The organism is Rhodoferax sp. U11-2br (genome assembly GCF_018619435.1).
Lineage (GTDB): Bacteria > Pseudomonadota > Gammaproteobacteria > Burkholderiales > Burkholderiaceae_C > Rhodoferax.
This window is the reverse complement of sequence record NZ_JAHFZF010000001.1, coordinates 1-57671: the sequence shown is the minus strand read 5'-3', so window position 1 is coordinate 57671 and position 57671 is coordinate 1. Positions and strand designations below refer to the sequence as shown.

48 protein-coding genes and 1 pseudogene (1 of these 49 running past the window's edge) are annotated in these 57671 nt (G+C 60.7%); 24 read left to right on the top strand and 25 right to left on the bottom strand.

The window, feature by feature from the left end:
• On the top strand, positions 1 to 707 hold the 3' portion of the coding sequence (locus tag KKO72_RS00240) for an acetyl-CoA C-acetyltransferase (RefSeq protein WP_214934157.1). 472 nt of this gene lie to the left of the window's left edge; 707 of the gene's 1179 nt are visible here — the last part of the coding sequence; the start codon falls outside the window, past its left edge; it ends in the stop codon at positions 705 to 707.
• Between the two features lie 48 nt (positions 708 to 755).
• Positions 756 to 1493 (top strand): acetoacetyl-CoA reductase, encoded by a 738-nt coding sequence (gene phbB / locus KKO72_RS00235; RefSeq protein WP_214934155.1) that lies wholly within the window; start codon positions 756 to 758, stop codon positions 1491 to 1493.
• Positions 1494 to 1597: 104 nt separating this feature from the next.
• Here phbB and rfbC read toward each other — a convergent pair whose 3' ends face one another.
• From rfbC to KKO72_RS00175, 13 genes and pseudogenes are all read right to left on the bottom strand, one after another.
• Positions 1598 to 2149, bottom strand: coding sequence for a dTDP-4-dehydrorhamnose 3,5-epimerase (rfbC, locus tag KKO72_RS00230; protein ID WP_214934153.1), 552 nt, complete (start codon positions 2147 to 2149; stop codon positions 1598 to 1600).
• Between the two features lie 66 nt (positions 2150 to 2215).
• Positions 2216 to 3121 carry a glucose-1-phosphate thymidylyltransferase RfbA gene (rfbA, locus tag KKO72_RS00225; protein WP_214934151.1) on the bottom strand — a complete coding sequence of 302 codons (906 nt, stop codon included), beginning with the start codon at positions 3119 to 3121 and terminating at the stop codon, positions 2216 to 2218.
• Positions 3122 to 3140: 19 nt separating this feature from the next.
• Complete coding sequence (gene rfbD / locus KKO72_RS00220) at positions 3141 to 4064, bottom strand: dTDP-4-dehydrorhamnose reductase (RefSeq protein WP_214934149.1); 924 nt, start codon at positions 4062 to 4064, stop codon at positions 3141 to 3143.
• A gap of 15 nt (positions 4065 to 4079) precedes the next feature.
• The gene (gene rfbB, locus KKO72_RS00215) at positions 4080 to 5135 is read right to left on the bottom strand and encodes a dTDP-glucose 4,6-dehydratase (protein ID WP_214934146.1); all 1056 of its coding nucleotides are present in this window, start codon (positions 5133 to 5135) and stop codon (positions 4080 to 4082) included.
• Positions 5136 to 5165: 30 nt separating this feature from the next.
• A complete protein-coding gene (locus tag KKO72_RS00210) occupies positions 5166 to 7127 on the bottom strand; it encodes an ABC-F family ATP-binding cassette domain-containing protein (RefSeq protein WP_214934141.1) in 1962 nt (653 codons plus the stop codon).
• A complete protein-coding gene (locus KKO72_RS20825; RefSeq protein ID WP_251140378.1) occupies positions 7124 to 7675 on the bottom strand; it encodes an N-acetyltransferase in 552 nt (183 codons plus the stop codon). The genes KKO72_RS00210 and KKO72_RS20825 overlap by 4 nt, the downstream gene beginning before the upstream one ends.
• Positions 7655 to 8560: pseudogene (gene prmB / locus KKO72_RS20820) on the bottom strand (50S ribosomal protein L3 N(5)-glutamine methyltransferase); the annotation flags it as partial. The pseudogene prmB and the gene KKO72_RS20825, both read right to left, overlap by 21 nt.
• A 6-nt stretch (positions 8561 to 8566) precedes the next feature.
• Positions 8567 to 9730 (bottom strand): succinyl-diaminopimelate desuccinylase, encoded by a 1164-nt coding sequence (dapE, locus tag KKO72_RS00200; protein ID WP_214934136.1) that lies wholly within the window; start codon positions 9728 to 9730, stop codon positions 8567 to 8569.
• Between the two features lie 13 nt (positions 9731 to 9743).
• Positions 9744 to 10919 (bottom strand): PilT/PilU family type 4a pilus ATPase, encoded by a 1176-nt coding sequence (locus tag KKO72_RS00195; protein ID WP_251140355.1) that lies wholly within the window; start codon positions 10917 to 10919, stop codon positions 9744 to 9746.
• 52 nt (positions 10920 to 10971) lie between these two features.
• The gene (dapD, locus tag KKO72_RS00190) at positions 10972 to 11796 is read right to left on the bottom strand and encodes a 2,3,4,5-tetrahydropyridine-2,6-dicarboxylate N-succinyltransferase (protein ID WP_214934133.1); all 825 of its coding nucleotides are present in this window, start codon (positions 11794 to 11796) and stop codon (positions 10972 to 10974) included.
• 35 nt (positions 11797 to 11831) lie between these two features.
• Entirely contained in the window at positions 11832 to 13055 is a 1224-nt protein-coding gene (dapC, locus tag KKO72_RS00185; RefSeq protein ID WP_214934130.1) for a succinyldiaminopimelate transaminase, read from the bottom strand.
• Positions 13056 to 13131: 76 nt separating this feature from the next.
• Complete coding sequence (murI, locus tag KKO72_RS00180) at positions 13132 to 13968, bottom strand: glutamate racemase (protein WP_251140354.1); 837 nt, start codon at positions 13966 to 13968, stop codon at positions 13132 to 13134.
• A 12-nt stretch (positions 13969 to 13980) separates the two neighbouring features.
• Positions 13981 to 15534, bottom strand: coding sequence for a fumarate hydratase (locus tag KKO72_RS00175; protein WP_214934127.1), 1554 nt, complete (start codon positions 15532 to 15534; stop codon positions 13981 to 13983).
• Between the two features lie 100 nt (positions 15535 to 15634).
• Here KKO72_RS00175 and nhaA point away from each other — a divergent pair, with 100 nt between their 5' ends.
• On the top strand, positions 15635 to 16825 hold the full coding sequence (gene nhaA / locus KKO72_RS00170; protein ID WP_214934123.1) for a Na+/H+ antiporter NhaA: 1191 nt from the start codon (positions 15635 to 15637) through the stop codon (positions 16823 to 16825).
• A 20-nt stretch (positions 16826 to 16845) separates the two neighbouring features.
• Here the strand turns inward: nhaA and KKO72_RS00165 are convergent, their stop codons facing one another.
• Positions 16846 to 17448, bottom strand: a complete 603-nt coding sequence (locus KKO72_RS00165; protein WP_214934120.1) for a TIGR00645 family protein — start codon at positions 17446 to 17448, stop codon at positions 16846 to 16848.
• A 131-nt stretch (positions 17449 to 17579) separates the two neighbouring features.
• On the opposite strand from KKO72_RS00165, the gene acs reads away from it, so the two are divergent.
• Complete coding sequence (acs, locus tag KKO72_RS00160; RefSeq protein WP_214934117.1) at positions 17580 to 19574, top strand: acetate--CoA ligase; 1995 nt, start codon at positions 17580 to 17582, stop codon at positions 19572 to 19574.
• 514 nt (positions 19575 to 20088) lie between these two features.
• On the opposite strand, the gene KKO72_RS00155 is transcribed toward acs, so the two are convergent.
• The 5 genes from KKO72_RS00155 to KKO72_RS00135 form a co-directional block, all read right to left on the bottom strand.
• Entirely contained in the window at positions 20089 to 20505 is a 417-nt protein-coding gene (locus tag KKO72_RS00155; protein WP_214934114.1) for an RNA-binding S4 domain-containing protein, read from the bottom strand.
• A gap of 23 nt (positions 20506 to 20528) precedes the next feature.
• Positions 20529 to 21083: a glutathione peroxidase gene (locus KKO72_RS00150; RefSeq protein ID WP_214934672.1), complete on the bottom strand. Its 555-nt coding sequence runs from the start codon at positions 21081 to 21083 to the stop codon at positions 20529 to 20531.
• Positions 21084 to 21186: 103 nt separating this feature from the next.
• Positions 21187 to 22641 (bottom strand): sensor histidine kinase, encoded by a 1455-nt coding sequence (locus KKO72_RS00145; protein ID WP_251140353.1) that lies wholly within the window; start codon positions 22639 to 22641, stop codon positions 21187 to 21189.
• Positions 22638 to 23318, bottom strand: coding sequence for a response regulator transcription factor (locus KKO72_RS00140; RefSeq protein ID WP_214934111.1), 681 nt, complete (start codon positions 23316 to 23318; stop codon positions 22638 to 22640). The genes KKO72_RS00145 and KKO72_RS00140 overlap by 4 nt, the downstream gene beginning before the upstream one ends.
• Before the next feature lie 15 nt (positions 23319 to 23333).
• Positions 23334 to 24575, bottom strand: coding sequence for a class I SAM-dependent methyltransferase (locus KKO72_RS00135; protein WP_214934108.1), 1242 nt, complete (start codon positions 24573 to 24575; stop codon positions 23334 to 23336).
• Positions 24576 to 24733: 158 nt separating this feature from the next.
• Here KKO72_RS00135 and KKO72_RS00130 point away from each other — a divergent pair, with 158 nt between their 5' ends.
• The 3 genes from KKO72_RS00130 to KKO72_RS00120 are packed head-to-tail and all read left to right on the top strand — an operon-like array spanning position 24734 to position 27724.
• Complete coding sequence (locus KKO72_RS00130; protein ID WP_214934105.1) at positions 24734 to 25693, top strand: tripartite tricarboxylate transporter substrate binding protein; 960 nt, start codon at positions 24734 to 24736, stop codon at positions 25691 to 25693.
• Positions 25694 to 25709: 16 nt separating this feature from the next.
• Positions 25710 to 26228 carry a tripartite tricarboxylate transporter TctB family protein gene (locus KKO72_RS00125; protein WP_214934102.1) on the top strand — a complete coding sequence of 173 codons (519 nt, stop codon included), beginning with the start codon at positions 25710 to 25712 and terminating at the stop codon, positions 26226 to 26228.
• Positions 26228 to 27724 (top strand): tripartite tricarboxylate transporter permease, encoded by a 1497-nt coding sequence (locus KKO72_RS00120; protein ID WP_214934099.1) that lies wholly within the window; start codon positions 26228 to 26230, stop codon positions 27722 to 27724. Before KKO72_RS00125 ends, KKO72_RS00120 begins: the two co-directional genes overlap by 1 nt.
• Positions 27725 to 27819: 95 nt before the next feature.
• Here the strand turns inward: KKO72_RS00120 and KKO72_RS00115 are convergent, their stop codons facing one another.
• Entirely contained in the window at positions 27820 to 29133 is a 1314-nt protein-coding gene (locus KKO72_RS00115; RefSeq protein WP_214934096.1) for an MFS transporter, read from the bottom strand.
• Between the two features lie 282 nt (positions 29134 to 29415).
• Complete coding sequence (locus KKO72_RS00110) at positions 29416 to 30981, bottom strand: methyl-accepting chemotaxis protein (protein ID WP_371736786.1); 1566 nt, start codon at positions 30979 to 30981, stop codon at positions 29416 to 29418.
• Between the two features lie 367 nt (positions 30982 to 31348).
• Here KKO72_RS00110 and pap point away from each other — a divergent pair, with 367 nt between their 5' ends.
• The 17 genes from pap to KKO72_RS00025 all read left to right on the top strand — a co-directional run bounded on the left by pap (position 31349) and on the right by KKO72_RS00025 (position 51653).
• A complete protein-coding gene (gene pap / locus KKO72_RS00105; RefSeq protein ID WP_214934093.1) occupies positions 31349 to 32938 on the top strand; it encodes a polyphosphate:AMP phosphotransferase in 1590 nt (529 codons plus the stop codon).
• Positions 32939 to 32956: 18 nt separating this feature from the next.
• The gene (locus KKO72_RS00100; protein WP_214934090.1) at positions 32957 to 34042 is read left to right on the top strand and encodes a response regulator; all 1086 of its coding nucleotides are present in this window, start codon (positions 32957 to 32959) and stop codon (positions 34040 to 34042) included.
• A complete protein-coding gene (locus KKO72_RS00095) occupies positions 34039 to 34686 on the top strand; it encodes a response regulator transcription factor (RefSeq protein WP_214934088.1) in 648 nt (215 codons plus the stop codon). Before KKO72_RS00100 ends, KKO72_RS00095 begins: the two co-directional genes overlap by 4 nt.
• A gap of 259 nt (positions 34687 to 34945) precedes the next feature.
• Positions 34946 to 37039, top strand: a complete 2094-nt coding sequence (locus tag KKO72_RS00090; RefSeq protein ID WP_371736785.1) for a putative bifunctional diguanylate cyclase/phosphodiesterase — start codon at positions 34946 to 34948, stop codon at positions 37037 to 37039.
• Between the two features lie 53 nt (positions 37040 to 37092).
• A complete protein-coding gene (locus tag KKO72_RS00085) occupies positions 37093 to 39759 on the top strand; it encodes a PAS domain S-box protein (RefSeq protein ID WP_214934082.1) in 2667 nt (888 codons plus the stop codon).
• A 131-nt stretch (positions 39760 to 39890) separates the two neighbouring features.
• The gene (locus KKO72_RS00080; RefSeq protein WP_214934079.1) at positions 39891 to 40277 is read left to right on the top strand and encodes a response regulator transcription factor; all 387 of its coding nucleotides are present in this window, start codon (positions 39891 to 39893) and stop codon (positions 40275 to 40277) included.
• Entirely contained in the window at positions 40274 to 41422 is a 1149-nt protein-coding gene (locus KKO72_RS21225; RefSeq protein WP_214934077.1) for a methyl-accepting chemotaxis protein, read from the top strand. The genes KKO72_RS00080 and KKO72_RS21225 overlap by 4 nt, the downstream gene beginning before the upstream one ends.
• Before the next feature lie 10 nt (positions 41423 to 41432).
• Positions 41433 to 41801, top strand: a complete 369-nt coding sequence (locus tag KKO72_RS00070; protein ID WP_078363460.1) for a response regulator — start codon at positions 41433 to 41435, stop codon at positions 41799 to 41801.
• Positions 41798 to 42109, top strand: a complete 312-nt coding sequence (locus tag KKO72_RS00065) for a lipid asymmetry maintenance protein MlaB (protein WP_214934074.1) — start codon at positions 41798 to 41800, stop codon at positions 42107 to 42109. The genes KKO72_RS00070 and KKO72_RS00065 overlap by 4 nt, the downstream gene beginning before the upstream one ends.
• 1 nt (position 42110) lies before the next feature.
• Positions 42111 to 44282 carry a chemotaxis protein CheA gene (locus tag KKO72_RS00060; RefSeq protein WP_214934071.1) on the top strand — a complete coding sequence of 724 codons (2172 nt, stop codon included), beginning with the start codon at positions 42111 to 42113 and terminating at the stop codon, positions 44280 to 44282.
• 41 nt (positions 44283 to 44323) lie between these two features.
• A complete protein-coding gene (locus KKO72_RS00055) occupies positions 44324 to 46246 on the top strand; it encodes a methyl-accepting chemotaxis protein (protein WP_214934068.1) in 1923 nt (640 codons plus the stop codon).
• A gap of 12 nt (positions 46247 to 46258) precedes the next feature.
• The gene (locus KKO72_RS00050) at positions 46259 to 46795 is read left to right on the top strand and encodes a chemotaxis protein CheW (RefSeq protein ID WP_214934065.1); all 537 of its coding nucleotides are present in this window, start codon (positions 46259 to 46261) and stop codon (positions 46793 to 46795) included.
• A 119-nt stretch (positions 46796 to 46914) separates the two neighbouring features.
• On the top strand, positions 46915 to 48564 hold the full coding sequence (locus tag KKO72_RS00045; RefSeq protein WP_214934062.1) for a methyl-accepting chemotaxis protein: 1650 nt from the start codon (positions 46915 to 46917) through the stop codon (positions 48562 to 48564).
• Positions 48565 to 48576: 12 nt separating this feature from the next.
• Positions 48577 to 49110: a chemotaxis protein CheW gene (locus KKO72_RS00040; RefSeq protein ID WP_214934058.1), complete on the top strand. Its 534-nt coding sequence runs from the start codon at positions 48577 to 48579 to the stop codon at positions 49108 to 49110.
• A gap of 134 nt (positions 49111 to 49244) precedes the next feature.
• Positions 49245 to 50054: a protein-glutamate O-methyltransferase CheR gene (locus tag KKO72_RS00035; protein ID WP_214934055.1), complete on the top strand. Its 810-nt coding sequence runs from the start codon at positions 49245 to 49247 to the stop codon at positions 50052 to 50054.
• Between the two features lies 1 nt (position 50055).
• Positions 50056 to 50589 (top strand): chemotaxis protein CheD, encoded by a 534-nt coding sequence (locus KKO72_RS00030; protein ID WP_371736784.1) that lies wholly within the window; start codon positions 50056 to 50058, stop codon positions 50587 to 50589.
• On the top strand, positions 50586 to 51653 hold the full coding sequence (locus KKO72_RS00025) for a chemotaxis response regulator protein-glutamate methylesterase (protein WP_214934052.1): 1068 nt from the start codon (positions 50586 to 50588) through the stop codon (positions 51651 to 51653). The genes KKO72_RS00030 and KKO72_RS00025 overlap by 4 nt, the downstream gene beginning before the upstream one ends.
• 36 nt (positions 51654 to 51689) lie before the next feature.
• Here KKO72_RS00025 and hemH read toward each other — a convergent pair whose 3' ends face one another.
• The 4 genes from hemH to hpnD all read right to left on the bottom strand — a co-directional run bounded on the left by hemH (position 51690) and on the right by hpnD (position 57536).
• A complete protein-coding gene (gene hemH / locus KKO72_RS00020; RefSeq protein WP_214934049.1) occupies positions 51690 to 52796 on the bottom strand; it encodes a ferrochelatase in 1107 nt (368 codons plus the stop codon).
• Positions 52797 to 52876: 80 nt separating this feature from the next.
• Positions 52877 to 55285 (bottom strand): penicillin acylase family protein, encoded by a 2409-nt coding sequence (locus KKO72_RS00015; protein ID WP_214934046.1) that lies wholly within the window; start codon positions 55283 to 55285, stop codon positions 52877 to 52879.
• Between the two features lie 59 nt (positions 55286 to 55344).
• Positions 55345 to 56685, bottom strand: a complete 1341-nt coding sequence (gene hpnE, locus KKO72_RS00010; RefSeq protein WP_371736782.1) for a hydroxysqualene dehydroxylase HpnE — start codon at positions 56683 to 56685, stop codon at positions 55345 to 55347.
• A gap of 11 nt (positions 56686 to 56696) precedes the next feature.
• Complete coding sequence (gene hpnD, locus KKO72_RS00005) at positions 56697 to 57536, bottom strand: presqualene diphosphate synthase HpnD (protein ID WP_214934043.1); 840 nt, start codon at positions 57534 to 57536, stop codon at positions 56697 to 56699.
• Between the last annotated feature and the right edge of the window lie 135 nt (positions 57537 to 57671).

Here is a 57671-nt window from a genome sequence, read left to right as displayed (position 1 = left end):
GCATCACCGCCGAAAACGTGGCCAAGGCCTGCGGTATCACCCGTGACATGCAAGACGTGCTGGCCCTTGGCAGCCAGCTCAAGGCCGCCGCCGCGCAGGATGCGGGTCGGTTCAAGGATGAAATCGTTAGCGTGAGCATTCCTCAGCGAAAGGGGGATCCGCTGGTGTTCAACACCGATGAGTTCCTGAACCGCAAGACCAACGCTGAGGCGCTGGCGGGCCTGCGCCCGGCGTTTGACAAGACCGGGACGGTGACCGCTGGCAATGCATCTGGCATCAATGATGGTGCCGCTGCTGTGCTGGTCATGACGGCCAAAAAGGCGGCGGCTCTGGGCCTGACACCCCTGGCACGGATTGCCGCGTTTGGCACCAGCGGGCTGGATCCGGCGCAGATGGGCCTGGGCCCGGTGCCTGCGTCGCGCAAGGCACTGGCGCGCGCTGGCTGGAAGGTGCAGGATGTGGATCTGTTTGAGCTCAATGAAGCCTTTGCCGCCCAGGCCTGTGCGGTGAACCAGCAGCTCGAAGTGGACCCGGCCAAGGTCAACGTGAACGGGGGTGCGATTGCCATCGGCCACCCGATTGGTGCGTCTGGTTGTCGTATCTTGGTAACACTGTTACACGAAATGCAGCGCCGAAATGCCAAAAAAGGCCTGGCTGCCCTGTGTATTGGTGGTGGCATGGGGGTTTCCCTCGCCTTGGAGCGTTGATTCCCCGTCTATCATTGCGACTCAATGATGGACAAAGAGGAGCAATCGATGAGTCAAAAAGTAGCGTACGTCACGGGTGGCATGGGTGGTATCGGTACCGCCATCTGCCAGCGGCTGAGCAGAGAGGGGTTCAAGGTCATTGCTGGCTGCGGCCCGACACGCGACTACGCCAAGTGGCTGGCCGAACAGGCGGCGGCCGGTTTCACTTTTTACGCCTCGGCTGGCAATGTGGGTGACTGGGACTCCACCGTGGCCGCGTTCAGCAAGGCCAAGGCCGAGCACGGCAGCATTGATGTGCTGATCAACAACGCGGGCATCACGCGTGACCGCATGTTCCTGAAGATGACCCGCGAAGACTGGGACGCGGTGATCGAAACCAACCTCAACTCGATGTTCAACGTCACCAAACAGGTGGTCGGTGACATGGTGGAAAAAGGCTGGGGCCGTATCATCAATATCAGCAGTGTGAACGGTGTCAAGGGGCAGGCCGGGCAGACCAACTACTCGGCAGCCAAGGCCGGCATGCACGGCTTTTCGATGGCGCTGGCGCAGGAACTGGCCAACAAAGGTGTCACGGTCAACACGGTGAGCCCAGGCTACATCGGCACCGACATGGTTAAAGCCATCCGACAGGAAGTGCTTGAGAAAATTGTGGCCACGGTGCCGGTCAAACGCCTGGGTGAACCCTCTGAGATCGCCTCCATCATTGCCTGGCTGGCGTCGGATGAGGGTGGTTACGCGACTGGCGCCGAGTTTTCGGTCAATGGTGGGCTGCACATGGGCTGATGGCGACGGGTATGTCACCAGACACAAAAAGGCCCGCTTTGTGCGGGCTTTTTTATTGGATCCAAACTGTGCAGAAAGATCGGTTGATAACAGGTTTGCGGGTTTTATAAAAAGACTTCAGCGGTATCCAGAGTGGCAGCCGCCTTGTCCTTGGCCGCCAGCAAGGGTTCGCTCTGAATCGGCCAGGTGATGCCCACGCTCGGGTCATTCCACAACAGACTGCGCTCAAACTCGGGGTACCAGTAATCGGTGGTCTTGTACAGGAACTCTGCACTCTCACTGGTCACCACAAACCCATGCGCAAAACCCGGTGGTACCCAGAGCTGGCGCTTGTTCTCAGCCGACAACACCACACCAGCCCATTTCCCAAAGGTGGGTGAGCTTTTGCGCAAGTCCACCGCCACATCAAACACCTCACCCTGTGTCACCCGCACCAGCTTGCCCTGCGGGTGCTGGATCTGGTAGTGCAGACCCCGCAGCACCCCTTGGGCTGACTTGCTGTGGTTGTCCTGCACAAAGGCCACATCCAGCCCGGTGCACTGGGCAAAGTCCCGCGCGTTGAAACTCTCAAAGAAAAAACCTCTGGCGTCCCCAAAGACTTTGGGCTCCAGGATCAGCACATCGGGCAATTGGGTGGGGATGACGGTATAAGGCATAAATAAGGCTCCAGCCGTTGTTTGATCAGGGCTTGCAGCTATGAATTTAATTAGTTGCTTAGATGATCAGTTGATGAGGCCCAGCAGATACTGCCCATACCCATTCTTGGCCAGCGGTGTCGCCAGCTTCTGGATCTGCGCTGCATCAATCCACTTCTGCGCAAAGGCAATCTCTTCCGGGCAGGCCACTTGCAGGCCCTGGCGCTTTTGCAGGGTGGCGATGAAGCTGGCCGCTTCCAGCAGGCTGTCATGGGTGCCGGTATCGAGCCAGGCGTAACCGCGGCCCATGATCTCGACGTTGAGCTGGTTCTGTTCCAGATAACGTTTGTTCACATCGGTGATCTCCAGCTCACCTCGGTGCGAGGGCTGGATGCTGGCCGCAATGTCACATACCTGGTTGTCATAGAAGTACAGGCCGGTCACCGCATAGTTGCTCTTGGGGGCCTTGGGCTTTTCTTCGATGCTGATGGCGCGCATCTGCTCGTCAAAGGCCACCACACCATAACGCTCGGGGTCATGCACATGGTAGGCAAAGACGCTGGCCCCCACCGGGTTGGCATTGGCATGGGTCAGCTGTTTGACCAGGTCGTGGCCGTAGAAGATGTTGTCACCCAGCACCAGGGCACTCGGGTTTTTGCCGACAAACTCGCGCCCGATGATGAAGGCCTGGGCCAGACCGTCAGGGCTGGGTTGCACTGCGTAGCTGATGGCCATGCCCCATTGGCTGCCGTCGCCCAGCAACTCGGCAAAACGTGGGGTGTCCTGTGGGGTGGAGATGATCAGCACCTCACGGATGCCCGAGAGCATCAGGGTGCTCAGGGGGTAATAGATCATCGGCTTGTCATACACCGGCATCAGCTGTTTGCTGACCGCCTGGGTCACCGGATAAAGCCGGGTGCCGGAGCCACCGGCCAAGATGATGCCTTTGCGGCTAAGGGCCGGGCTGCTGGTCGGACTGCTTGTATTGCTCATCTGTCTGCTCCCTGGAGGTTTAAAGAATCTCTGCCAGCAAACGGTTGACCCCGGTTTGCCATGGCGGCAGGGTCAGACCAAAGCTGGCTTGCAGCTTGGCCGTATTCAAGCGAGAGTTAAACGGGCGTTTGGCTGGTGTCGGGAAGGCGCTGGTGGGCACCGGATCGACCTGCTGTGCTTTGATCTGGAGAGCGGGTTGCACAAGCTGGGCCTGGGCCAGAACGTGTTTGGCGTAGTCAAACCAGCTGGTTTGCCCGCTGGCGACCAGGTGGTAGATGCCTGCCAGGGTGTCTGCGTTGGCGCTGCTTGGTGCGGTGTAGCTTTTTCCTTGGGTGAGCTGGCGAATGGCATGTGCTGTCACATCGGCCAGCAGATCCGCCCCGGTGGGGGCACCGATCTGGTCGTTGATGACGGTGAGTTTGTCTCGCTCCTGCGCCAGGCGCAGCATGGTTTTGGCAAAGTTGCCACCGCGGGCCGCATAAACCCAGCTGGTTCTGAAGATCAGGTGGCGCGGGTTGGCGGCGGTTATCAGCTGTTCACCTTCGAGCTTGGTGGCGCCGTACACGCTCAAAGGGCTGGGGGTGTCGGTCTCGACCCAGGGGGTCTCACCACTGCCGTCAAAGACGTAGTCGGTGCTGTAGTGGATCAGCCAGGCGCCGAGTTTGGCCGCTTCTGTGGCCAGCACTTGCGGTGCCAGGGCATTGAGGGTGCGAGCCAGTTCCGGTTCACTCTCGGCTTTGTCAACCGCGGTGTGGGCGGCGGCGTTGACGATGATGTCCGGGTGCACACTGCGCACCGTGTCGGCCAGACCAGTCAGGTTGCTGAAGTCACCGCAGTAGTCGCTGCTGTTCTGGTCCAGCGCAATGAGTTCACCCAAGGTGCTTAGGCTGCGTTGTAATTCCCAGCCGACTTGGCCGCTTTTGCCCAGGAGAAGGATTTTCATGAGGGGGAGCTTCTGTCAGGCGTATTGTTTTTGCACCCAGTCGCGGTAAGCACCACTTTGCACGTGTGTCACCCACTCCGGGTTGTCCAGGTACCACAACACGGTTTTGCGGATACCGGTCTCAAACGTTTCAGCCGGTTTCCAGCCCAGTTCAGATTCGAGCTTGCGTGCATCGATGGCGTAACGGCGGTCATGGCCGGGGCGGTCGGTCACATAGGTGATCTGATTTTTGTAGGCTTGGCCGTCGGCGCGCGGGCGTAATTCATCAAGCAGAGCGCAGACGGTGTGCACGATGTCCAGGTTGGCCTTTTCGTTCCAGCCGCCAACGTTGTAGGTTTCACCCAGGCGGCCCGCTTCCAAGACACGGCGGATCGCGCTGCAGTGGTCTTTGACATATAACCAGTCGCGGATCTGCTGGCCGTCACCGTACACCGGTAGCGGTTTGCCTGCCAAAGAGTTGACGATCAGCAGCGGGATGAGTTTCTCGGGGAAGTGGTAGGGGCCGTAGTTGTTGGAACAGTTGGTGGTGAGCACCGGCAGGCCGTAGGTGTGGTGCCAGGCGCGCACCAGGTGGTCGCTGGCAGCCTTGCTGGCGGAATATGGGCTGTTGGGCTCGATGTGGCTGGACTCGGTAAAGGCCGGATCATCTTTGGCCAAGGAGCCATAAACTTCGTCGGTGGACACATGCAGGAAGCGGAAGGCTGCCTTTTGCTCGGCAGGCAAGCCAGACCAGTAGCCGCGCACGGCTTCGAGCAGGTTGAAGGTGCCAACGATGTTGGTCTGGATGAAGTCGCCGGGGCCGTGGATGCTGCGGTCCACATGGCTCTCAGCCGCAAAGTTGATGACCGCGCGCGGCTGGTGCTGGGCCAGCAACTGGGTTACCAGGGCCCGGTCACCGATGTCGCCTTGCACCAGGGTGTGGCGGGCGTCACCTTGCAGGCTGTGCAGGTTTTCCACATTGCCAGCGTAGGTGAGTTTGTCGAGGGTGAGGACGGGCTCGTTGCTGTGGGCCAGCCAATCGAGGACGAAGTTGGCGCCGATAAAACCAGCGCCGCCAGTGACCAAAATCATGTTGTTTTCCCCGTGAAAGCGAGCCCGGACTCAGGATGTGGCTGATTCTATTTGCTGCGATACCTCCAGCCACTGTTCTTCCAGGCCCTGCAGCTCTTCGTTCACAGCTTTCAGGCGTTTACCCAGGTTGGCAAAGTCGGACGGTGGCGGTGACTGGCTCAAGTGGCCTTCCAACGCCGCGCCTTCGGTATTGAGCACCGCCATGCGCGCCTCAATGTCCTGCAACTTGCGCTTCAGTGAGCCGGTGGGTGCGGGTTTGGATTTGGCTTTGGTCGCCGCCGCAGCAGCTTCGGCCTGGGCTTTGCGCTCGGCCTTGGCGGCGGCGCTGCTGGCTTCCTTGATGGCTTCACGCTGGCGTTTGGCTTCATCGAGCAGGTATTTCTGGTAGTCGTCCAGGTCACCGTCAAACGGTTCCACACCGCCGCGTGACACCATCCAGAACTCGTCACAGACTGAGCGCAGCAGCGCCCGGTCATGGCTGACCAGCATCAGCGTGCCCTCAAACTCGTTGAGCGCCATCGCCAGCGCCTCGCGGGTGGCGAGGTCCAGGTGGTTGGTGGGCTCGTCCATCAGCAGCAGGTTGGGCCGCTGCCAGACCATCATGCACAGCACCAGCCGGGCTTTTTCGCCGCCGCTCATGCTGCCCACGGCCTGTTTGACCATGTCGCCGCTGAAGTTGAAGGTGCCCAGGAAACTGCGCAAGTCCTGCTCACGTGTTTGTTGACCGGCGATCTTGCCAGCCGCCGTCATGTCTTTGACCAGGCGGATCATGTGCTCCAGCGGCGTGTCGGTGGGGCGCAACACATCCAACTCCTGCTGGGCAAAGTAGCCGATGTTCAGGCCCTTGCCCTCGGTGATCTCACCACCGATGGCTTGTAAATCACGCGCGATGGTTTTCACCAGGGTCGATTTGCCCTGGCCGTTGGCGCCCAGGATGCCAATGCGCTGGCCTGCCAGCACCGACTTGCTGACGTTATGGACGATCACGGTGGGGGGCGTGCCTTCAGGCGCGTCGTCCGGTGCGGGGTAACCAAAACTCACACCGGTCATCGACAACATCGGGTTGGGCAGGTTCGCCGGTTCCTTGAACTCGAAGGTGAAGTCGGCCTCGGACAACAGCGGCGCAATCTTTTCCATGCGGTCCAGCGCCTTGACCCGGCTTTGCGCCTGTTTGGCCTTGCTGGCCTTGGCCTTGAAGCGGTCAATGAACTTCTTGAGGTGGGCGATTTTGTCCTGCTGTTTGGCAAACGCCGCTTGTTGTAACTCCATCTTTTCGGCGCGCATGTCCTCAAACTTGCTGTAGTTGCCGCCGTAACGCACCAGTTTGCCCGCGTCGATGTGCAGGGTGACGTTTGTGACCGCATCCAGGAATTCGCGGTCATGGCTGATGACAATCATCGTGCCCTGGTAACGCTGCAACCAGGCCTCCAACCAGACCAAGGCATCCAAGTCCAAGTGGTTGGTCGGTTCGTCCAGCAGCAGCAGGTCGCTCGGGCACATCAGCGCACGGGCGAGTTGCAGGCGCATGCGCCAGCCGCCTGAGAAGCTGTTGACCGGGTTGGTGAGTTCGGTAGTTTTGAAACCCAGGCCCAGGATCAGCGCCTGCGCGCGTGCCGGTGCGTCATGGGCGCCAGCATCCTGCAAGGCCATGTAGGCGTGGGCCATGCGGTCGTAGTCTTCGGTGGCTTCAGACGCGGTGACTTCCTGTTGCGCCGCCAGCAGGGCGGTGTCGCCGTCGACCACAAAGTCGGTGGCGGATTGCTCCGTTTCAGGCATGTCCTGGGCCACCTGGCCCATGCGCCACTGGGTCGGGATGTAGTACTCACCCACATCTTCGTGCAGGCTGCCGTTGAACAAGGCAAACAGCGAGGATTTGCCCGCGCCGTTTCGCCCGACCAGGCCCACTTTTTCGCCGGGGTTCAGGGTGACGGAGGCGCCTTCGAGCAGGACTTTGGCGCTGCGGCGCAGGGTGACATTTTTGAGGGTGATCATGTAGGGAGCTTGGGTGTGGCCGGGCTGAGCGGCACGCCCAGAAAAACCAGTTGTGCGTAGGGATGGACTTTGAACGGGGCAATGGGCTCAAAGCCCAGTTGTTGGTACAGCGCCAGGGCCTGGGTGTTCTCAGGCCAGGTGCTGATGGCTGCGGTGTGGTAGCCCAGGTCTTGCGCTTGCGCCATCAATTGTTGCGTGAGGGTGCGGGCTAGGCCCTGGCGGCGAAAAGCCTCGCGCACATAAATGCGTTTGACCTCGGCCACGCCGGTGTGTTGGGTGCTGGTGAGGGCGCCACAACCAGCCAGTGTGTCACCGGCGTAGGCCAGCAAGGCGGCACCGTGGGGCGGGCCATAACGCTCAGGCAAGGCCTCCAGATCTTTCCAGATGCTGCTGTTGGCGGCGTCGGCCAGATCCTTGTCCGCGTACTCCTTCAGCAGTTGGCCAAACAGCGCGTAGTCTTCCGCAGTGGTGACGCTGCGCAAAGTAAAGAGCTGGGAGGTGGTCTGCTTGGCCTGCGCTTGGTAGTCCAACAGGGCTTCGCGTGTCATCAGCAGCACCTGGTCTTCGCCCGCGCTGGTCTCCATCCAGATCACTTCCAGCTCGGGAAAAGCAGCCTCGAAGTGGGGGCGTTCATGGCCAATCTCGAGCACCAAAACGGCTTCGGGTGACATCTGTGCAGGCGCATCCGACAACAGCTGGCGGATGAAGTCCATGCCATCGCTGCCGCCCGCCGTGTTGCCATCCAGCGCCAGCGCCGGTTCGGCCTTGAACTCAGGCGGTAACTCTGCCATGCTTTGGGCGTTCACGTAAGGCGGGTTGCACAGGATCAGGTCGTAGTGGCTGCCGGTTTTGGGAATGCCGTCGCCCTGACGCAGCGCAATCCGATCATGCAGGCCGTGGCGATCGATGTTGATACGAGCCACATCGAGCGCATCCTGGCTGATGTCGGAGGCCTGTACTTTGACATCCGGGTAGACCATGGCGGCGATCACCGCCAGGCTGCCGTTGCCGGTGCACAAATCGAGCACGCGGTGGGTCTCGGCGCTGAGCCAGTAGTCCAGGTTGCCCTCCATCAGCACTTCGGCAATCAGTGAACGTGGCACGATGACGCGCTCATCCACATAAAAAGCCACACCCTGCAACCAGGCCTCTTTGGTCAGGTAGGCGGCGGGTTGGCGGGTGTCGATGCGTGCTTCAATTAATGTAGCTATCAGCCCTTTCTCTTCGGGGGTTAAAGCGAATTTTGATGATTCATCGTCGGGGTCGAGCGAGGTGTCCAGCGGCAGGCCCAGGCGCCACAACACCAGCCAGGCGGCCTCGTCAAAGGCATTGGTCGTGCCATGACCAAAAGCGACACCGGCCTGGATCAGCTGTTGTTCTGCCTGCTGGACGCATTGCAGCAGGGTCAGGGAGGAGGAGGGAGACGAGGGCATGGGCAATCAGGTACTCAGGTTATCCAGCACGCGGCGGTAGATGTTTTTTAAAGGCTCAATGTCGGCCAGGGCAATGTGTTCGTTGAGTTTGTGGATGCTGGCATTGGGTGGGCCCAACTCAATCACCTGCGGGCAGATGCTGGCGATGAAGCGCCCGTCGCTGGTGCCACCGCTGGTGGAAAGTTCGGGTGTCAGGCCGGTCTCGGCCTGGACGGCGGCCACCACCGCGTCGACCAGGGTGCCGGGTGGGGTCAAAAACGGCAGACCACTCAGGGTCCAGACCAGGTCAACGTCCAGCCCATGCCGGGTCAGCACGTCTTGCAGCCGTGTTTGCAAGGATTCTGGTGTTGATTCGGTGCTGAAACGGAAGTTGAAATCCACCACCACCGTGCCCGGAATCACATTGCCCGCGCCGGTGCCGCCATGGATGTTGCTGACCTGCCAGGTGGTGGGTGGAAAGAAGGCATTGCCCGCGTCCCACTCGGTGGCCACCAGCTCGGCCAACGCGGGCGCCAGTTGGTGGATCGGGTTGTTGGCCAGATGCGGGTAGGCGATGTGGCCTTGCACCCCTTTGACGGTGAGCCTGCCACTGAGTGAGCCACGCCGACCGTTCTTGATCATGTCGCCGGTGCGTTGCACCGAGGTCGGTTCACCCACAATGCAGTAGTCCAGCCGCTCGCCGCGTTCACGCAGCAGGTTCACCACGCGCACCGTGCCGTCAAGCGCCGGGCCTTCCTCGTCGCTGGTGAGCAAAAAGCCAATCGCCAGCGGGGTGTCCGGGTGGGCGTGGAGGAACTCTTCGGTGGCCACCACAAAGGCCGCGAGCGAGGTCTTCATGTCGGCCGCGCCACGCCCATAGAGCTTGCCGTCGCGCACGCTGGGCGTGAAGGGTGGGCTGTGCCAACTGGTCAGCGGGCCGCTGGGCACCACATCGGTGTGGCCTGCAAAAACTATCAACTTGCTAGCTGTACCCCCTTGTTTTATAAGGGCTGAGGGCCGTTTCGCCCATAAATTGGTGACGCTCTGGTCTTTGGGGCCGCAATGCAGGGTTTCCAGCACAAAACCCAGGGCGGCCAGGCGCTGGCCGATCAGGGGCAGGCAACCCGCGTCAAGAGGTGTTTCAGAAGGGCAGGCAATCAGTTGCTGGGCCAGGTCGAGTGTGGCGGTCATGGGCGCGGGCTGGCTACTGGCTCATGTCCAGGGTGATTTCGGTGAAGGTGGCCCGGTCGTCCGGGTCGGGCTCATTGGCCTTGGCCAATGAGTTGGCCTGGCTGGTGAAGTCGTTCTGCAGGCGCCACATCAGGTTGGTGGGGGAGTCGGAATTGGCCAGGCCTTCCTTGCGCTCGACGATGCCGGCCATGATGAGGCGGGCAATGTCTTGCTCAAAGGTCTGGCTGCCTTCGGCCAGGGACTTTTCCATGGCCTCGACGATGCCCGAGAAGTTGCCTTTTTCGATCATTTCACTCACCAGTCGGGTGTTGAGCATGATCTCCACCGCCGGTGTGCGGGTGCTGGCCACGGTTTGCAGCAGCCGCTGCGAGACGATGGCCCGCAGCGAGGCGGCCAGATCTCCCAGCATGGTGGGCCGCACTTCCACCGGGAAGAAGCTCAAGATCCGGTTGAGCGCCTGGTAGCTGTTGTTGGCGTGCAAGGTGGCCAGGCACAGGTGGCCGGTCTGGGCGTAGGTGATGGCCGCCGTCATGGTGTCTTGGTCGCGGATTTCGCCGATCATGATCACGTCAGGTGCCTGGCGCAGCGCGTTTTTCAGCGCTATCTGCAAGGACTCGGTGTCGGTGCCGATCTCGCGCTGATTCACCACCGAGCGTTTGTTCTTGAACAAAAACTCAATCGGGTCTTCAATGGTCAGGATGTGCCCCGACAAATTGGCGTTGCGGTGGTCGATCATCGAGGCCAGCGTGGTGCTTTTGCCCGAGCCGGTGGCTCCCACCATCAGGATCAAGCCGCGTTTTTGCAGCATCAGATCGGCCAGCACCGCCGGCAGCGACAGTGTCGACATCGGTGGCACCTCGTTGACGATAAAACGGATCACCACCGCAAACGAGCCACGCTGGCGCAAGGCGCTGACACGAAAGCGCCCGACCCCCGTCATCGACCAGCCCACATTGAGCTCGTTGTTGGCTTTGAGCTCCTGGATCTGCTGCTCAGGAAGAATCTCGCACAGCAGGCTCAGCGGCGCATCGGGCGGCAGCAGCTGGCTGTTGATCGGCACACACACACCGTTGATGCGGATCAGCGCCGGTGAGTGCGCCGACAGGTAGATGTCCGAGGCACGCTTCTCGGACATCAGCCGCAACAAACGGCGCATGGTGCCCTCGTTGGGGCTGTCGGTGCTGGCCATGTGGGTGTGCCTTTGGGTGGGTGGAGGAGGGCGCGCGCTGCAGGGTGGGGGATCAGTCGCGCAGCAGGTCGTTCAGGCTGGTCTTGGCCCGGGTTTGGGCATCAACACGCTTGACGATGATGGCCGCGTACAGGCTGTACTTGCCGCCGTCCTTGGGCAGGTTGCCGGAGATCACGACCGAGCCGGCCGGAATACGGCCATAAGTCACGGTGCCGGTGGCACGGTCATAAATCGGGGTGCTTTGGCCGATGTAGACACCCATGGAGATCACCGAGTTTTCTTCGACGATGACACCTTCGACGATTTCGGAGCGGGCGCCGATGAAGCAGTTGTCTTCGATGATGGTTGGGTTGGCTTGCATGGGTTCCAGCACACCGCCAATACCGACGCCACCGCTCAAATGCACGTTTTTGCCGATCTGGGCGCAAGAGCCCACCGCAGCCCAGGTGTCAACCATGGTGCCTTCGTCCACATAGGCTCCGATGTTCACAAACGAGGGCATCAGGATCACACCCTTGGCCAGGTAGCTGCCACGGCGCGCCACGGCGGGGGGCACCACGCGCACGCCGGTGGCCTTGATGCCGGCTTCGTCCAGGTCCGAGAACTTGGTTTGCACCTTGTCGTAAAAGCTCAGGTCACCGGCTTTCATCAACTCGTTGTCACGCAGACGGAAGCTCAGCAGCACCGCCTTTTTGATCCACTGGTGGGTGGTCCACTGGCCCACACCGTCACGGCTGGCCACACGCAGCTGGCCGTTGTTGAGCTGGTTGATGACGTGTTCGACGGCATCGGTCACTTCTTTGGGGGCACTGGCAGCAGACAGGTTGGCTCGGTCTTCCCAGGCGGCGTCCAAAAGGGTTTGCAATTGTTGTGTCATGGTAGGTGTGGTGAGTCAGAGGAAAAAAGGGTGGGTCAAGCGGCAGACCGCTGTTTGACAAAGTCCCGGATACGGTGAGCGGCTTGCACACATTCGGCGCTGTCGGCGACCAGTGCCATGCGGATACGACCAGCGCCGGGGTTGCTGCCCTGCGCTTCGCGCGCCAGGAACGAACCCGGCAACACGGTCACATTGTAATTTGCGTACAGGTCGCGGGTGAAAGCCAACTCATCGCCAGCCACCTTGGCCCACAGGTAAAAGCCGGCATCGGGCAGAGCGACATCCATCACCTCGGCCAGCAGCGGCGTCACCTCGGCAAACTTGGCTCTGTACAGCGTGCGGTTGGCCACCACATGGGTTTCATCCGCCCAGGCGGCGATGCTGGCCGTTTGCACCACCGGGCTCATGGCGCAGCCGTGGTAGGTGCGGTAGAGCAAAAAGGCGCTGATGATGGCCGCGTCACCTGCGACAAAACCGCTGCGCAGGCCCGGCACATTGCTGCGTTTGGACAGGCTGGTCAGTGAAATCAGGTTCTTGAAATCGCTGCGGCCCAATTGCGCGGCGGCTTGCAGCCCACCCAGCGGTGGCTCGTCGCGGAAGTAAATCTCGCTGTAACACTCGTCGCTGGCAATCACAAAACCAAAACGCTCGCTCAGGTCCAACAGCTTCTGCCACTCAGACAAGGGCATCACCGCACCGGTCGGGTTGCCGGGCGAGCAGACAAACAGCAGCTGGGTGCGCGCCCATACGGCTTCGGGCACGCTGTCCCAATCGGGCGCAAAGTTGCGCGCTGGGTCACTCGCCACGTAGTACGGCTCGGCGCCTGCCAGCAGCGCTGCCCCTTCGTAGATTTGGTAAAACGGATTGGGGCAGACCACGATGGGCTTCACACCACTGACCGCGCTGTCACCCGGGTTGATGATGGTTTGGGTCAGTGAAAACAGCGCCTCGCGCGAGCCGTTGACGGGTAATGTTTGGGTGAACGGGTTGACGCTCAGGCCATAACGTTTTTGGATCCAGTCGGCAAAGGCCTGGCGCAGCGCGGGTTCACCGGCTGTGGCCGGGTAAGCGGCCAGACCGCTGGGGGTGCGGTTGATCGCCTCACACAGCGACTGCTGGATAAAGGGGGGCGTGGCGTGTTTGGGTTCACCAATGCCCAGGCTGATCGGTGTGTAAGCGGGGTTGGGCGTGACACCGGCAAACAGCTGGCGCAGGCGCTCGAAAGGGTAGGGTTGGAGCAGGGGCAACAGTGGGTTCATGGCCGGGGATTATCCCGGAAGGCGCTGGGCCGTGTGACCCCGCTGGCCCCGCTCTCAGCGGGGATTTGCTCAGCCGTTATCCCGGCAAGGCTTGCACCGGTGCTTGCAGCTCCAACCAGCGCTCTGCGGCCTGGGCCAACAGGGCCGGGTCGCCGGTGCTAAGTAGCCTGATCTGGCCGCTGTGTTGGCCACTGGCCGGGTCGGGCAACACGCGGCGGGTCTGGCGCGCCACCGGTGCACCGTTGTCGATCAATTGCACACCCGCAGGCAACACCTCACGCAGTGTGGCACTGGCAAAGGGGTAATGGGTGCAGCCCAGCACCAAGGTGTCTACCTCGCCCTCTTTGAAGCCAAATTGGCCGATAGCCCTTGTGTAGATTGAGCACAGAGCTACTATTTTTGAAGTGTCCGCATGTTCAATCGCATCCGCCAGGCCGTCGCAGGGCTGGCAGACAAACTCGGCTTGCCCCTCCAGCCTGGCCAGCAGGGCCTTGAACTTGGCGCTGGCCAGCGTGCCACGGGTCGCCATCACGCCGATGCGTTTGGTGCGGCTGCTGGCCACTGCGGGCTTCAGGGCGGGCTCAACACCCACGATGGGCAGGCCGGGCAGCTCCTGGCGCAGCAGGTGGATCGCCGCCGCAGTGGCGGTGTTGCAGGCAATCACCAAGGCCTGGATGGGCGCTTGTTCGGTGTGCAGCAGATGGTGGGTGATACGGCGTGCGCGCTCGACCACAAAGGCCTCGTCACGCTCGCCGTAGGGCGCAAAACCGCTGTCGGCCAGGTAGACAAAGTCTTCGTGTGGCAACTCGGTCCGCAAGGCACGTAGCACACTCAAACCACCCACACCGCTGTCAAAGACGCCGATGGGGCGCCTTGGCAGCGTGTGGTCGCAAGAAGGATCTAACTCAGTCAAACCGAAGTCAACTCACGCTGTGGTGACCGTGATGCCCTTGAACTCACCACTGGCGATGCGCTCTTTCCATTCGGCCGGGCCGGTGTTGTGCACGCTGATACCTGCGGCATCCACTGCCACGGTGACCGGCATGTCGACCACATCGAACTCGTAGATGGCTTCCATGCCCAGGTCGGCAAAACCCAGCACCTTGGCGGTTTTGATGGCTTTGCTGACCAGGTAGGCCGCGCCACCCACGGCCATCAAATAGGCCGACTTGTGTTTCTTGATGGCCTCAATCGCCACCGGGCCGCGTTCGGACTTGCCGATCATCGCGATCAGGCCGGTCTGTGCCAGCATCATCTCGGTGAAACCGTCCATCCGGGTGGCGGTGGTCGGGCCAGCCGGGCCGACCGCTTCGTCACCCACCGGGTCGACCGGGCCAACGTAATAAATCACCCGGTTGGTGAAGTCGACCGGCAGTTTTTCACCCTTGGCCAGCATCTGCTGGATGCGTTTGTGGGCGGCGTCGCGGCCGGTCAACATCTTGCCGTTGAGCAGCAAGGTGTCACCCGGTTTCCAGCTGGCGACTTCTTCCTTGGTCAGGGTGTTGAGATCGACTTTTTTGCTCTTGACGTAATCGGGTGTCCAGGCCACATCGGGCCAGGTGTCGAGCGACGGTGGTGTCAGGTAAACCGGGCCGCTGCCATCCATCACAAAATGGGCATGGCGGGTGGCGGCGCAGTTCGGGATCATCGCAATCGGTTTGCTGGCAGCGTGGGTCGGGTACATCTTGATCTTGACGTCCAACACCGTGGTCAGGCCACCCAGGCCTTGGGCGCCGATGCCCAGCGCGTTGACTTTCTCGAAGAGTTCCAGGCGCAGTTTTTCAACGCTGGAGAGTTCGGCACCGCTGGCTGCCTTGGCCTGTAATTCATACATGTCCAGGTCGTCCATTAGGCTTTCCTTGGCCATCAACACGGCTTTTTCGGCCGTGCCACCAATGCCGATGCCCAGCATGCCCGGTGGGCACCAGCCCGCGCCCATGGTGGGCACGGTTTTCAGCACCCAGTCGACCACGCTGTCGCCGGGGTTGAGCATGTACATCTTGCTTTTGTTCTCCGAGCCGCCACCCTTGGCCGCCACGGTCACTTCGACCGTGTTGCCGGGCACGATCTCGCAGCTGATGACGGCGGGTGTGTTGTCCTTGGTGTTTTTGCGCAAAAACTCGGGGTCGGCCACCACGCTGGCGCGCAAGGTGTTGCCCGGGAAGTTGTAGGCGCGGCGTACCCCTTCGTTGATGGCGTCGTCTAGGCTGCCGGTGAAACCCTCCCAACGCACGTCCATGCCCACCTTGAGGAACACGTTCACGATGCCGGTGTCCTGGCAGATCGGGCGGTGGCCGGTGGCGCTCATCTTGCTGTTGGTCAGGATTTGGGCGATGGCGTCTTTGGCGGCTGCGCTTTGTTCCCGCTCGTAAGCGCGCGCCAGATGGGCAATGTAGTCGGCGGGGTGGTAATAACTGATGAACTGGAGGGCGGCGGCAACGGATTCAATCAGGTCGGCTTGGCGTATGGCTGTGCTCATGGTGATTTGCCTCAAGGGTTTAGCGGGTTTGGGTGTCTTCGATAACATCACAGTTTAACCAAGCCCCTTCAGAACACACGGGTTCACCCGTCGCCAGCCCATGATCAAAAACATCGTTCGAAGTGTCAACCAGTTTGTCAACGGGCAGACCATCGGTGGTGTGTTGCTGGCCTTGGCCGCGCTGGTTGCGCTGATCATCAGCAACTCACCGCTGGCGCCGTATTACATTTCTTTTCTGAATACACCCAGTGCCGTGCATCTGGCGGGTGACTGGCTGGTGCTGACCAAACCCACGCTGGTCTGGATCAACGATTTGTGGATGGCGGTGTTCTTTTTTCTGGTCGGTCTGGAAATCAAGCGGGAACTGCTCGAAGGTGAGCTGGCTTCGCGTGCACAGGCTTTGTTACCCGCCGGTGCGGCGCTGGGTGGCATGCTGGTGCCCGCGCTGATTTACGCTGCTTTTAACGCCGGTGACCCGGTGGGCCTGCGTGGCTGGGGCATTCCGATGGCAACCGACATCGCGTTTGCGCTGGGTATCTTGCTGTTGCTGGGCAGCCGGGTGCCTGCGTCACTGAAGATTTTTTTGACGGCGGTGGCGATCATCGATGACCTCGGTGCGATCCTGGTGATTGCCTTCTTTTACACAGCCAACCTGTCCTTGACCATGTTGCTGGCCGCTGCTGCTGGCATTGTGGTCCTGCTGGCACTCAACCGCTGGCGGGTGATGGCGATTGGCCCTTATGTGATGGTGGGGCTGGTGATCTGGGTGTTTGTGCTCAAGTCAGGTGTCCACGCCACCTTGGCCGGGGTGATCACCGCACTGGCCGTGCCTTTGTCGGATGGGCGTGGTGGTTCACCCTTGAAGACTGCTGAACACGCCTTGCACCCCTGGGTGAGCTATCTGGTTCTGCCGGTGTTTGCGTTTGCCAATGCCGGTGTGTCGCTGGTCGGCGTGACGCTGTCCACCTTGACGCAGGCCGTGCCTTTGGGCATCGCGGCTGGCCTGGTGCTGGGTAAAGCCGTGGGGGTGTTTGGTGCCTCCTGGCTGCTGATGCGTTTTGGCGGCGCCAAGTTGCCCGATCAGAGCACGTGGCAACAGTTTTTTGGTGTGTGTGTGTTGTGTGGGGTGGGCTTCACCATGAGCCTGTTCATCGGCTCGCTGGCGTTTGACGGCGCCGATGCTGCGTTTGGTGTGCAGGTCAAGATGGGGGTTTTGCTGGGCTCGCTGCTCAGTGCCACGCTGGCGGTGGCGCTGTTGTTGGCCCAGTCGCGGCGACCCGCCACCCACTGAGCCGAGCTGGTTCAACTGGCTCAGTGGCCTTCCGGGCTGGGGTGCTGCATCAGCCGGTCGGTGTAGGCGATGGCCATGGCAGAGAGCAAGAAGGTGATGTGAATCACCGTCTGGGCAATCAACACCTTGTCGCTGTAGTTGGCGGCATTGATGAAGGTCTTGAGCAGATGGATTGAGCTGATGCCGATGATGGCGGTGGCCAGCTTGACCTTGAGCACCGAGGCGTTGACATGGTCCAGCCACTCGGGTTGGTCGCGGTGGCCTTCGAGGTCCATGCGTGACACAAAGGTCTCGTAGCCCCCCACAATCACCATGATCAGCAGGTTGGAGATCATCACCACATCGATAAGCGCCAGCAGCACCAGCATGATCACGGTCTCATTCAGGTGGGTGACCTGTGCGTCACTGCGGTAGCCAATGCTTTCCACCAAAGCCGCCAGTGCGGTCTGGCTGCCAAACACCGCCTCCAGCAGATGCACCAGCTCCACCCAGAAGTGGTAGACGTACACACATTGCGCCAGAATCAAGCCCAGATACAGCGGCAATTGCAGCCAGCGGCTGGCAAAAATCAGGCGGGGGATCGGGCGAAGAACCGGGCTTTTTTCGGGGGTGGGTGTGGACATAGAGGGTGAACCAGGGTGGAAATGTGCGGAGTTTATCGTGGCCCCTCTTTCCCTCTGGCTAGTCAGTGGCTTGTAAGTGCGCACCTTGACATTACGGTGCGACCGCCATTTAACAAAGAGGAGACAGATCTGTGAGCACACCTTCCGCTATTGAGTCCGTGCTGGTTGAAAACCGCGTGTTCGAACCCAGCGAGGCGACTGTCAAAGCCGCACGCATTTCCGGCATGGATGCCTACAACGCCTTGTGCGCTGAAGCAGCCAATGACTTTGAAGGTTTCTGGGCGCGCCTGGCACGTGAAAACGTGGTCTGGAACAAACCGTTCACCAAAGTCCTCGACGAGTCCAACGCCCCGTTCTACACCTGGTTTGAAGACGGCGAACTCAACGCCTCGTACAACTGCCTCGACAAACACATGGGCACGCCCAATGAGAACAAGGTGGCGGTCATTTTTGAATCCGACGGTGGCGAAGTCACCAAGACCACCTACAAGGAACTGTTGGCCAAGGTCAGCCAGTTTGCCAACGCCCTGACCGCCCGTGGCATCCAGAAGGGTGACCGCGTTCTGATCTATATGCCCATGACGTTGGAGGGTGTGATTGCCATGCAGGCCTGCGCCCGCATCGGCGCCACCCACAGCGTGGTGTTTGGCGGCTTCTCGGCCAAGGCTTTGCAAGAGCGCATCATCGACGCCGGTGCAGTGGCGGTGGTTACCGCTAACTTCCAGATGCGCGGTGGCAAGGAGTTGCCGCTCAAATCCATCGTCGACGAAGGCCTGGGTCTGGGCGGTTGTGAATCGATCAAGACCGTGCTGGTATTTGAGCGCACCCCAACCCAATGCAACATGGTCGCCGGGCGCGACATCACCTTCACCGAAGCGCTGGCCGGCCAAAGCACCACCTGTGCGCCGGTGATGGTGGGCGCCGAGCACCCGCTGTTCATCTTGTTCACCTCCGGCTCCACCGGCAAACCCAAGGGTGTGCAGCATGCCACTGGCGGTTTTGTGCTGTGGTCCAAGCTGACCATGGACTGGACCTTTGACCTGCGAGGGGACGACGTGTTCTGGTGCACGGCTGACATCGGCTGGATCACCGGCCACGCCTATGTCGGTTACGGCCCGCTGGCTGCGGGTGCCACCCAGATCATTTTTGAAGGCGTGCCAACCTACCCGAACGCCGGGCGTTTCTGGCAGATGATTGAGCGCCACAAATGCAGCATTTTCTACACCGCCCCCACCGCGATCCGCTCGCTGATCAAGTCGGCCGAAAGTGACCCCAAGGTGCACCCGGACCGCTCTGACCTGTCGAGCCTGCGCATCCTGGGTTCGGTCGGTGAACCGATCAACCCGGAAGCCTGGATGTGGTACTACAAGAACATCGGCAAAGAAAAATGCCCGATCGTCGACACCTTCTGGCAGACCGAAACCGGTGGCCACATGATCACGCCGCTGCCTGGCGCGACGCCGCTGGTGCCTGGGAGCTGCACCTTGCCGCTGCCCGGCATCATGGCTGCCATTGTCGATGAAGCCGGTCACGACGTGCCCAACGGCTCGGGCGGCATGCTGGTCATCAAACGCCCCTGGCCGTCGATGATCCGCACCATCTGGAACGACCCGGCGCGCTTCAAGTCGAGTTATTTCCCGGCAGAAATGGGTGGCACTTATTACCTGGCCGGTGACGGCGCGGTGCGCAGCGCCGACCGTGGCTACTTCCGCATCACTGGCCGGATTGACGATGTGCTCAACGTCTCCGGCCACCGCATGGGCACGATGGAGATCGAATCCGCCCTGGTCGCCAAGACCGACCTGGTGGCCGAAGCCGCCGTGGTGGGCCGCCCGGACGACCTGACCGGTGAAGCCATCTGCGCCTTTGTGGTGCTCAAGCGTGGTGTGCCCTCGGGTGACGAGGCCAAACAGATTGCCAAGGAACTGCGCGACTGGGTGGCCAAGGAAATCGGCCCGATTGCCAAACCCAAGGACATCCGTTTTGGCGAAAACCTGCCCAAGACCCGTTCCGGCAAGATCATGCGTCGCCTGCTGCGCTCCCTGGCCAAGGGCGAAACCATCACTCAGGACACCTCGACCCTGGAAAACCCGGCGATCCTGAGCCAGCTGGGGCAGACCTACTGATCAAAACCATAGCTACTGGCCCTTGTTAAATAAGGGATAGAGGCAGTTTTTATCTAAAATACTGGTGCATAGCCAGTCACAAAGAAGAACCCGCATCGGTTGATCTATGCGGGTTTTTGCTTTGTGTGCCTGACGGTCCTGTTGTTGTCTCGAGTAAGCCGGTGAAGAGACTGAAGACCGGGTCAGTTGCTTGGCGCGCTGACAGCAGTGGCGGGCCGTGTGGGCTCAGGCCGGGGGCCGATGTCGCAAAGCGCAGCGCGTCTGAGGCCCTCGGCCCCCGGCCTGAGCCCACACGGCCTGAAACAGTCGTTGAGCTTGTCGACGAGTTCGCAGTTGGCCGTTCCATGCTGGCCAACCAGAACGCTCGCAGCAGAGGCTGGGCTATGGGGGATCGCCGATGTCGCAAAGCGCAGCGCGTCTGAGGTGAGCGCCCATAGCCCAGCCTCTGCCACACAAGGCGCCAGACCGCAACGGTTTTTGCCCGTTGCACATCAGGCGATGCCAAATCGCTGCTTTACCGCTCCAGCGACGCACTCCAGCGGTCACCCCAGGCGTCGCCGCGCAATTTGTCGGCGTCGCGGCGGTCGCGTTTGGTGGGGCGGCCTTGGGTCAGGGTCAGCGCGGGTTCGGGTGCCAGGCGGCGTTGCTCCAAGGCTTGCTGGAGTTGTTGCACAGATTCGGCGGTTTCCTCGAACAGCAGGGCGGCCTGCGGCGCCGGGCCACGTTTGTCACTGACTGCCAGCACCGTCACTGTGCGGGTGATGGTGCCATTGCGCAGTTGCACGCTGTCACCCGCCTTGACCTCGCGCGCGGGTTTGGCTGTGGCGCCGTTGACCTGGACTCGGCCTTTGTCGATCTCGTCGCAGGCCAGGCTGCGGGTTTTGTAGAAGCGGGCGGCCCAGAGCCATTTGTCGATGCGCAATTTGTCCATGTGTCAGCTGCTGTTTTGTCGGCTCAGAGTGCGCGCTCGATGTCGGCAATCAGGCTGCGGCTGGTCGGGCCGGTCAGGCTGCTGTAGCTGTCCACCACCTTGCCGTTGCGGTCAATCAGGTACTTGTAGAAATTCCATTTGGGGGCGGTGCCGGTGGCTTGTGCCAGCTGGGCAAACAAGGGGTTGCGGCCTGCGCCAGACACCACGGATTTGGAAAACATCGGGAACTTGACGCCGTAGGTGTTGAAGCAGAAGTCGGCAATCTGTTTGTTGGAGTCGGGCTCCTGCTGGCCAAAGTCGTTGGACGGGAAGCCCAGCACCACCAATCCTTTGGCCTGGTACTTGGCGTAAAGCGCCTCCAGTCCTTCGTACTGGCCGGTGAAGCCGCAGTAACTTGCGGTGTTGACCACCAGCACCACCTTGCCCGCGTATTGGCACAGGTTCTGCGGCGCTTCGTCCTGCAGCCGGTTGAAGCTGTGGTTCAGGATGGCCGGACAAGCGGCAGGACTGGCCCCGGAAGCGGCGGAGGTGGCCGGGCTGGTTTGTGCCATGGCGCCCGTGCCGGTGAGCAGGCCCATACACAGCGTGGTGCCAGCCAGCAGGCTAGGGATGATCGATGGGCGCCAGAAAAAACCGGGTGTCTTGGTGTTTGGCAACATGGTTGAACTCCTTGGTGGTTTTTCAGTTTACTCGTTGGGTCGCGACTGTGCTTGCTGCCAGCGGCAGCCGGGCGATGGTGTCGAGTCCGTCGCGCTGGCCCTGGATTTCGCGGTTGACCAGCTCGATGTGGCCACCCAGGGTGCGGGTGATTTCCAGGCAGATCGCCAGCCCCAGGCCCGAGCCGCTGCTGGCCTGGCCGGCTGAAAACGGCTGGAACAGGCGCTTGCGCAGTTCGTCCGAAATGCCCGGCCCGCTGTCGGCAATGACCAGGGTGGCCCAGCGACGGTCGCGTGTCAGGCGCAGGTGCAGGCGGCCGCCGCGCGGGCTGTAGCGGATGGCGTTGTGCAACAGGTTGCGCGTGAGTTCACGCAGCATCCAGTCATGGGTCTGTATGCTGGCGTGGGTGGTTTGGATGTCAAAGTCCAGCTCCTGTTCGGCAATCAGCGGGGACAGGTCCAGTGCCACCTCGCGCAGCACCAGTGCCCAGTCCAGGCTTTGGGCGGGGTCCGGGTGTTCCTGCGCCAGCTGGGCCACCTTGGCCAGCGACAACATCTGGTTGGCCAGCAGGGTGGCGCGTTGTACCGTGTGGCTGATCTCCTGCAAAGCCTGCTGGTGCTCCACATCACCGCGCAAGGCCGACTGCACCTGTACCTTGAGCACCGCCAGCGGGGTGCGCAGCTGGTGGGCGGTGTCGCGCACAAAACGTTTCTGGTTGTCCAGCAGGTCCTTGAGGCGGCTCATGGTGGTGTTGGTGGCGTCCATCAGCGGCAGCAGTTCGGTGGGTGCGTCGGCCATCTGCAAGGGGGTCAGGTCGTCCACCCGGCGCTGGCGCAACTGCTCACTGAGCTGGCGCACCGGTTTGGTGGCGCGTTGCACCACCACAAACACCACCAGCGCAATCACCGACACCAGCGCCAGCTGGCGCAGCAAGGTGTTGATCAGGATCTGGCGCGCCAGTGTGCGGCGCAGCTCCAGGGTTTCGGCCACCTGCACCACCGCCATGACGCGGGCGTTTTGCACCGCCACCGGTTGCAGCAGCACCGCCACCCGGACCGGGTCGCCACGGTAGACATCGTTGTAAAAATCGACCAGCGCCGCATAGGGGCCGTGTTGCGGCAGACTGCCGTGCCAGGCGCGCAGGTCGGCAAAACCGTCGATCAGCTCCCCCCGGGTGTTGGAGATGCGGTACATCATGCGGCTGCGGTTGTCGGCTTCGAACACCTCCAGTGCCGCGTAGGGCACCGCCGCGCTGAGCTGGGCCTCCTCGGCCTCGCCGTTGGCGCTGATGCGTTCCCCAATCGACTTGGCCGAGGCCAGCAGGGTGCGGTCGTAGGCGGTGTTGACAGCCTCCAGCGCCTGGCTGTAGAGCACCACGGTGTCGAGCACAATGAACAGCACCACTGGCAACAAAATGCCCAGCATCAGGTAGCTGCGCAGCGACAGCTTGCGGGGTGTCTCCATTGCCTGGGTGCTCATGCTGGCAGTTTCAACAGGTAACCCAAGCCACGCAGGGTGGTCAGTGTGGCGCCAGTGCTTTGCAATTTTTTGCGCAGTCGGTAGGCCACCACCTCGATCGCTTCAAACTGCACCTCGGTCTGGCCCGGAAACACAACCTCAAACAGCCGCTCTTTGGACACCGCCTGGCCGGGGCGCGCCAGCAAGGTTTTTAAAAAACTCAACTCACGTGGTGCCAGCTCCAGCACTTGGCCTGCATGGTAGATTGCACCGCTCTCTTTGTCATAGCTTAGTGCGCTTTTTCCATAAGGGCTAGAGGCCGTTTTTTCATAATTTTCTGAACGCCTGCGGTGCAGGGCACGCAAGCGCGCTTCGAGCTCGTCGAGGTCAAAGGGTTTGGGCAGGTAGTCGTCGGCACCGGCGTTCAGGCCGGCAATGCGGTCGCCCACGGTGCCACGTGCGGTGAGGATCAGCACCGGGGTGGCCAGGCCCTCGTCACGCGCCTGGCCCAGGATGTGCAGGCCGTCGCGCACCGGCAGGCTCAGGTCCAGCATCACCACATCGGGCTGGCTGCTGCGCCAGTGGCCCAGTGCGGCACGCCCATCGTGGCAGACCTCGACCTGCCAGCCCAGGCGCGTCAGGCTGCGTGTGAGTGCGGTGTGCAGGGCCTCGTCGTCTTCGATCAGCAGCAGTTTCACAGTCGGACGGGGCTTTCAGAGTGTGCTGGCGGTTACCACCGCCAGCCGCCAGAGTGAGGTGACCTCCTGGGCACGGGCCTGGTGCAAAGGGTCGCTGGCATCGCTGGCTTTGGGGTGCAGCGGTTTGGCGTCGATGCGGCTGATGACACGCAGGCTGTGCTGTTCAAACAGCGCCAGCAGCGCCTCGCGGGAACGCAGGCCCAGGTGTTCGGCCAGGTTGGACAGAATCAGCCAGCCTTCCCCCTTGGGTTCCAAGTGGGCTGACAAACCGGCCAGAAAACCGCTGAGCATGTGACCGCCTTCGTCGTACACCGCGCGCTCCAGCGGTGAACCTGGCCGGGCCGGCAGCCAGGGTGGGTTGCACACCACCAGCGAGGCGCGACCTGGGGGAAACAGATCGGCCTGGAGCACGCTGACCTGCTCCTGCAGACCAAGCTGTGCCACATTGGCGCGGGCACAGGTCAGGGCCCGCTCGTCCATGTCAGTGCCAACGATGTGCTGCACGCCACGGCGAGCCAGCACCGCTGCCAGCACACCGGTGCCGGTGCCGATGTCAAAGGCCGTCAGGCTGTCCTGGCCTTTGGCAGGTTTGGGCAGGTGGGCTGTGGCCACCAGCTGGATGTACTCACCCCGCACCGGTGAGAACACGCCGTAATGAGGGTGGATGCGGTTGTTGGGCGCAGCACCGAGTGAGCTGATCTCCACCCCCACCCGTTGCCACTCGAAGGCGCTGGTGATGCCCAGCAGCTCACGCAGCGAGGCCACCGAGTGGCCGGACGTGGTGTCGCTGTTGGCCTGTGCCTCGCCCCAGGCTTCGGTGCAGGCGGCTTTGACATCGGGTGCGCGCCGCAATGCAATGCTGTAGTCGGCATTGAACTCGATGAGCACCATGCCCAAGGTGCGGGCCCGCTGCGACTGGGCCAGCCGCTGCTGGTGAAAGGCCTCGGCAGCACCGATAGGGGCTTGCACCTTGGTGCGTTTGCGTTTGGGCACCTGGTCGGCTCGGCGTGCCATGGCCTGTAACAGTTGACGCGCGTTCTGGAAGTCACCCCGCCAGAGCAACGCAGTGCCTGCACAGGCCAGGCGGTAAGCGGTGTCGGCGGTCAAGGTGTCGTCCGCCAGCACCACTTGGCGGGGTGCTGCGGCACCCCGCTCCGAGCGCCAGCGCGCACTGCAGGCCCGGCCAGATTCTTGCCAATGGATGTCAGTGTTGGCGCTGACGGGAAGGGGTCGCTCGGTGATGACGGGGTTGGACATGGGTATGGACTCTGGAAGTGAATGGCAGGGTTGTAACAGATGAGCGCAGCGGACCCGTTGGCCAACTTGGCTCGGTATTTTCCCTAGTGCATCTGGACAGGTGTTTGACAGGCTGTCCACGCATCATCAGGCCCTGTCTCAACCCCTAGGAGAATCTGATGCGTCGCGATACTTTCCTCAAGTCTTTGGCGGTTCTCGCCGCCAGCAGCGGGCTGCCCCTGTCGGCTCTGGCTGCCACCAATATCAAGATGATGCTGCCTGCCAACCCAGGTGGTGGTTGGGACACCACCGGCCGTGCTTTGGGCAAAGCCCTGATGGACGCCAAGGTGGCCGACACCGTGGTGTACGAAAACAAGGGGGGTGCCGCCGGCGCCCTGGGCCTGGCCCAGTTTGTCAATGCCAGCAAGGGTGACCCCAACGCGCTGATGGTGATGGGTGCGGTGATGTTGGGTGGCATCATCACCGGCAAACCGCCGGTGTCAATCACCGCCGCGACCCCGATTGCCCGTCTGACCAGCGAATACAACGTGTTTGTGCTGCCCGCCAACTCGCCTTTCAAGACGATGGCCGAGGTGGTTGAGCAGCTCAAGAAAGACCCGGCCAGCGTCAAGTGGGGTGGTGGTTCGCGTGGTGCCACCGAACACATTGCTGCGGCCATGATTGCGCGCGCGGTGGGGGTTGACCCGGCCAAGATCAATTACGTGGCCTTCCGGGGCGGCGGTGAAGCCACTGCGGCCATCTTGGGCGGCAATGTGACGATTGGTGGCAGCGGTTACAGCGAGTTTGCCCCCTACATCGAGACGGGCAAGATGCGCGCCATCGGGGTGACATCGGGCGCCCGCCTGAAAGGGATCAATGTACCCACCTTGAAAGAGCAAGGTGTGGATGTCGAGATCGGCAACTGGCGTGGGGTGTATGGTGCCCCGGGCATCACCCCGGCACAACGCAAGGCGCTGACCGAGATGGTGGTCAAGGCCACCCAATCCAAGGCCTGGGCCGAAGCGCTCGAGAAAAACGCCTGGACTCCGGCGGTGTTGGCTGGTGAGGCCTTTGAGAAATTTGTCGACGATGACTTTGCGTCCCTGCGGGCGACCATGGTCAAGTCCGGCATGATCTGACAGCACGGGAGACAGCATGCGTCAACACGCCCCGGCGAAACATTCGCCACGTTTGCAATTGCTGGTGGGTCTGGGCGTGCTGCTGTTGGCACTGGGCCTGGGCCTGGGTGCCTACAGCATTCCGGCACAGGCTGGCTATGCCGGTGTTGGTCCCAATTTTTTGCCGTGGGTGGTGACGCTGGCCCTGGTGTTATGTGGTCTGCGGCTGGTTTACAAGGCTGGCCGGGGTGGTTTTCAGCACATGGATGAGCACTCGGGGGACCACCCTGACTGGGTCGGTTTTGTCTGGCTGTCGGCCGGGTTGCTGCTCAATGCGGCGCTGATCACCAGTATCGGTTTTATTTTGAGTTGTGCTCTGTGTTTTGTGCTGGCAGCGCGTGGCATGCGCCTGGCGCAGGGCGAGCCGGTGCCCTGGCGGGTGTCGTTGTCCGTGGACGTGCTGGTTGGCCTGCTGATTGCGGCACCGGTCTATTGGGCGTTTACCAAATTTCTGGGCATCAACCTGCCTGGTCTGACCCAAACAGGGTGGTTGTGATGGATGTCTGGAATCTGTTGTTGCAGGGGTTTGCCACGGCGGGCACGCCGGTGAACCTGTTGTGGGCCTTTGTCGGCTGTGCGCTGGGTACGGCGGTGGGGGTGTTGCCCGGCATCGGGCCGGCCACCGCCGTGGCCATGCTGCTGCCGATCACCACCCAGGTGGAGGCCACCGCCTCCATGATCTTCTTTGCCGGTATTTATTACGGTGCCATGTATGGCGGCTCGACCACCTCGATCCTGCTCAACACACCGGGTGAAACCGCCACCATGGTGACCGCCATGGAAGGCAACAAAATGGCCAAGAGTGGCCGCGCCGGTGCCGCCTTGGCCACGGCCGCGATTGGCTCTTTTGTCGCCGGATCGATTGCCACGGTGCTGGTGACCCTGTTTGCGCCGGTGGTGGCCGAATTTGCGGTCAAGCTCGGGCCGCCCGAGTACTTCATGCTGATGGTGCTGGCTTTCACCACGGTGAGTGCGGTGCTGGGCAAGAGCACGGTGCGTGGCCTCACTGCGCTGTTCATTGGGCTGGCGCTGGGGCTGGTCGGCATGGACCAGATCACCGGCCAGGTGCGTTATGCCGCCGGTGTGCCTGAGCTGCTGGATGGGGTCGAGATTGTGTTGGTGGCCGTTGGGTTGTTTGCGGTGGCTGAGGCCATGCACGCGGTGATGTTTGAGGGCCGGGTGATTGACACCGAAAACCGCCTGACCCGTGTCAGCATGACGCTCAGTGACTGGAAACGCTCGCTGCCAGCCTGGTTGCGTGGCACCGCCATTGGTGCACCGTTTGGTTGTATCCCGGCCGGTGGTACCGAGATTCCGACGTTTTTGAGCTACGCCGCTGAGAAAAAACTGGCCAAGGGTGCCCACAAAGAGGAGTTCGGTACACGCGGTGCGATTGAAGGGGTGGCCGGGCCGGAGGCGGCCAACAATGCCACGGTGACAGCGGCGATGATCCCGCTGCTGACCTTGGGCATCCCCACCTCCAACACCACGGCGATTTTGCTCGGTGCCTTTCAGAACTATGGCATCCAGCCCGGCCCGCAGCTGTTTACCAGTTCGGCCACGCTGGTGTGGGCGCTGATTGCCTCACTCTACATCGGCAATGTGATGCTGCTGGTGCTGAACCTGCCGCTGGTGGGCTTGTGGGTGAAGCTGCTCAAGGTGCCCAAGCCGCAGCTGTATGCAGGCATCATGATCTTTGCCACCGTGGGTGTCTACGGCATGCGCCAGAGTGCCTTTGACCTGTACTTGCTCTACGCTATTGGCATTCTGGGGCTGATCATGCGCCGGTTCGACTTTCCCACCGCGCCGGTGCTGGTGGGCATGATCCTGGGGCCGCTGGCAGAAGCGCAGATGCGCAACGCGATCTCCATCGGCGAGGGCAGTGCGATGATCTTTTTGCAGCGCCCGATGTCGCTGTCGATCCTGCTGGTGGTGTTGCTGATTCTGATCGTGCCACGTGTTCTCAAGTGGCGTACCGAGCGCCTGCGCTGACACCCCAAAGCAGCCAACAAAAAAACGGCCCTCTTGAGGGCCGTTTTTATTGAAGGTCACAGGGAGGTCAGAGTTGGCCCACCAAGGCGACTGGGTTACTTTTTCTGGTAGCCGCGGCTGGACATCGGCACCAGGCCAAGCACAAAACCCAGCGCGGCCAAAGCGGCCACGTAGTGCGCTGGCGCCAGCGTGTCTTTTTGCAGCCACAGCGTGATGATGATCGGTGTGAGACCACCGAAGATCGCGTACGACATGTTGTAGGCAAAAGAGAGCCCGGAGAACCGCACCGCTGCCGGGAAGGCGCGTACACCCACAATCGGCACCAGCGCGATCGAACCCACAAACAGGCCCACCAGACCGTAGCTCCAGATCAGCGAGCTGGGTGTGCCGGGCAAGCCGGTGTAGAACAGGTAGGACGTGAGCACCAGGCCACCAAAACCGATCAACATGACCGGCCGGGTGCCGATACGGTCACTGGCCCAGCCTGCCAGCACACAACCCAGGGTCAGCATCAGCGTTGCGACGGCATTGGCCTCCAGCGCCAGCGTGGGCGCGATGCCATGCACCTTTTGCAGGTAGGTCGGGGTGATCAGCACCACCACCACAATGGCAGCAGACAAGACCCAGGTCAGCAGGGCAACCAGCACACAGGCAGCGCGGTGTTCGCGCAGGATGGTCTTGAGCGGCAGCTCGCGCGCCACCGTGCGGCGTTTGGCGAGCTCCTGGAACACCGGTGTTTCGTGCAGGAAACGGCGCAGGTAGACCGAGATCAGGCCAAACACGCCGCCCAGGATGAAAGGAATGCGCCAGGCGAAATCACCCACCTCGGCCGGGCTGTAATGCCGGTTGATGGCCATTGCCACCAGCGAGCCCAGCAGGATGCCACCGGTGATGCCAGCGGTGAGGGCCCCCACGCCGAAGCCGTAACGCTTGGCTGGCACGTGTTCGGCCACAAACACCCAGGCGCCGGGCATTTCACCGCCGATGGCGGCACCTTGCAGCACCCGCATGGCCAGCAGCAGCAGTGGCGCTGCCACGCCAATGCTGGCGTAGGTGGGCAACAGGCCAATCACCAGCGTGGGCACGGCCATCATGAAAATGCTCAGTGTGAACATGCGCTTGCGGCCCAGGATGTCGCCAAAGTGCGCAATGATGATGCCGCCCAGCGGGCGCGACAGGTAGCCCGCAGCAAAGATGCCGAAGGTCTGCAACTGGCGCAGCCAGTCGGGCATGTCCACCGGGAAAAACAGTTTGCCAAGCACGGTGGCGAAAAACACATAAATGACGAAATCGTAAAACTCCAGTGTGCCGCCCAGGGCCGACAGGCCCAGGGTCTGGACGTCCTTGCGGGACAGGGATGGCGAGGTTTCGGCAGACGCGCCGACGGGAAGCGGAAGTGAGCTGGACATGTGGACTTTTTGGGCAGTAGGAGACCGCTGCGCGAACGCATGCGGGAGGACAGCGACAAAACGCACAGGCGCGTGTGGTGTACCTGTTTCCGGTCTGCGGCGGCCATTCAGCGCGCCCGGGATGTGGGACGGTCAGGCGCCAGCGCAGGTAGGCGCAGGCGCAAGGAACGGGTCAGTGGTGCACAGCCAGAACCAATGATTCTAAGGGTTTACCCGGTGTGGCTTGGCGGGCGCTTGGGGCCCTGTGAAGGCTTTGTAAGTAGCTACCTAATAGATAGCTACCTATCCATGTCCTATAAGGGCTTGGGTCGAATTTTTGTTCAATTTGAAGGCGCCAACAACCTGTTCCAAGTTTTCTGCCTGATCCTGCAGAGACTGGGCTGCTGCTGCGGCTTGCTCAACCAGGGCGGCGTTTTGCTGCGTGACCTGGTTCATCTGGGCAATCGAGCTGCTGACCATTTCCAGGCCTTCTGACTGGCTGGCGCTGGCACCCGCGATCTCGCCCATGATGTTGGTCACGTGGCGGATGCTCTCGACAATCTCGTTCATGGTGCTGCCTGCATGTTGCACCAGGGTGCTGCCAGCGTCCACCTTGTTGACTGAGTCACCGATCAGCGCCTTGATTTCATGCGCTGCATCGGCCGAGCGTTTGGCCAGGCTACGCACTTCGGCCGCCACCACCGCAAAACCACGCCCTTGTTCGCCGGCTCGGGCGGCTTCCACCGCCGCATTGAGCGCCAGGATGTTGGTCTGGAAGGCGATGCCGTCGATGACCGAGATGATGTCGACAATGCGTTTGGACGAGCTGTTGATCGAGGCCATGGTGTCAATTACCCCGGCTACCACGCTGCCACCCTTGACCGCCACTTCGGAGGCGGATTGCGCCAACTCATTGGCGCGGCGGGCGTTCTCGGCGTTCTGGTTGACGGCGGTGGTCAGGTCTCCCATCGAGGTGGTGGTTTTCTCCAGGGAGCTGGCCTGCTGTTCGGTGCGGTTGGACAGGTCCAGGTTGCCGCTGGCGATGTCGCTGGAGGCGCTGTAAATGGTGTCGGTGCCACGGCGCACTTCCTGCACGATCTTCACCAGGCTGTCGTTCATGTCCTTCAAAGCCTGTTCCAGCTGGCCCATTTCGTTGCTGGTCTCGACCTCGATCTTTTGTGTCAGGTCGCCCTGTGCAATGCCGCGCGCCACCTGCACACAGTACTCCAGCGGCTGGGTGACCACCTTGCGGATGAACGGGTAAATCAGCATCAGCACCGGGATGCAGGTGATCAGTGCCGCCAGGATGGACTTCAAGCGCTGGTCGGCCAGGCTGGCGTTGACCTTGTCCAGTGACACCTTCATGCTGACCACACCCAGCACCGTGCCCTCGGGCGCGGCATGGCAGGTGGTGCAGTCTTTGCCCAGGTAATTTTTGGAGGACAGTGCCGGGCGCACCGCACGCAGGTATTCTCCGGAGCTGTCGGATTGCACCTCAATCACCGCTTGACCGGTGGTCAGCGCCTGTTGCTCCAAAGCATCAGGCGTGGCGGATTCGGTGGCGGTGCCAGGGCCGTACAGCTTGGTCACGGCCTCGGCGCGCAAGACCCGCACATCACGGATGGCGCCGAGTTGTTTGATCTGGTCCAGAAATACATCGCGCTGTGCCACGGTGCCGGTGACCATCATGCCGGTCAGGCCGGCCATGGTGGCATCGTGCATGCTGGCTGAAAAGTCGGTGGCCTGATCCAGCGCCGCCTGACGGGTCACATGGCCCTGCCAGATGATGACGCCTGTCCAGACGATCAGCAAGGCTGCACCGATGGTGGTCAGAAGCTGAATCCATATTTTGTATTTGACTGTTTGCACAGTGTCTCCTGGGTACTTTTTATCCTTGGCAATATACCCCTGAATGCCCAAACATGGGGGGGTATTTGCAGGTCATATATTGATGTGAGTCAAGATTTTAGTTACGCGTCAATTGGTGTTGTCCCTGTCTGAAACCACTCTGCAACCACCTGCTGAGGCTGCTTGGCGTCTCCTGGCCCAACCTAGAATGGACCGCAGTGATCAAGCTAGACCGGGCGGCCGTTGGTCGAGTGCGTGCCGGGCAACGACCACTTGGCCGCCAGCTGTGCCCAAGGGCTTGGGTGGACCGGCCTGGTTTCTTTGACAGGTTTGGCCTGATGGCGCCAGCGCGCTGCAACGGGCCACACACCTTTTTTGAAAGTTTCACATGTTTGAATTTGCCGAAATCGGTCACCAGCTGTCAAAGTCTGATTACCGCGCTGCCGTGCCGGGTTTGCGTGCTGCCTTGCTGGACGCGCAGGTCAATCTGTTTGAGAAGCGCAAGACACCTGTCGTTGTGCTCATCAGCGGCCAGGATGGTGCGGGCAAGGGCGAAACCATCAATGTGCTCTACGAGTGGATGGACCCGCGATTCATTTCCACCCTCGCGTTCTCGGAACCCAGTGATGAGGAGCGTGAACGCCCGCCCATGTGGCGTTACTGGCGCAGCCTGCCACCCAAAGGGCGGATTGGCATCTTTGCCGGCTCCTGGTACTCGGATCCGATCCGGGAGCGCATCCAGGGTGAGATTTCTATCAAGGAGCTTGATGCGCGCGCTGAGCAGATCAACCGCTTTGAGGAAATGCTGGTCAACGAGGGCGCGCTGGTGCTCAAGTTCTGGTTCCACCTGACCAAAGAGGGGCAAAAAAAGCGGCTTAAAGCCTTGTCAAGTGATCCTCGTACTGCGTGGCGTGTCACCCAGTGGAACTGGGACCGCCTGAAAACCTATGACCAGCTGCAGGAGGTGGCGGGCCATCTGCTGCGTGTCACCAACACGGCAGCGGCGCCCTGGGTGGTGGTGGAGGGTACAGATGATCGGTATCGCTCCATGACGGTGGGCCAGGTGCTGCTGGCTGCCATCCAGAAAAAGCTGGTTGAGACCGAACCGCCCCGTGCCACGGTGGCGCCGATGGTCCGTATTGACCTGGATGGCCGCACTGTCCTGTCCGAGTTGGACCTCAGCCTGGCTCTGGCTGACAAGCCCTACAAAGACGAGTTGGCGCGCTGGCAGGGCAAGTTGTCGGAACTGCTGCGTGATGCGCGTTTCAAGAACCGTTCTCTGGTGTGTGCCTTTGAAGGGGCTGACGCTGCAGGCAAGGGCGGGGCGATCCGTCGTATTGCGGCGGCGATGGACGCGCGCCAGTACCAGGTGACACCGGTGGCGGCACCTAGCGACGAAGAAAAGGCACAGCCGCACCTGTGGCGCTTCTGGCGCAACCTGCCGCGCCAGGGCCAAGTGGCCATTTTTGACCGCACCTGGTATGGCCGGGTGCTGGTGGAGCGTGTCGAGGGGTTTTGCAGTGAGGCCGACTGGCTGCGTGCCTACGGTGAGATCAACGACTTTGAGCATGAGCTGATCGACGCCGGTGTGATCGTGGTGAAGTTCTGGTTGCAGATCAGCCAGGCGGAGCAGCTCAAGCGCTTCAAGGAGCGTGAAAAGGTCGCCTTCAAACGTTTCAAGATCACCCAGGAAGACTGGCGCAACCGCGAAAAATGGCACGATTACCAGCAAGCCATCTGTGACATGGTCGAGCGCACCAGCACAGGCGAATCGCCCTGGACGCTGGTCGAGGCCAATGACAAAAATTACGCCCGCATCAAAATTCTGCGCACCTTGTGCCAGCGCCTGGAAGCGGCGTTACAGCATCCTGCACATCCACAACGTGCCGCAGAGCAACAGTTTGTTCAAAAGTCAAACAAATCGGCCAAAATAGCCAAGTCTGTGTCCGACAAAAAGCCACCTGCGCGCAAAAACTAAGAATCACACCCCTCATCCATGAACGACCCGTCACCCAAAAAGCCGTCCAAGATCCTGATTGTGGAAGACGAGGCCATTGTGGCGCGTGACATCAGCCTGCAGGTACAGGCCATGGGGTATGCGGTGGTGGGCTCGACCGCGCTCGGTGAAGAGGCGATCACGCTGGCCGATAGGTGGCGCCCCGACCTGGTGTTGATGGACATTCAGCTGGCCGGAGAGATGGATGGCATCACCACAGCGCGCGCACTGCGCGAAGCCTTTGCCATTCCCGTGGTTTTTCTGACCGCCTACGCCGCCGACGATATTCTGGAGCGGGCCAAACTGACCGAGCCGTTTGGCTACATCCTCAAGCCGTTTTCCGAGCGTGAGCTCAGCACGGTGCTGGCCATGGCGCTGTACAAACACCAGGCTGAAACCCGGTTGCTGACCACCACCCGACAGCTGCAAGCCCTGTCACACCGGGTGCTGGAGGCCCAGGAGCAGGAGCGCCGGCGTGTGGCCATGGAGTTGCACGACGAGCTGGGCCAGTCACTCACCGCCATCAAGATCAACCTGCAGCTCGGTGAGCGCTTCAAGGACCAGGCCCCGCCCGATCTGTACCAGGAGAACATCCGTATTGTGGAAGACGCGCTGCAACAGGTGCGCTCGTTGGCGACCGGTCTGCGACCGTCGATGCTCGATGACCTGGGGCTGGCACCCGCTTTGAAATGGATGGCTGAGCAAAGTGCCAGCCGCAGCGGCTTTGAGGTCCAGTTTCACCATGAGCGCGCGTTGGAGCGCTTGGCGCCCGCGATCGAGACCGCCTGTTTTCGTATTGTTCAGGAGGCCTTGACCAACATCACCCGCCATGCGCAGGCCAGCAAGGTGCAGATCAACCTGTGCCACCAGGCAGGTGACATGTTGCTGACCGTGACCGACGACGGACTAGGCTTTGACACCGTGGCCATGCATGAACGGGCCACCAATGGCGCCAGTCTGGGGGTACTGGGTATGCAGGAGCGTGCAACTCTGGTGGGGGGGCAATTGGAGATCCGTTCCTGGCCCGGGCAGGGCAGTACGGTCGAGCTGCGTTGCCCCTGGCGCTGTCAGGAGGAGCGTTTGTGAGCGGCACCCGCGTCCTGTTGGCCGATGACCACGCCCTGGTGCGGGCGGGCCTGGGCAAGTTGCTCGAAACCATACCCGGCATCACCGTGGTGGGCGAGGCCGGAGATGGTCTGGCGCTGTTGGCGCTGGCTGAGGAACTCAAGCCCCATCTGGTGCTGATGGACATTGCCATGCCCGGCCTCAATGGTCTGGAAGCCACGGCGCGCCTGGTCAAGTCCATGCCTGACATCCGGGTGATGATTTTGTCGATGCACCAGAGTGAGGAATATGTGCGCCGCGCCTTGCGCCACGGTGCGGTGGCCTATCTGCTCAAAGACTCTGCGCCGATGGAGCTGGAGTTGGCTGTGACCGCTGTCTTGCGTGGCGAGACCTACCTGAGTCCGGCGGTCTCCAAAGGGGTGCTGGCTGACTATGTCCACCGCCTGCGCGAAGACGACCAGCCCAGTGAGCAGTTGTCGCCACGCCAGCGTGAGGTGCTGCAACTGATCGCCGAGGGCATGAGTACCAAGGAGATTGCGCGTCGGCTGGACCTGTCGATCAAGACGGTTGAGACCCACCGCACCGGCCTGATGCGCCAGCTCGACGTGCACGAGGTCACTGGTCTGGTGCGTTACGCGCTCAAGCTGGGCTTGCTCACCATCTGAAGGAAATAGGACTCTAGCCCTTATGTATAAAGGGCTTGTAGCTATGTTTTTTGGAATGATTGGCGAATCTGTAGCCACCCGGATGTTGGTTTGAGACCACTTGTTGGGGCAGATTCGTACGGGGGTGTCAGGTGTTTCACCGGGCAGACTCAGGTGTTTGCCGGATGCCACGGCTGGGGTCTTGCAGGTATCGTTGGGTATGCTCACATCGTCTGACTTTGCCCGACCGCCTGGCTTGTCCGCACGTCGGACAGGCCCAGTGCGCCTCCTGATTGTTGAAGACGAGGCCATCATCCGGCGTGATATTCGCCAGCAGCTGGAGATCTTGGGTTATCAGGTGGTGGGGGAGGCCTCTACCGGGCTGGAAAGCCTGCAACTGACCCAGCAGTTGCAGCCGGACCTGGTGTTGATGGACATCGGCCTGGGTGCCGGGATGGATGGCATCACCGCTGCCCAAACCATCCGTGCCAAGCATGCCCTGCCAGTGGTGTTTCTGAGTGCATTCGCTGCTGACGACATCCTGGAGAGGGCCATGTTGGCCGAGCCCTACGGCTACATCCTGAAGCCGTTTACCGAGCGCGAATTGCACACCGTGCTGCAAATGGCGCTCTACAAACACCAGATGGATCTGCGCGAAAAAGACATGGCGCTGCGTAACCGGGTCATTCTGGACAATCTGGCCAGCGGGGTGTTGACCGTCAGTTCACAGGGGGTGGTCGCGTCCTGCAACCGGGGGGCTTGCGAGATTTTTGGTTACACGATCGAAGAGATGGTGGGCCAGAACCTGGCCATGCTGATCCCCGAGAGTTGGCGTGACGGCCACAGCCGGTTCATGCAGCAGGATGCTTCGGAGCTGGTCAACCGGGTGATCTGCCATGAGCGCGAGGTTGAGGGCCTGCGCAAGGATGGCCGCACTTTCCCGCTGCAGGTCACGGTGTCGCGCATTTTGGTGGCAGCACAGCTGTCTTACATCGTGATCTTGTCGGATATCAGCATGCGCCGTGAGGCGGAACAGACCATCGAGAACCTGGTTTTTTTTGACGAACTCACAGGCCTGCCCAACCGCAGGTGCCTGCTGGACCGTCTGCAGCAGGCCATTGTCTCGTCCACCCGTTCCGGGCAACGTGGCGCCCTGATCCTGCTCGATCTGGACCATTTCCGGCGCATCAACGACACGCTGGGGCCGGCCTTTGGCGACGAACTGCTGCGCCAGACGGGTGGGCGGCTTTTGGCCTGTGTGCGCGAGGAAGATACCGTGGCGCACCTCGGGGGGGACGAGTTCATGGTCATGCTCGAAGCCTTGGGCGTGAGTGCCCAGCCCGCCGCCATCCATGCCGAGGCAGTGGCGCAAAAGATCCTGCACGCGCTGAACCAGCCCTATGAGTTGGCGGGGCGCCCTTACCTCAGCTCGGCCAGCCTGGGCATTGTGATGTTTGACAAAAATGCAGGTGGTTTTGATGGCCTGGTGAAGATGGCCGATGCCGCCATGTACCAGGCCAAATCGGCCGGACGCAAAACCGTGCGCTTTTTTGACCCGGACATGCAGGCCTTGGCGGTGGCGCGCATGGCGCTGGAAAAAGACATACAGCGTGGTCTGGACCAGCAGGAATTTGTGCTGCACTACCAGCTGCAGGTAGATGCACACGGCAGCCCTCGGGGTGTGGAGGCGCTGGTGCGCTGGCAACATCCGGTCTGTGGGTTGATGATGCCCGGTCAGTTCATTGAGGTGGCGGAGGACACCGGGCTGATCCTGCCGCTGGGCCATTGGGTGCTGGATGCGGCCTGCCAGCAACTCAGCCTGTGGGCCACGCAGCCGCACACTGCCAACTGGACGATGGCGGTGAATGTCAGTGCCCTGCAGTTTGCGCAGGATGATTTTGTTCACACCGTGGCGCAGGCGGTGGCACGCAACGGCATCAATGCCTGCCAGCTCAAGCTGGAACTCACAGAGAGCATGCTGATTGACGACCTGCCAGAGGTGATCGACAAAATGCGCCGCATCCAGAACTTGGGAGTGAGCTTCTCCTTGGACGATTTCGGCACCGGTTACTCCTCACTCACCCACTTGAAACGCCTGCCGATGAACCAGCTCAAGATCGACCAGTCGTTTGTGCGTGATCTGCTGGCCGATCCGGACGACGCGGTGATCTGTCAGACCATCGTGGCGTTGGGCCACAATCTGGGCATGCAGGTGATCGCCGAGGGGGTGGAGACACAGGGGCAGCGTGATTTCCTGGCAGGGATCGGCTGTGACGCGTTCCAGGGATATCTGTTTGGTCGGCCGCTGCCGCCCGAGGCACTGCTGTCTTTTGACAATCCTATGAGAGATGAGCATCCAGCCCTTTTGGAATAAGGGCTGATAGCTATTTTTTAATGAGTGATCTGAGGTATCTCCTGCTGGGCTTGATGTGTGCTTGCTTGGGGTTGGCCCAGGCCCAGACCCAGACGGTGCCCATGCTGGCCCCTGAGTCGATCACTGTGGTCGCCAATGACGACTATCCTCCCTACCTCTTTCGTGATGCCAAGGGCGAGCTTCAGGGCATACTGAAAGACCGCTGGGCGTTGTGGCAGGAGCGCACCGGCGTCTTTGTGAATCTCCAGGCCCAGCACTGGGCGCAGGCCCAGCGCATCATGCAGGCCGACTTGGCCGATGTGATCGACACACCGTTCAAAACAGCTGAGCGGCAGCAGCTGTATGACTTTGGCCAGCCTTATGCACGTGTCAAAGTGGGCTTGTTTTTTCACCACAGCGTCAGTGGTTTGGTGGACGTCAACTCGGCGCGCGGATTCACGGTGGGGGCTATGGATGGTGATGCCTGCATCGACCTGCTGCAGTCCAAGGGGGTGGACTCGGTCAAACGGTTTCCCAGCTATTCGGATGTGATCACTGCGGCCGAGGTCGGCGAGGTGCGGGTCTTTTGTATGGACATGCCCTCTGCGGCGTATCTGTTGAACCATCGGAATCTGGCTGACAGTTTTGTTTTTTCACAACCGATCGCAGAGGGTGCGTTGCACTGGGCTGTTCACCGGGGTGATGCTGCTTTGCTGACCCTGGTCCAGGCCGGGTTCGATCGCATCAGCGAGGCTGAGTTGCAGCAGATTGATCGCAAGTGGCTGGGGGCCAGTGTGGCTGATGTGCTTGTTTCACCGTATGCACGTTACGCCACCGATGCCGCGCTGGTAGCGGGGGCGTTTGCGCTGCTGCTGGTAGCTTGGAATGTGATCTTGCGCCAGACGGTTCGGGCCAAAACCCGCTCCCTATGGCAGTCGGTGAAGGTTCTGGACCAAACCCGGCTGAGCCTGGAGCGCGCATTGGCAGAACAAAATGCCATGCTCGACAACGAGATGGTGGGTATTGCCAAGGTACACAACAGGGTGTTGGTGTGGGTCAATCCGGCCATTGAGCGTATGTTGGGTTATGGGGCGGGTGAGATGGCGGGAACAACCATGCGTAGTTATTACGCCAGCGAGCAGGACTACCAAGCATTTGGCGACAAGGCCTATGGCATGCTGTTGGATGGCAAGATCTATCGCACGCAAACCGAATTTGTCCGAAGCGATGGCTCTCGCATATGGGTTGAGTTGAGTGGTTCCATGCTGGCCAACACACAGGGTACCTCCCTCTGGATCGCTCTGGACATCACTGGTCAGCGTCGGGCAAGTGCAGCCCGCGACGAGGCTTTGCAGCGTCTGCAAAAACTGGCCAACAGTGTGCCGGGTATGGTGTACCAGTTTATTCAGCGACCCGATGGCAGCTCCACCGTGCCTTTTGTCAGCGATGCGATCGCGGACATCTACAGGGTGAGCGCACAAGAAGCTCAGATCGACGCTTCGGTGCTTTTTGACAAACATCATCCTGCGGATCAGCAACAAGTCCTTGACTCCATTGAGCAATCAGCCTTGCACCTGACACCTTGGCAGCAGGAATACCGTGTCAGGTTTGATGACGGCACGGTGCGCTGGTTGTTTGGGAACTCTTTGCCTGAGCGGCTGGCGGATGGCTCGGTGCAGTGGCATGGGTTCATCACCGACATCACCGAACGCAAGGCGGCCGATGAACGGCTGCGTCAGTTGTCGCGTTCGGTGGAGCAGGCGCCGGTGTCGATTGTGATCACCGATCTGAGCGCCAATATCCTTTACGTCAACCCCACCTTCAGCCACCTGACGGGGTACAGCCTGGAGGAAGTGCTTGGTAAAAATCCGCGCATTCTGCAGTCTGGCCAAACCCCTCCCGAGGTGTTTGTCGCCTTGTGGGACACCCTTGTCAGGGGCGGTGTGTGGCAGGGTGAACTTCACAATCGCACAAAAAGCGGCGAGTTGTTTATTGAACATGCGGTGATTGCCCCGGTGCTCGATGCCCAGGGGCAGACCAGCCACTACGTGGCCATCAAGGACAACATCACCCAGCGCAAACAGGCGGATCTGGCATTGCAGACTTCGCTCCGGGACAAGGTGGCCTTGTTGCACGAGGTACATCACCGGGTCAAGAACAACCTGCAAATCATCACCAGCCTGCTGCGCTTGGAGGCTGGTCGCAGTGATGAACCCAACACCCGGGCAGTGCTCAAGGACATGCAGGGCCGCATCTACACCATGGCCTTGTTGCACGAGAGCCTGTACCGTGCCGGCACCTTTGCCTCGGTTGAGCTGGGTGCCTACCTGCGGCAACTGGCAACTCAGGCGTTTCGGAGTCAGGCAGGTGTGGCTGGTGATGTCCGGCTGGTGCTGGCGTTGGCTGAAGTGCATGTGGGCATGGACCAGGCCACCCCTTGTGGTCTGCTGGTCAATGAGTTGCTGTCCAACTGTCTGAAGCACGGTTTTGGGCGTGGTCAGACCGGGCAGGTCACGGTGAGTCTGCAGCCTGCGGATGGTGTTGGCTTGTGGTGTCTGTCGGTGCAGGACACCGGGGTTGGATTGCCGCCGGACTTTGAGGCACGCCGTGCCTTGTCGCTGGGTTTGCAACTGGTGTCGGATCTGGCACGCCAGCTCGGTGGCCAGCTCACCGTCGGTTCCGGGCCAGGTGCCGCTTTTTCTGTGGTGTTTGCCGTTCAGGTGTTTCCCTTGTCAGACTAGGGTGTTGTACTGATACCGGCAGGTAAAGCTTGTCTTTACAGTGCAGCGCATGTCCAGTGGTTTGGTTTTTGTTCACACACCTGAGTGTTTCAGCTTGCTGAGTCATGCCGCATGGCAACACGGAGTGCTTCATGAGCTTGCAGATTTTGGTTGTTGACGATAACCTGACCTTTCTGGCATCGGTCAAAAAGTCACTCAAGCTTGTGCCCAACACCAACTTGCTGGCCGAGGCCCATAATGGTGTTGAAGCTTTGGCATTGGCCCATGCTCTGAAGCCGGACCTGGTGTTGCTCGATATCGTGATGCCAGGCCTGAGTGGGTTGGACGTGGCGAAGGTCATGCAAACTTGGCCGTGCGCCCCGCGTGTGTTGTTTTTGTCGATGCATGACAGCGAGTCTTATCGCCTCGCGGCCCAGGCCCTGGGCAGCCTGGGGCTGGTGAGTAAGTCCAATTTTGTGAACGAGTTGCTGCCCATTCTTGCTGGTCTGGCAGCCTCGCCAAAGGGAGTTTCTTCATGACACGTTTGCCGACTCAGGGTGCATACAAGTATCTTCCGCTGGCGTGGGGAGGTTTGGCCGTTGGAGCGCTGCTGTGGGTGGGTCAAGCCAGCTTGTTGTCCCTGGCACTCTCTGGCTTGTTGTTGGTCGGTAGTGGACTCATCACCTGGCGGCTGGCCAAAAAGGAGGCGACCCTGCATCAGGTGGTGGCCGACTATCTAGTTGGACAAGCCGCCTACGGTGCCGACTTGGTGCCGGTCTGGAATGGTCACATTGAATCCTCACGTGCGCAAATGGAGGTGGCCGTCAACGCCCTGTCCGAACGTTTTGGGGGCATTGTTGATAAGCTGGAAGTCGCTTTGCGTACGGCGACCCAAGAAACCGATGGCATGGAAGATGGGGGTGGCCTGCTCGCCCTGTTTGCCAAAGCTCAGCAGGACCTGAGCGCCCTGATTGAGGTGCAGAAGTCCTCTATGGGGAACATGGAACAGATGTTGGACAAGGTTCAGCAGCTGGATCGTTTTGTGGTCGAAATGCAGGACATGGCGGCTGACGTGGCCCGCATTGCCCAGCAAACCAATCTGCTGGCGCTCAACGCCGCCATTGAGGCAGCTCGGGCGGGCGACCTGGGGCGCGGTTTTGCGGTGGTGGCCAAAGAGTTTCGTATGTTGTCCAACCAGTCGGGTGAGACTGGGCAAAAAATCGCCGAGAAGGTCAAAGTGATCAGTGCAGCCATTGTGGACACCTGCAGCACGGTGCGTGAATCGGTGGTGGCAGAAGATGGCTCACTCGAATCCGCGCACGCCACCATTGACAGGGTACTCACCGACTTCAAAGGCATCACTGAAGCGTTTCAGCGGTCCCGCGACGTCTTGCACGGCGAGAGCCTGAGCATCCAGTCCGAGGTGAACGAAGCCTTGGTGCAGCTGCAGTTCCAGGATCGGGTGAGCCAGATTTTGACCCAGGTGATCAAAAACATCGAACGTTTGCCTGCCGTATTGCAGGAAACCCAGGTGGCGTATGCCCAGACCGGTGTGCTGAGCGCCCACGACGCGAAGGACGCGTTGGTTGAGATGAAGAAAACCTATGTGATGGCGGACCAACACGTCATCCATGCCGGGGGTAAGGTGGTGCAGAGCAACGCCATCGACATCAGTTTTTTCTAGAGGAAATACCATGGCCAAGACCATCATGATTGTTGACGACTCCGCCTCCATGCGACGGGTGGTCAGTATTGCGCTCAAGGGCGCGGGTTACGACGTGCTCGAAGGGGCAGATGGCCGGGATGCCCTGGCCAAACTGACCGGGCAGAAGGTGCATCTGATCATCAGCGATGTGAACATGCCCAACATGGATGGCATCACCTTCCTGAAGTCGGTCAAGCAAATGCCTGCCTACAAGTTCACCCCGGTGATCATGTTGACCACCGAGTCCGATGAGTCCAAAAAACGCGAAGGCCAGTCTGCCGGTGCCCGCGCGTGGGTGGTCAAGCCGTTCCAGCCCGAGCGGCTGGTGGATGCGGTACAGAGGTTGTGCCTGCCATGAGCGCGCCCACCGTCCTGAAGATCGAGGGCGAGCTCACCATCTTCCGCGCTGCGGAACTCAAGCCCATGTTGCTGGATGCACCCGCGGTCACCGAGGTGGATCTCTCTGCTGTGACCGAGTTGGACACCGCTGGCTTGCAATTGCTGATGGTGGCCAAAAAAGCCGCTCTGGCGCAGGGACGTGAGTTGCAGTTGACCGGACACAGTCCGGCGGTTCTGGATGTGTTGGCGCTGCTCAATGTGGCAGCTGATTTGGGTGATCAGACGGTGACAGATTCGCCTGCCCTTGCGGTTGGCACAAGGAGCTGACATGGACATGGATGACGCACTGGAGCTGTTCATTGTCGAAAGTCGCGAGTTGCTGGAAGACATGGAGGCCGCCCTGCTGGCGATTGAGGGTGCCGATGACAAAACCGAGATGGTCAACGCCATCTTCCGTGCTGCACACACCATCAAGGGCTCCAGTGGGCTGTTCAGTCTGGACCAGGTGGTGGCGTTCACCCATGTGGTGGAAAGTGTGCTGGACAAGGTGCGCGCTGGCAAGATGGTCTTGTCCGACAAGTTGGTGGTACTGTTGCTGGCCTGTTGTGACCATATTGGTGCCTTGATGGACGGTTTGGCCGCCGGGCAACTGGTGGCGGGTCCTGAGCTGCTGGCGCAGGGTGAACCGCTGGTGTTGCAACTTCGGGCTCACCTGGAGCTGGGTCAGCCAGATGGCGCTGTCGAGGTCAAACACCCTGTGCCAGTTGCCACACGCGAGTCATCACCGCGGATTGATGGCGATGTGGCTGATGCCGACCACTGGCATATTTCGCTGCGCTTTGGGCCGGACGTGTTGCGCAATGGCATGGACCCGCTGTCGTTCATTCGTTACCTGAACACCATGGGCCAGGTGCTGGCCGTTGAAACCCTGAGTGATGCCCTGCCGGACGTTGACCAGTTTGACCCCGAGTTGTGTTACCTGGGTTTTGAGCTGGCCTTCCAGTCCGAGGTCGACAAGGCTGCCATTGAACGCGTGTTTGAGTTTGTACGTGACGATTGCCGCTTGGTGATCTTGCCGCCACACAGTCAGATCTCGGAATACGTCAAGCTGATCAACCAGCAAGAGGGAGATGTCGCCCGTTTGGGTGACATGTTGATGCGTTGCGGCACACTCACCGCCCAAGAACTGGACATGGCACTCGACACCCAGGTGGATGTGCCTGGCAAGCCAATTGGCAGCATTCTGGTCGAGCAGGGGTCAATACAACCCGAGGTGCTGGATGCCGCCTTGAGCAAGCAGAAACAAGTCAAGGACACAGGCAGCTCCGAGAGCCGCTCGATCCGTATTGATGCTGACAAGCTCGACAAATTGATCAACCTGGTGGGTGAGTTGATCATCGCCGGTGCCAGTGTTAACACGATTGCACACCGTTCCCGGGTGATCGAACTCACCGAGGCCACCTCCAAACTGGCGACGCTGGTTGAAGAAGTGCGCGACAGCGCCTTGCAGCTGCGCATGGTGCGTATTGGTGCCACCTTCAACCGTTTCCAGCGGGTGGTGCACGATGTGTCACGCGAGCTTGGCAAAGACATCGCCCTGGTGATTGCCGGTGAGGACACCGAACTTGACAAAACCGTGGTCGAGAAAATTGGTGACCCATTGATGCATCTGGTACGCAACTCGATGGACCACGGTATTGAGGCCGCCGAAGTGCGCGCTGCAGCGGGCAAACCAGCACAAGGGAGTCTGAAGCTCAACGCATACCATGACTCGGGCGCCATTGTCATCAGTGTAGAAGACGATGGAGGTGGCTTGAAGCGCGAAAAAATCCTGGCCAAGGCCATTGAACGTGGTCTGGTGGATGTGAACCACCACCTCAGCGACGAAGAGGTTTATGGGCTGATTTTTGAACCGGGCTTTTCTACCGCTGACAAAGTGACCAACCTCTCGGGTCGCGGTGTTGGGCTGGATGTGGTCAAACGCAATATCACAGCGCTACGCGGCACAGTGGGCATCAGCAGCACCGAGGGCGTCGGCACCACGGTCACGGTGCGTTTGCCACTGACCCTGGCCATCATCGATGGTTTCCTGGTCGGGGTGGACAAGACGGTGTACGCCATACCACTGGACATGATCGAAGAGTGTGTGGCCTACAGCGCCGAACCCGGTCATGACTACACCAACTTGAGGGGTGAGGTTCTGCCCTTTATCCGCATCCGTGAATTGTTTTCGGTGCCTGGCTCACCCGCCAAGGGTGAAAACATTGTGGTGCTCAAGTTTGCCGGGCAAAAAGCCGGGCTGGTGGTGGACACCTTGCTCGGTGAATTTCAAACGGTGATCAAACCACTGGGGCAGATGTTTGCCCAAAGCCGCTGCATCAGTGGTTCCACCATTTTGGGCAGTGGGGAAGTGGCCTTGATTCTGGACGTGCCATCACTGGTGCGTCAGGCCATTGACAAGAATGGCCAAGCCGCGCTCGAACGCGTTGTGGGTGGGTGAGTCGGTGTTTTGGTCCGTTCAGTTTTTCAAGGGAGTTTGAGATGTTTGCAAATATGAAAATTGGTCTGCGTTTGGCGCTGGGTTTTGTGGTGGTTTTGGTCTTGATGGCCACCATCGCTTTTGTGGGTGTCGGCGGCATGTCCAATGTGCAGCAGCGACTCGATGACATTGTCAATATCAACATGGCCAAGACCGAACACAGCAATGTGGTGGCCAATTCGATCCATGTGGTGACCCGCACCACCCGCACCATCATCTTGCTGGACGATCCGGCCGCCATGGCCGCCGAGATGAAACAAATCGAGGCCGCCCGCGCCAAATATGGGGCGGCCCTGGCGGCCGCCGAGAAACTGCCGGTCACTGAACAGGGCAAAGCCCTGCGCGCCAGCATGAAGGCCGCTGCTGACGTGGCGCGCCCCTCGACCAATAAGGTGCTGGAACTGGCTCTGGCGGGCAAGCGGGATGAGGCGCTGAAACTGTTGATCACCGAGGCGGCACCGGCCGCACAGAAGTGGCAAGACCTGATTCAGGATGATGTCAATCTGCAAAATGAAGAGAGTCGGGCAGAGTATGAGCAGGCCCACCAAGACTATCAGACAGCATTGAAGACCATGGTGTCTTTGGCAGCCGTGGCCATTGTGCTGGGGGCTTTGATTGCCTGGGTGCTGACCCGCTCCATCACCAGGCCTGTGAACCAGGCCCTGTCGGTAGCCCATAGCCTGGCCGAAGGTGACCTGTCGGTACATATCAACAACCCATCCCAGGACGAGACCGGCCAGATGTTGCAGGCCATGAGCAACATGGTCAGCAAGCTGACGCAGGTGATTGAAGGTCAGAACAAGCTGGTGGAGGCTGCCAACCATGGCAACTTTGAGTCGCGTATTGATCTGAATGGCTTGCAAGGCTTTCAGAAGAAAATGGGCGAAGACCTCAACAAACTGATCACGGTGACAGGTGACGGCATCAACGACGTGGTGCGGGTCTTGGGGGCTTTGTCGGAAGGTGATTTGACGCAAAAAATTGACAAACCGTATGAAGGCTCATTTGGTGTGCTCAAGGATTACACCAACAACACATCGGCCAAACTGGCGCAAGTGGTGACTGATGTGAACAGTGGTGCCGAGGCCCTGGCCAGCGCAGCTGAAGAGGTCAGCGCCACCGCGCAAAGCCTGAGCCAGGCCGCCAGCGAGCAAGCCGCGGGTGTTGAAGAAACCAGCGCCAGCATCGAGCAGATGACTGCCAGCATCGCGCAAAACACCGAAAACGCCAAGGTCACCGACGTCATGGCCAGCAAAGCTGCAAAAGATGCTGTCGACGGTGGCGAAGCGGTCAATGCCACGGTGGAGGCGATGAAACAGATTGCCAAAAAAATCGGCATCATCGACGACATCGCGGCCCAAACCAACCTGCTGGCCTTGAACGCCGCCATTGAAGCGGCAAGAGCTGGGGAACACGGCAAGGGTTTTGCTGTTGTCGCTGCCGAAGTGCGCAAGTTGGCTGAGCGCAGCCAGGTCGCCGCCCAAGAAATTGGTGAAGTGGCCAGCAGCAGCGTTGAACTCGCTGAGAAGGCTGGCAAGTTGCTCGCTGAAATCGTGCCCAACATCCGCAAAACCTCCGACCTGGTGCAAGAGATCACCGCCGCTTCCACAGAGCAAAGCAGTGGCGTGGGTCAGATCAACTCGGCGGTCAGCCAACTGAGTCAAACCACCCAGCAAAACGCCTCCAGCTCCGAAGAACTGGCTGCCACCTCGGAGGAGATGAGTGGCCAGGCCGAACAACTGCAGCAAACCATGTCCTTCTTCAAGCTCGATGGCACCTCGCAGGGGCGGGTGGTGCGCTCACAAGTTCGCAAAAGCAGCGCCAGCAACAAGTTGGCCCACAAACCGGCGGTGGTCAGGCTCAGCCATAGTCACAGCGCGAGTGATGCAGACGACCTGGATGAAGCCCACTTCACCAAGTTTTGACAGGAGCCGACCATGAACACATTGGTCAAGACGGACTCCTCCAAGCCTGGGGCCAGCCAGAGTGTGGTGGAGGAGAAGCAATACCTCACCTTCATGCTCGGTGGTGAGATGTTCTCGATTGGCATCCTCTGCATCAAGGAAATCATCTGGTATGCCAACCTGACCGAGGTGCCGATGATGCCCGCGTGTATCCGAGGGGTGATCAACCTGCGTGGTGCGGTGGTACCGGTGATGGACCTCTCCAACCGCTTTGGCAAACCCAGCACTCCAGTGGTCAAGAGCACCTGCATCGTGATCATCGAAGTACCCACGGCCAACGACGGTGACACCCAAGCCATGGGTGTGGTGGTGGACTCGGTGCAAGCGGTGCTGGAGATCCCCACCAGTGAAATTGAGCCAGCACCGAGTTTTGGCGCCAAGATCCGGCCCGACTTCATCGAAGGCATTGCCAAGGTCAATGGCAAGTTTGTGATTCTGCTCAACGTCAATCATGTGTTGTCGATGGAAGAGATTGGCCAGATGGGACAGCTGGCAAGCGCTGCAGACTGACGCCATAACCCAGGATGCAACCGAACTCGGAGTTGGCAAGCTGATCACGATCAGGACGCGAAACGATCACGGATGGTGAGTTTTGGCACGGTAGATAAATTGACTCAAAGGGGAATCTGATGTTTGCAAATATGAAAATTGGTCTGCGTTTGGCGCTGGGTTTTGTGGTTGTCCTGGCTTTGATGGCAGCGATCGCATTTGTGGGTGTCAGCGGCATGTCTAGCGTGGAGCAAAGACTGAACGACATCGTTGAAATCAATATGCTCAAGATCAAACTCAATAGTGATATGTCAGAGAGTTTGCACATTGTTACGCGCATCACCCGCACCATCATTCTGCTCAATGATGAAACGAGCATGGCAACCGAGAAGAAAAAACTCGATACCTACCGTATCAAGTACAACGAAGCGTGGGACGCGCTGGAGAAAACCCCTGCCAGCGAAAAAGGCAAGGCCATTCGCGCCAACATCAAGGCAGCTGCCACCGAAGCACGTGCTTTGACCGACAAGGTGGTTGAATTGGCTTTTGCTAGCAAAAATGAAGAAGCGTTGAAAGTCCTAATGACTCAGACTGCGCCGGCCATCCAAAAGTGGCAAGACCTCATTGACGAGAACACCGCCCTGCAAGAGCAAAACACCAAGGAGGACTATGTAACAGCACGGCAAAGTTACGATTCCGCTTTCAAAATCATGGTGACTTTGGCGGTGGTGGCGGTCATCTTGGGTGCGCTGATTGCTTGGTTTCTGACCCGCTCTATTACACGGCCAGTGAATCAGGCTCTGTCTGTAGCCAACCGCCTGGCTGAAGGTGACCTGACAGTGCGTATTGACAACCCGTCCAAGGACGAGACCGGGCAGATGTTGCAGGCCATGAGCAACATGGTGGGCAAGCTGTCCCAGGTGGTCTCCGACGTGAACAACGGCGCACAAGCCCTGGCCAGCGCTTCTGAAGAGGTCAGTGCCACAGCGCAGAACCTGAGCCAAGCTGCCAGCGAACAGGCCGCTGGTGTGGAGGAAACCAGCGCCAGCATCGAACAGATGACCGCCAGCATCGCGCAAAACACCGAAAATGCCAAGATCACCGACGGCATGGCCAGCAAAGCCGCCAAAGACGCCTCCGATGGTGGTGAAGCCGTCAACGCCACGGTGGATGCCATGAAACAGATTGCCAAGAAGATCGGCATCATCGACGACATCGCCGCCCAAACCAACCTGCTGGCCCTGAACGCAGCCATTGAAGCTGCTAGAGCCGGTGAACACGGCAAAGGTTTTGCGGTGGTCGCCGCCGAAGTGCGCAAACTCGCTGAACGCAGCCAGATCGCCGCCCAAGAAATTGGTGAAGTCGCAGGCAACAGTGTCGAGTTGGCAGAAAAAGCCGGGCGCTTGCTGGCCGAAATTGTGCCCAACATCCGCAAGACCAGTGATCTGGTGCAGGAGATCACAGCGGCCTCCACCGAACAAAGCAGCGGTGTGGGCCAGATCAACTCGGCGGTCAGCCAACTGAGTCAAACCACTCAGCAAAACGCCTCCAGCTCCGAAGAATTGGCGGCCACGTCGGAGGAGATGAGCAGCCAGGCTGAGCAGTTGCAGCAAACCATGTCCTTCTTCAAGCTCGATGGCACCTCTCAGGGGCGAGGGTTTCAGCCGCAGGTTCGCAAAAGCAGCGCCAGCAGCAAAGTGCCCAACAAACCTTCGGTCGCCAGGTTGGCGCAAAGCTCTGCCTCGGGGTTGGGAGAGGAGCTGGATGAAGCCCACTTCACCAAGTTTTGACAGGAGCCGACCATGAACACATTGGTCAAGACGGACTCCTCCAAGCCTGGGGCCAGCCAGAGTGTGGTGGAGGAGAAGCAATACCTCACCTTCATGCTGGGAGGCGAGATGTTCTCGATTGGCATCCTCTGCATCAAGGAAATCATCTGGTATGCCAACCTGACCGAGGTGCCGATGATGCCTGCGTGTATCCGTGGCGTGATCAACCTGCGTGGTGCGGTGGTGCCGGTGATGGACTTGTCCAACCGCTTTGGCAAACCATCCACACCGGTGATCAAGAGCACCTGTATCGTGATTGTGGAGGTCCCCAACGAGGAGGGAGAACACCAGGCCATGGGAGTGGTGGTGGACTCGGTGCAGGCGGTGCTGGAGATCCCCACCAGTGAAATTGAGCCAGCACCGAGTTTTGGCGCCAAGATCCGCCCGGACTTCATCGAAGGCATAGCCAAGGTCAATGGCAAGTTTGTGATTTTGCTCAACGTCAATCATGTGTTATCGATGGAAGAGATCAGCCAGATGGGCCAGCTGGCAAGCGTTGCGGGCTGAGCTGGGTAGCTGGATGGGCCAGGCTCCAGGGGGGCGCAGGGAGGTTTGTTGATTGATATGAATTCAATAGCTGATAACCCTTTCTGATCAAGGGTTAGAGACCAAAAATATCAAAAAATTCCCAAGGATTGATCGTGTTGCTTGTCTCCATTTCCGACACCGAGTTTGCCCAGTTTCAGCGCTTTATCTTTGACGCGGCCGGCATCACCATGGGGGACGCCAAAAAGGCGTTGGTGACCGGTCGGCTGGGCAAGCGCTTGGCCGCGCATGAGCTCAGCAGCTTTGGTGCGTATTTCAAGCTGCTCAAGTCGGGCCAGCATCCAGCGGAGGTGCAGATGGCGATCGACTTGCTGACCACCAACGAAACCTATTTCTTTCGCGAACCCAAACACTTTGAGTTTTTGCGTGCCCAGGCCTTGGCGGCGCGCAGCCGTTCCCAGCCCTTTCGGGTCTGGAGCGCGGCCAGCTCCAGCGGGGAGGAGGCCTACAGCATGGCCATGGTGCTGGCCGACTGCATGCAGACCACGCCGTGGGAGATTTTGGGCAGCGACATCAGCACCCGCGTGATTGATGGCGCACGCCGTGCCCTGTACCCGATGGAGCGCGGCCGCCATATCCCACAGGACTACCTGAAACGCTTTTGTCGTAAGGGGGAAGGCCCTTACGACGGGTATTTTTTGGTGCAACGCAACCTGCGCAGCAAAGTGACATTTCGCCAAGTCAACCTCAACGCGGCACTGCCAGAGTTGGGGCAGTTTGATGTGGTGTTCTTGCGCAACGTGATGATTTACTTCAACAACGACACCAAGCGCGATGTGGTGGCGCGGGTGATTGCCACCATCAAACCAGGTGGCCATTTTTGTGTCGGGCATTCTGAGAGCCTCAACGACATCACCCAGGCGGTGACGATGGTGGCGCCAGCGATTTACCGCAAGGGGGCTTGAGGTGACGCGCCTGAAAGACCTGATGGACATCTTCTTGCAGCCCGGTGAGCTGTTTGTGGGAGATGCCAGCTTTCAGATCCGCACCATTCTGGGCTCCTGTGTGTCGATCACCTTGTGGCACCCGTTTGAGTGTGTGGGCGGCATGTCGCACTTCTTGTTGCCAACACGAGCGGCTGCCGTGCCAGGGCATGTGCTGGATGGCCGGTATGGCGATGAGGCCTTGCAGTGGATGATCAAGGATTTAAAAGCCGCAGGTATCAACCCCCGACAGTGCCAGGCCAAGATCTTTGGCGGTGGCAACATGTTTCCAGACCAGCCGCGCGCCAGCGCCATCACCGTGGGGCAGCGCAACGGTGAGGCTGCGCGTTTGCTGCTGCAAGACCAAGGCATCGAGGTGGTGACCGAGAGCCTGTATGGCGTGGGTCATCGGCAGATCATTTTTAATGTCAGCAACGGGGATGTCTGGGCGCGCCAGATCCGGCCTTCTCAGCTGGAAATCGCCGCAGAACATGCAGCCGGAGGAGCTTCGACATGAGTCGTATCAAGGTGTTGGTGGTAGATGATTCGGCGGTGGTGCGTCAGGTGGTGGCCAGCCAGTTGGCACAAGACCCCGAGATCGAGGTCATCGCGGCGGTGGCGGACCCGATCCTGGCCATGGCGCGCATGAAGGTGCAGTGGCCCGATGTGATCGTGCTCGACATCGAGATGCCACGCATGGACGGCATCACCTTCCTGAAAATGGTGATGGCCGAACGACCCACGCCGGTGGTGATCTGCTCCACCCTGGTGGAGTCGGGTGCCAAAACCTCGATGGCGGCATTGGCAGCCGGTGCGGTGGCGATCATCGCCAAACCCAAAATTGGCCTCAAGCAGTTTTTGGAAGACGCCAGTGAAGACATGGTGACGGCGGTCAAGGCGGCAGCCAAGGCCAATGTGAAGGCGCTGCATGTGTCGGTCAAGAACACCGCCGACGTGATCATGCCAGCGGCGGACAAACACTCGGCCATGATCCAGACTACCGATCGGGTGGTGGCGCTGGGCACCTCAACCGGCGGCACCCAGGCGCTGGAGGTGGTGCTAACCAGCCTGCCGCGGGTGACGCCGGGCATCGTGATCGTGCAACACATGCCGGAGAAATTCACCGCCGCCTTTGCCCAACGGCTCAACAGCCTGTGCCAAATCGAGGTGAAAGAAGCGCAGAACAACGACCGCGTGGTCAATAGCCGCGCCCTGATTGCGCCGGGTGGCAAACACATGCTGCTGCGCCGCACCGGTGCCCAGTATTACGTGGAGGTGATGGATGGGCCGCTGGTGAACCGGCATCGCCCCTCGGTTGATGTGTTGTTCAGGTCAGTGGCCAAATGTGCCGGTGTCAATGCTCTGGGGGTGATCATGACTGGCATGGGGGACGATGGTGCGGCAGGTCTGGCCGAGATGCGCAAGGCCGGTGCCCGCACGGTGGCGCAGGACGAGGCCAGTTGTGTGGTCTACGGCATGCCCAAGGAGGCGGTCAAACGTGGCGGGGTTGAGAAATCCGTACCCCTGACGGCCATTGGGCGCGAGATCATGCAGCAGCTCTCTGGCGTGATGGTGCGCTGAGGCCCGGATCACGATCCGGGTGATTTTGCAGCGGACCTAGACCTCGGCGCCCAGCGCCTGCGCGGCGGCCTTGGATGCGGCCAGTGCTTGTGGGTCCGGCAAGGACTGCGTAGGCCAGCCCATCAGGTGTTGCTGGGTGATTTCACCCAGAGCGGCAATCCAGGCTTCGTCGTCGTTGAGGCAGGGGATGTAGTGAAAACTTTGGCCGCCCGCATGCAGGAAGGCCTCGCGGGCCTCCTGGTTGATCTCTTCCAGGGTTTCCAGGCAGTCACTGGTGAAGGCCGGGCACACCACATCCACCCGTTTGACACCAGCTTTGCCCATCTCGATCAGGGTCGGTTCGGTGTAGGGCTCCAGCCATTTGGCGCGGCCCAGGCGGGACTGGAAGGTCACCTTGAACTCGCTGGCGTTCAGGCCGAGTTGTTCTGCCAGCAGACGTGCGGTTTTGAAACACTCGCAGTGGTAGGGGTCGCCCAGGTGCAATGTGCGTTCTGGCACCCCATGGAAACTCATCACCAGCACATCCGGGCGGCCATGTGCCAGCCAGTGGTGCGACACCCTTGATGCCAGTGCGGCGATGTAGTGCGGGTCGTCGTGGTAGTGGTTGATGAAGCGCAACTCCGGGATGCTGCGCACCGTGCCGGCCCATTTGTAGACCGCATCCCACAGGCTGGCGGTGGTGGTGGCCGAATACTGCGGGTAAGCGGGCACGATCAGAACCCGGGTGGCGCCTTCGGCCTTGAGGGCATCGAGTTGGCTCGGGATGGAGCTGCTGCCGTAGCGCATCGCATACCGCACCAGCACCTGGTGTTTGCGTTGTGTCAGCCAGGCCTGCAGGGCGCGGGTCTGCCGTTCGGTCCAGACTTTCAGGGGCGAGCCCTCTGCGCTCCAGATGCTGGCGTATTTCGCCGCCGACTGGGCTGGCCGCACCCGCAACACCACACCGTACAGCAACACCAGCCAGATCAGGCGCGGGATTTCGACCACGCGGGGGTCACTCAGGAACTCGGCCAGAAAACGCCGGACATCCGGGGTGGTCGGAGTGTCTGGGGTGCCCAGGTTGCAGTACAAAACACCGGTCCGTGGCGCCTGTCCATGGGCGAAAGGCGGCTCGGCGGCGTAAGGGGGAAGAAAAAGAGACATTGCTGCATTTTCACCCACGGCAGCACGCCGTAGGTCATGTGGTGTTTTTGAGACGCAGACGGCAGGTGATGCGGCCCAGCTTAGCGCCGGCTCGGCAACAAGCGCAGGGTGCTGCGGGTGTTGATGGCCACGTCGGACTCGTTGAGGTATTCCCGCATGTAACCACCCACGGCATAAGCGGCGGCCTGATCTTGGTAATGGCTGTCAAACGGCACACCACTTTGCCCCACCGGATTGATGCCACGGGCCTGACCGGGGTCGGCGAAGTCAATGATGCGCCGGGTGGAGGGGCCGTACACCACCTGCCAGGGGGCCGGGCTGATGGCTTGTGACAGGTTGTTGGGCACCTCACGTGCGCCACCCACCTCAAACGGCCCGACATTGAGCAGCCAGCTCAGTGGCTGCTGCACCGCCAGCGGGTGTTTGTGGGTGAGGGTGTGGGCACCGCCCCAACCCCAGTCGTTGGGGCTGTCGCCCAGGGTGGCCTTCAGGTGGGCCATGGTGGCGCGCCAGGCGGTGCGTACGATGTCTTGGCGGGTCTCGACTTTTTTGGTGTTGATGTTGTCCCACCACGGTGAATCCTCGTCTTGTGCCAGACGGGGCAGGGCCAGGTCCAGTGCCCGGGTGCTCAGCAGGTTCTTGAACTGCATCTCACCGAGTTCGTCCGCCAGTGCCGCTTGGGTCAGCTCGTACAGGAGCTGGGTGAACACCGTGGGCGGGATGTTGAACGGGGTGTATTGCCCGTCCCAGACCGTCAGACTGTCAAACACCGAGCGCTCCATCGGGTCGCGCACCACTTCGCTGAGCAGCGGCAGCAGGGGCTTGAGCACCCGCCAGTAGTAGGCGGTCTGGGTGCTGAGTTGCAGGGACTGGGTGTTGAGCGCGTTCCACTGGATCTTGTCGTCCCCCAGACGGTCTTCAAGCGCCTGAGCCCGGTCATAAGCGTTGTAATAACCCGCCACCGGCAGGCCGCTGGGGGCCAGCGGCTGCTGGTTGGCCGAGACGATGTAGCCGCGTGGCGGGTTTTCTTCTTGCGGGTTGTCGCTGAAGCGGTAAAAGCCCAGCTTGTCAGACTCTTCCTCTTCGCCGTCCAGGATGAACATCGGCTGCACACCCTCGGGGCGGATCACCAGCTTGGCGGCCGCCCACCAGCCGATGTTGCCACCGGCATTGGCCCAGACAATGTTCAGACCGGGTGCATGGATTTTGCTGGCGGCTTCGCGTGCCTTGGGCAGGGTGTCGGCGCGGTTCAGTTCGTAGAACGCATCCAGCACCGGGTTCTCGGTTTCCAGAAAGGTCCACCACATGGCCACGGGCTGCCCCTCACCCAGGTTGTCGCGAAAGGCGCTGGTGATGACCGGGCCTTGGGGTGCGCGTTGCAGGGTCAGTGTCACCGGTTTGCCGTCCTTGACCTGGATGGTCTCCTGGGTCGTCTGCAGGTCAACCCACTCACCCATGTAGGCCACCTGGTTCGGGTTGTTGGGGTTGGTGCGCAACTTGACCAGGTCCATGTCGTCGTTCTGGAACATGGTCAGTGTCCAGCCGAATTGGCGGTTGTGGCCCATCAGGGCCGAGGCATTGAGCGCCTGGAAATGGCCATACAGCTCAAAGCCGGGTGCACTCAGGTGCGCCTCGTACCAGACCGAGGGCACGCTGAAGTTGATGTGCGGGTCACCCGCGAGCATCGGTTTGCCACTTGATGTGCGCGGTCCCGACACGGCCCAGGCGTTGCTTCCCTCAAACAGCGGCACACCGGCCACCTCATGCACCTCGTTGGCGGCCAGGCTCAGCTGGTTCAGTGCCCGCCAGTCGGGTGCGAGGCTGGCGGTGTTGGCTTTGCTCAGCACCCCCAGCGGGTGCCAGTCCAGGTCAAAAATGCGCAGGTAGTCCGGCCCCAGTTCGTCGCGCACATAGGTCAGCACTGGCTCGGTCTTGAAGGCCGCGGCAAAGCTGTAGGCCAGGTAACCCGAGACCGCCACCGTGTCAGCCAGCGTGAAGGGGCGCTTGGGGATACCCACCAGGTCAAATTCCATCGGCGCGGGGTGGCTGGCCTGGTACTGGTTGATGCCGTCCAGGTAAGCGAGCTGTGCCTTGATGGCCGGGCTGTTCTGGTCGAGCTTGGCCACCACCTGGGCCGCGTGTTCACGCAGGCGCAGGGTGCGAAACAGTTTGTCGACCCGGACCAGGTCGGGGCCCAACACCGCTGCGAGTTCACCTTGCGCCAGGCGGCGCGCCATCTCCATCTGGAACAGGCGGTCCTGGGCGTGCACATAACCGAGTGCCCGGTACAGGTCGGCTTCGTTGGCCGCCTTGATGTGTGGGACGCCACGTTCGTCATAACGTACCGTGACCGGGGCGCTGAGCTGGGTCAGTGTCAGTTCACCCGAGCGTTGCGGTTTCTTGCTAGACACATACCAAAAGCCACCCGCCAACGCCGCCAAGAGCAGGGCCAGCAACACGCCCACCAAAATTTTGAGAGCCAGCTTCATGGTGTGTCTGCGAAAAAGTTCCGTTTCATGGCCGCATCATACGAGGCCAATGCGGGTGTTCATGCACCCACGGCGCCCAGAGTCAGCGTTTGGATGGCAGCGATGCCGCTGCGCACGGCGCCTTCCAGCGTGGCCGGGTAGGGGCCTTCCACATAGTCGCCACAGGCCAAGAGGCCTGGTGCAATGTGTTGTGCCGGGCGTTGCAAGCCGGGGGTGCAGGCAAAAGTGGCGCGTTTTTCCACCACGGTGAGCACCGGCAACAGGTCCAGCCCCAGCTGCGCCTTGGCTTGCGCCAGCACCTGCGCCTGTAGGGTGGCACGGTCAGCCTGGGCCGCACTCACCACAAAGGCCAGCAAGCCTCTTGGGCTCCCGAGGCTAGCCCGGTCAAACGCAAACTGCGCTGGCTGCGCGGCGTTGCTGCGCAGCGCCAACATGGGCTGGCTGAGGCGGGCGTTGGCCGACCAGGCGTAGACCGTGGCAATGGCCTCAAACTGCAGGGCCTGCGCGGTCTGGGCCCAGCTCTGCACCGCATTTGATATGTTTTCAGGAGCATCTAGCCCAAATTTCATAAGGGCCTGAGCTGCGTTGGATGCTGAAGTGGCCCAGATCACCGCGTCAAACCCCTTCTCAGCCGCTGGGCCCAGACCGGAGCCCGCCAGCTGCCACTGGGTGTCGGAGCGCTGCAAGCCTTCCACCCGCGCTTTGCACAGCACTTGCCCGCCGCGTTGCTGCAGCCAATCGGCTGCAGCCTGCGGCAACAAGGCACCCAGGTCGGTGGTGGGCAGCAGCAGGTGCGAGCCACCCACCTCGCCAAACAAGGCATCGCGCAACACCCGCAAAAAGACGCGACCACTGGCCTGGTCTGCCGGTGTGTTGAGGGCCGAGACACACAGCGGCTCGATCAGTTCGGCCAGGATGCGGGGTGTGAGACTGTGGCACAAGGCGGCCACACTGAGTGAATCGTCACAGACAAAACCCTGGCGCTGCCAGCCTGCTGCAGTGCGTAACAGCGACCATTTGTCGCCCAGCGACCAGCCACGTGCTCCAAGGATGCCGCCGAGCGCATCCAGAGGCGTCGGCCAGTTCGGAAAACGGATACCCAGGCCATCGGGAAACGGCAAGCGCATCGGCAGGTCGAGCAGCGTTTGCTCTGGCGCCACACCCACCTGCCGCATCAGCGCCAGGGTGTCTGAATACGCACCAATCAGGATGTGCTGGCCGTTGTCCAGGACCACCTGTGTGCCATCGGGCAAAGCGGCTTTGATGGCTCTGGCCCTTCCACCTAAAGCCTCTGCTGCTTCAAAAACAGTAGTGGTATGACCCGCCTGAGTGGCAGTCACGGCGGCGGCCAGGCCAGCCCAGCCGGCACCCACCACGGCAATGTTCAAACCTGCGGCCACGGCCAAGGGTGTTACATGCGCCCCAGCGCTTGCACGCGCCAGGCCAACCAGAACTTGCGCAGCGGGGTGAGGCTTATACGTTGGTGCAGCACCTTGAAGTCTTCACGCTCGATCTCACCCAGCAGCGCACGGTAGATGCTGGCCATCATCAGGCCGGGCTTCTGGGCGCGGCGGTCATCGGCCTGCAGCAGGGTCAACGCTTGGTCGTACAGGCCTTGTGCTCGCTGGGCCTGAAAACGCATCAGCGCGGTGAAACGGTCTGAGTAACTGCGGTTCAGAATCTCTTGCGCGGTCACACCAAACTGTTGCAACTCGTTGACCGGCAGGTAGATGCGCCCACGCATCGCGTCTTCACCCACGTCGCGGATGATGTTGGTGAGCTGCAGCGCTTGGCCCAGGGTGTGGGCGTAGGCGGTGGTTTGTGCCTGGGTCTGGCCAAAAATCTGTGCTGCGACTTCACCCACGACACCGGCCACCAGATGGCAGTAGCGCTGCAGGCCGGGGTAGTCCAGGTAGCGTGTCTGGTTCAGGTCCATCTGGCAGCCTTCGATCACGGCCTGCAGGTGGCGCTGCTCGATGGCGAAGTCCTGGGTCAGCGGCATCAACGCCTGCATCACCGGGTGGCTGGGCTGCCCGGCAAAAGATTTGGCCACCTCTTGCTGCCACCAGGCCAGTTTGGTGGCGGCCACACCGATGTCGGTGGCGTCATCGACCACATCATCGACCTCGCGGCAAAACGCATAAAACGCGGTGATGGCGGCACGCCGGGGTGGTGGCAGGAACAAAAAGGCGTAATAAAAACTGCTGCCGGAGGCGGCGGCCTTTTGCTGGACGTAGTCTTGTGGGGTCATGGGTCGGCTTGGTTGGGGCTGAGTTTATACGGCTGGGTCTGGTCATGCCCATGCCCATGCCCTAGGGGATCTGGCAACGGATCATGTGTACTTGCTGTGTTGTCTAGCTACGCGCGTTGACCCCCCCTATCTCCC

Coding starts and splice junctions, on each gene's coding strand:
- phbB (WP_214934155.1), top strand. CDS start 756: ATGAGTCAAAAAGTAGCGTACGTCACGGGTGGCATGGGTGGTATCGGT.
- rfbC (WP_214934153.1), bottom strand. CDS start 2,149: ATGCCTTATACCGTCATCCCCACCCAATTGCCCGATGTGCTGATCCTG.
- rfbA (WP_214934151.1), bottom strand. CDS start 3,121: ATGAGCAATACAAGCAGTCCGACCAGCAGCCCGGCCCTTAGCCGCAAA.
- rfbD (WP_214934149.1), bottom strand. CDS start 4,064: ATGAAAATCCTTCTCCTGGGCAAAAGCGGCCAAGTCGGCTGGGAATTA.
- rfbB (WP_214934146.1), bottom strand. CDS start 5,135: ATGATTTTGGTCACTGGCGGCGCTGGTTTTATCGGCGCCAACTTCGTC.
- KKO72_RS00210 (WP_214934141.1), bottom strand. CDS start 7,127: ATGATCACCCTCAAAAATGTCACCCTGCGCCGCAGCGCCAAAGTCCTG.
- KKO72_RS20825 (WP_251140378.1), bottom strand. CDS start 7,675: ATGACACGCGAAGCCCTGTTGGACTACCAAGCGCAGGCCAAGCAGACC.
- dapE (WP_214934136.1), bottom strand. CDS start 9,730: ATGACCGCCACACTCGACCTGGCCCAGCAACTGATTGCCTGCCCTTCT.
- KKO72_RS00195 (WP_251140355.1), bottom strand. CDS start 10,919: ATGGCCAGCACCGACAGCCCCAACGAGGGCACCATGCGCCGTTTGTTG.
- dapD (WP_214934133.1), bottom strand. CDS start 11,796: ATGACACAACAATTGCAAACCCTTTTGGACGCCGCCTGGGAAGACCGA.
- dapC (WP_214934130.1), bottom strand. CDS start 13,055: ATGAACCCACTGTTGCCCCTGCTCCAACCCTACCCTTTCGAGCGCCTG.
- KKO72_RS00175 (WP_214934127.1), bottom strand. CDS start 15,534: ATGAGCACAGCCATACGCCAAGCCGACCTGATTGAATCCGTTGCCGCC.
- nhaA (WP_214934123.1), top strand. CDS start 15,635: ATGATCAAAAACATCGTTCGAAGTGTCAACCAGTTTGTCAACGGGCAG.
- KKO72_RS00165 (WP_214934120.1), bottom strand. CDS start 17,448: ATGTCCACACCCACCCCCGAAAAAAGCCCGGTTCTTCGCCCGATCCCC.
- KKO72_RS00155 (WP_214934114.1), bottom strand. CDS start 20,505: ATGGACAAATTGCGCATCGACAAATGGCTCTGGGCCGCCCGCTTCTAC.
- KKO72_RS00150 (WP_214934672.1), bottom strand. CDS start 21,083: ATGGGCCTGCTCACCGGCACGGGCGCCATGGCACAAACCAGCCCGGCC.
- KKO72_RS00145 (WP_251140353.1), bottom strand. CDS start 22,641: ATGAGCACCCAGGCAATGGAGACACCCCGCAAGCTGTCGCTGCGCAGC.
- KKO72_RS00135 (WP_214934108.1), bottom strand. CDS start 24,575: ATGTCCAACCCCGTCATCACCGAGCGACCCCTTCCCGTCAGCGCCAAC.
- KKO72_RS00130 (WP_214934105.1), top strand. CDS start 24,734: ATGCGTCGCGATACTTTCCTCAAGTCTTTGGCGGTTCTCGCCGCCAGC.
- KKO72_RS00125 (WP_214934102.1), top strand. CDS start 25,710: ATGCGTCAACACGCCCCGGCGAAACATTCGCCACGTTTGCAATTGCTG.
- KKO72_RS00120 (WP_214934099.1), top strand. CDS start 26,228: ATGGATGTCTGGAATCTGTTGTTGCAGGGGTTTGCCACGGCGGGCACG.
- KKO72_RS00115 (WP_214934096.1), bottom strand. CDS start 29,133: ATGTCCAGCTCACTTCCGCTTCCCGTCGGCGCGTCTGCCGAAACCTCG.
- pap (WP_214934093.1), top strand. CDS start 31,349: ATGTTTGAATTTGCCGAAATCGGTCACCAGCTGTCAAAGTCTGATTAC.
- KKO72_RS00100 (WP_214934090.1), top strand. CDS start 32,957: ATGAACGACCCGTCACCCAAAAAGCCGTCCAAGATCCTGATTGTGGAA.
- KKO72_RS00085 (WP_214934082.1), top strand. CDS start 37,093: ATGTGTGCTTGCTTGGGGTTGGCCCAGGCCCAGACCCAGACGGTGCCC.
- KKO72_RS00080 (WP_214934079.1), top strand. CDS start 39,891: ATGAGCTTGCAGATTTTGGTTGTTGACGATAACCTGACCTTTCTGGCA.
- KKO72_RS21225 (WP_214934077.1), top strand. CDS start 40,274: ATGACACGTTTGCCGACTCAGGGTGCATACAAGTATCTTCCGCTGGCG.
- KKO72_RS00070 (WP_078363460.1), top strand. CDS start 41,433: ATGGCCAAGACCATCATGATTGTTGACGACTCCGCCTCCATGCGACGG.
- KKO72_RS00065 (WP_214934074.1), top strand. CDS start 41,798: ATGAGCGCGCCCACCGTCCTGAAGATCGAGGGCGAGCTCACCATCTTC.
- KKO72_RS00060 (WP_214934071.1), top strand. CDS start 42,111: ATGGACATGGATGACGCACTGGAGCTGTTCATTGTCGAAAGTCGCGAG.
- KKO72_RS00055 (WP_214934068.1), top strand. CDS start 44,324: ATGTTTGCAAATATGAAAATTGGTCTGCGTTTGGCGCTGGGTTTTGTG.
- KKO72_RS00050 (WP_214934065.1), top strand. CDS start 46,259: ATGAACACATTGGTCAAGACGGACTCCTCCAAGCCTGGGGCCAGCCAG.
- KKO72_RS00045 (WP_214934062.1), top strand. CDS start 46,915: ATGTTTGCAAATATGAAAATTGGTCTGCGTTTGGCGCTGGGTTTTGTG.
- KKO72_RS00040 (WP_214934058.1), top strand. CDS start 48,577: ATGAACACATTGGTCAAGACGGACTCCTCCAAGCCTGGGGCCAGCCAG.
- KKO72_RS00025 (WP_214934052.1), top strand. CDS start 50,586: ATGAGTCGTATCAAGGTGTTGGTGGTAGATGATTCGGCGGTGGTGCGT.
- hemH (WP_214934049.1), bottom strand. CDS start 52,796: ATGTCTCTTTTTCTTCCCCCTTACGCCGCCGAGCCGCCTTTCGCCCAT.
- KKO72_RS00015 (WP_214934046.1), bottom strand. CDS start 55,285: ATGAAGCTGGCTCTCAAAATTTTGGTGGGCGTGTTGCTGGCCCTGCTC.
- hpnD (WP_214934043.1), bottom strand. CDS start 57,536: ATGACCCCACAAGACTACGTCCAGCAAAAGGCCGCCGCCTCCGGCAGC.